The sequence below is a fragment of the Nonomuraea sp. NPDC050451 genome (assembly GCF_044458585.1).
Window position 1 is genome coordinate 224,340 of the sequence record NZ_JBITHZ010000010.1, and the last position, 57,671, is coordinate 282,010.

The window sequence follows — 57,671 nt, forward strand, 5'->3', positions numbered from 1 at the left end:
CACGATCAGCTGCGTGGGTCCCGGAGCCGGGTCGGCCGCGCGGACCGGCGCCTCTTCGAGGATGGCGTGCGCGTTCGTGCCACCGATCCCGAACGAGCTGACCCCCGCCAGGCGCCGGCGGCCGGCCGATCGAGGCCAGGGCCGCAGCGTGTCGTTGACGAAGAACGGTGAGTCCCCGAGCCCGAGGAGCGGGTTCACCTCCTCGAGGTTGATGCTCGCGGGAATCTGCTCATGGTCCAGCGACAGCGCGGCCTTGATCAGCGAAGTGATCCCCGCCGCGTGACCCAGGTGGCCCACGTTTCCCTTGATCGATCCGATGGGACACCGCCCGGTCGCGAGTCCCGACGCCGCGCCGAACGCCTTCTTCAGCGCTGAGATCTCGATGGCATCACCCAGCCGGGTCGCGGTGGCGTGCGCCTCGACGTACCCGATGTCCTCGGGACCCACGCCGGCGACCTCCATGGCTCTCAGCACGACCTCGGCCTGCCGATCGGCGCTGGGCGCGGTGAAGCCGACCTTGTTCGCGCCGTCGTTGTTGACGGCCACGGCCCGGATCACCGCGGAGATCCGATCGCCGTCGGCCACGGCGTCGGCGAGCCGCTTGAGCACCACGACGCCGACGCCGCTGCCGAAGATCGTGCCGCTGGCCGCCGCGTCGAAGGGGCGGCAGTGGCCGTCCCGGCTCAGCGGGCCGTCCTGGGCCCACCAGTACCCGTGACCGACGGGGAACTCGACGTCGGCACCACCGGCCAGGGCGACGTCGCACTCGTGGAGCCGGAGCGCGTTCACGGCGAGATGCACGGCCACGAGCGAGCTCGAACACGCGCTCTGCACGGTCATGCTGGGGCCGTTCAGGTTCAGCTTGTACGAGACCAGCGTGGACGCGCTGTCGGGGTTGTTCCACATGCCGGCCGCCATGCCGGTGGCACTCCGGAGCGCCTCCAGGTTCCCGAGGACGCGGCCGATCCCGTAGCGGTTCGCGGCGACCGACGAGAACACGCCCGCTCTGCCGAGTCTCGAGGCGTCATAACCGGCGTTCTCGACGGCGGCGTGCGAGGTCTCCAGATACAGCCGCAGCTGCGGGTCGCACGCCTCGGCCTCACGCCGGGTCAGGCGGAAGAACTCGGCGTCGAACAGGTCGATGCCCTCAGGCTCCGCCACTGCCCGCACGTAGGCCGCGTCGTCCAGCGCTTCACGCGACACGCCGCTCGACCGGAGCTCGTCCTCGGACGGGAAGCGCACCGCCTCCTCCCCGGCCAGGAGGTTTCTCCACAGCTGCCGGGTGTCGGCCGCGGCCGGGAACCGACCGGCCATCCCGATGATCGCGATCGGCTCAACGAGGTTACCCATGTCGTCCGCCCTCCGATTCGCTTGCTGCCCAGCCGTTCAGGGAGCGAGCCAGGTGATCGGCAAAAGTGTTCAGGGTGGGAAATTGAAAGACGAGCACGGGAGAAATCTCCGTCCCGAGACGGACGGAGACCTCCGACACGAAACGCATGAGGGACGTCGAGGTGAAGCCGGCGTCGAAGAAGCCGCCGTCAGGGTCGATCCGGCCTCGGCCCAGAACGGACCGCGCGCTCTCGTGGAGCACCTCCCACAGCGTCGCCGTCCGGTCCTCACCCTGCGCGCCAGGCCGGTCCTCCGAGTCGCGTACCTCGATGCTCGAGGGCATCACCGCGGGGTCCAGACAGTCGCTGAGCACCGCACGGAGCTCGTCGCCGTCGACCGCCGTCGTGGGGCTCCGTACGACGGTCAGGCGCACGGATCCGACGCCGCCGCTGTCCTCGACGAACGTCGCCACCGCGCCGACGACGCCGGCGACGCGGGCGGCCGCGCCCTCGATCTCGTCCAGCTCCACCCGCGTGCCGTTGACCTGGACCTGCCGGTCCGCCCGCTTCATGAAGCACAGTGAGCCGTCCGGTAATCGACGGACGATGTCGCCGGTGTCGTACCAGCGCCGGCCGTCATGGTCGGGGGCCAGCAGCGGGGTTCCGTCGGTGTAGCCGAGCGCGCAGGCAGCGGCCTCCACGTGCAGCCGGCCGGCACTGTCGATCTTCACAGAGGCATGGCCGAGCGCCCGTCCGATGGGAACCGGGTCCTCGCTCGCGGCCCCCTCACCGGGCGGCACCTGGTGCATGCACACGACCTGCGGGGTCTCCGACGCCCCGTAGCAGTTGGCGATGGTGGCGCGTGGGGCGAACCGCGCCGTCGACCGCAGCGCCGCGGCCGTGAGTCGTGCCCCCACCGAGCAGACCAGCCGCAGGCTCTCGACGGGGAGCCGCGACGAGCCCGCCATGAGCTGGAGGAGGACCGGCGAGCCCTGGAGCACGGTGATGGAGTGCTCGGCGAGCCAGGCCGCCGTCAGCCGGGGGTCCGAGGCCGTGCGACTGTCCGGGATGAACAACGTCGCACCGGTGAGCCAGGGGGCCATCAGCTCCCGCAGGCTCGGGTCGTGGCCGGGCCTGCTGAGAAAGGCGATCCGATCGGATTCGTCCAGGGGCAGTTCCTTGAAGAACGCCACGCCGGCGGCCTCGAAGGCCGCTCGTCCGACGACGATCCCCTTGGGCTTTCCCGTCGTGCCGGACGTGAAGAGGACATGACTGGCTTCTCGCACGTCCTCGCCATGGAGCTCCTGGCCGGTGTCCAGCAGCTCCAGACCGGTCAGGGTGGGCCCGAAGGTCGCGGCGGCGCCGGTGGCCGTCAATGCTCCGCGCACCCGCTCGGGACCCCAGTCCCCGAGGATCGCCGGGACGGCGCCCGCGCTCCAGACTCCCATGATCCGCGCGACGAACTCCGGGCTCCGCTCTGCCGGCACGCCCACCACGCGGCCCTGCAGGCGGTGGCCCCGCACGACGTCGCTGACGTCCTCGCTGAGTGCGGCGACGTCGCCGAAGGTGAGGTCACGATCCTCGTGGACCAGGGCGACCCTGCCCGGGTCACGAGGCACCCGTCCGAGAAGTCCCGGCGCGGCGGTGCCGGCTGTGTCACGGACGGGGCCGGTCGGCTCGTCCACTCGCCTCACGCTAGCCTCCCTCGGATCGATGTCGCGTCACAACAGCTCGTCCCACACCGAGTGGAAGTACCTGGGGTGAGTGCTGCGCAGCTCGCGCCAGTGCTTCCTGCGGTTCTCCTCCGGCGCGGTGTCGGTCCGGCGGTCCGGCCGATCGCCGGCCGCCGCCCACGCCAGGTGCATCAGCGGGAGCACGGCCGAACCACGCCGGGCCTTGCCGAGCTCCGCGCCGGCGCCGGTGACGACTCTCGACAGCCCCGTCGCGTAAGCGTGCTTGATGGGTTCGTAGATCGCCGCATTGAAGTACACGAACGGGTCCGGCGCTTCGTCGTCGAGCCGCCCGAAGTCCGTCACGTACAGCCGGTCGTGCCAGCGGCACATGACCCCGGTGCCGACGACACGGCCCCGCACGCGGCAGAGCACGGCCGCCGACGCGGCATCTCCCAGCGCGGACGCGTACGCCGAGAGGCGTCGCGTGACCGCGTCCACGCTGTACGCCATCCCGTGCTTGGACCGAACATTCACGATCATCGGCGCGACGGTCGTGATGGCCTCGCGGAGCGGGACGATCTCGGTCGCACACTCCTTGGCGAAGACCCCGACTTCCCTGCGGACGCTGGTGCGGGTGTTCCGCGGCAGCGTCGCGAGGTAGTCATCGAAGCCCTCACCGGGGAGCTCCAGCTCGGTCTGCGCGACGCTCGCCAGTCGGTGGTGATCTCCGTCGCCGGCGACCGGAGCGAGGTCTCTCCACGCGGAGGCGTCGAGGAACAGGAAGAAGGTGTACGGGAGCCCGCGCTCGGCCGCGACGGCACAGGCGGCATCCCGAAGTGACCGCAGGACCGCCGTCCTGGTCGGACTTGGCAGGCTGCGGTCAATGATGAGCCGCGTGCTGAATCCCGCACGGGAGCCGGCCAGCAATCCCAGCCGGCCGCCGAGCGAACCCGCGGCGTGCAGAAGGTCCTGGAAGTGGAGCTCCGGCCAGTACAGGTAGTCCCCATGGCTGGGGAGCGAGTCATAGAGGGGAAGGGCACCGAGGATCCGAGGGTGCCCGGGCTGTCGGGCGATCAGGTACGTGACAGGCGCTTCACCGGACTGCTCCAGAGCCCGCAGCCATGCGCGGCTCTGGAACATGTCCCGCGGGTCGGCGACGTCATCCCACACATACCCGGCGACGTCGTCCAATGAGGAGACGCGCTCGACCGTCATGAGCCCGGGCACTTCTGGCCGTACATCTGGAATTTTCTGGTGCGTCATCGAAACACCGCAGTCACGCGGTCTCGTGATGGAGCCATTCGAGCAAGTCGGGCTCCGCGAACTCGGCTATCCGGCGGTCGTAGTGTGCTCGATCCTCAACGGTGAGGAACTGCTGCCATTGGCCCGACTTACCACTGCGGAAAAAGCGTTGGCGATCGCGGATGTAGCCGAGTTGCTCGTCGGGTGCGAGTTCGGTCGCGCGATTTCGCATCTGCTGGAACGTGGCGGCCTCGACCAGCTCCGGCCACCTGCTCTCGTCGATCTCGATGCCGAGCCGTTCGGCGAGCCGTCGCATCTGGCCGGGGAGGTCCTCGGAGAGCTCGGCGTAGTGCAGCAGGATGACGTTCGGCTCCTCGCGGCGGACCCATGCGCGGCTCTGCGTCCAGATCAGCGCACGCAGCGAGTCGAGGTTGACGTACGGCGAGTCGTCGTTGTCCACCCAACGCAACAAGTACGTGCGTTCGTCGAGGAGGTCCCTCTCGTCATGGCCGTCGACCGGGGCGTCCGCCGCCCCGTTGCCGGGGTGGGCGGCCTGGTGGATCAGCCGGCGGATCACGTCACGTTTGAGGTTCTTGCCGTGGCTGCGCAGGGAGATGGCGACATCACGGGGATCCCGCCCCACCGTGATGTAGGTGACCTGCGGATCAGTCGGGATGCCGTCGAGAGGGATGTGGGTCTTGATGAAACGGCGGTGCTGCTGAGCGGACAGGTGGTCCCAGACCTCCTGCTTCGGGCGTACGAGCATGTCGATCCACGGTGAGAGGCTCGACAGCGGCGCGGGCAGCTGGGGTGTCTGGAAGACCAGAAGCGCGCAGATCATCTGGGTCCAGGTGGTGCCGCACTTCGCCGGGGAATTGATGACGATGTCGCCAGGCCGGAATTCGAACCCGTCCCACCGAGAGCTGTCCTCCATCGGTGTGAGGTAACGAGCTAGATGCGTCGTCATTTGTGTGAGTTTAATCACTGCACGGGAGTTACGGAAGGTATGTGATTGTCTGTGTGCATTCCGTGTAAGAATCACAATTAGCCATATTACTGATCTGGCGAGCCGGGAATTGTCGAAACTCCAGGTCAGGGGCCGAGTCATCACTGCTTAAGGGCTCATATGAAATAAGCCGCTGGCTGGCATTCTGGTCCGGCTGCTCACCAACCGCGCAGGGAGTAGGCGGTCACGCCCTCGGGCAGTTCGGCGACGCGTGACAGCGCGCCGGTGTTGATGTTCCAGCCGAGCAACCTGTCCCCGCTCTCGATGATCACCGTGTCCTGGCTGATCCAGCCGCGCACCGGGCAGCCGCTCTTCCCGCACCTGATGTCAGGAGAATCGCCCCAGGGCAGGAGCAGCGTCCTGACCACCCGTCCCGTGTCGGTGTCGGCCACGACGACCACGTCGGCTTTCCCCGCCTGGTCGCCGTGGGCGGACGCGGACCTGGCGACGAGGTTGCCGCGCTGCCATCCGTGGTTGCCCAGGACGCCCACGGGCATGCTGCCCTCGTCGGTGATGCCCCGGACGTCCAGCACCACCTCCGACCCGCCCTCCTGGATGACCGTCCGGCCGCCTTCGCCGGGCGAGACGATCCTGAGGTCGCGGTAGCCCGCGACACCCGTGAAGCCCTTGTACGCCTGCCGCCGCACCTTCCCCGTGGCCAGGTCGAGCAGGTAGTCCGCCTCCTCCTGCTCGACGAGGAGCTGCTCGCCGCGCCAGAGCACCACCTCGTTGAACCCCGGCACCGGGTAGCGCCTGGCCTGGCCGATCACGAGGTCGACGACCACCACCTCGTTCTTCTGCGGGAAGGCGGCCATCGTCCCGTCGGGGGAGAGCGAGTTGGGCTTCAGCGGCGTCCCGCCGTTGCCGGCGGAGTCCCGGGAGTCAGCCAGTTTCACATCGAGAGGGACGCGGCCGTCGGACTTCATCATGTAGATCCGCCCGTCGCCGAACTCGGCCAGCGCCAGAACGGACCCGGAAACCGCGGCCACAACCGGGATGTCGGCCCACCTCTCCGGCAGTGCGGTCGCCAGCGTGGGCAACCCCGCCTCATCGCTGGGTGGCGGCGCCGTGTCCATGGGCGGGGTCGGGGTCGTGGGTGTGACGCTGGGGTACACGGCGATGCCGCGCTGGACCGGCTCCGGGGACACGACGATTTCCACCACGACGAGCGCGGCGACCGCCGCGACCGCCGCGACCACCGTCCACCGGCGGCGGGAACGGCTGCGCGTGCCCTGCCGCCACAGCTCGCCCGCGCGGGACGGCCCCTCAGGCAGAGTCTCGGCGAGGTCGTCGAAGAGCTCCCGCAGCGTCTGGTCCGTCATATCAGCACCTCTTCCAGCTCGGGAGCGACCTCGCGTAACCGCTTCAGCGCCGCGTGCGTCTGGCTCTTCACCGTCCCGGTCGAGACCCGGAGGATCGCGGCGACCTCCCCGACGGGCAGGTCCTCGTAGAAGCGCAGCACCAGCACCGCCCGCTGCTTCACCGGCAGCCTGGCCAGCGCGCGGGCGAACACCACCTTCAGGTCCGACGCTCCCGAGGTGTCGTGATCCGCCAGCTCGGGCGGCTCCCCGTAGACGAATTCCCGTCGCCTCCGCCACCTGGACGCCACTTCCCTGTACAGGGTGGTACGTACGTAATTGACCGGGTCGGTATGCACTTTCGACCAGCGGCGCGCCAGTTTGATCAGGGCATCCTGGAGCACATCCTCGGCCAGATGCCTGTCACCGCTGATGAGGATGGCGGCACGCAGCAGCCGCGGGTGCCAGGCGGCGACGAAGGCCTCGAACGCCTCGGAGTCCGTCATATAGACAAGACGCCCGAGAGACGGTGAACGGTTGGGGCCTCGGCGAAATCCGCCGTTTTCCTGGAATCGGGCATGGTGTCAGGGCGGCCCTCCGAGATCGACGCGCGCCTCGCACCCGACCCAGGCCCATCGCCTGTCATCATGCACTCCTATCGGGGTAGGCCTGCGGCAGTTCGGCGGCGCGCCGGTAGGACGGTCGGGCCCGGGGTGACGTGAATCACCGTCGCCGACGCCTCATCGATGTCACATCCCCCGGCCCGATTTCGTCTTGAGGGGTGAGGCACGGATAGGGGGCCCAAATGCGTTCGTTGTTGGCCAAGCGCCGCTCGTTTCAGTTCTCCCACTGGTCGTTCATGTTCGCGGAAATCGCCGTCTGGTCGTTCGTCGTTCTGGCGGTGACCGGGGCGGTGCTGATGGTGTTCTACAACCCCAGCATGTCCGCGGTGACCTATGACGGCTCGTACGGCCCGCTGCGCGGACTCTTCGTCAGCAAGGCCTTCGACTCGACCATGCACCTGAGCCTGGAGGTCCGGGGCGGCCTGCTCATCCGCCAGGTCCACCACTGGGCGGCGCTCGTCTTCGTGGCGGCCGTCGTGTTGCAACTGCTGCGCATGTTCCTCACCGGCGCGTTCCGCCGCCCGCGCACCGGGCAGTGGCTGATCTGGGTGGTGCTGCTGGCGCTGGGCATGGCCGCGGGCGAGACCGGCAACGCCCTGCCTGATGACCTGCTGTCGGGCGGGAGCCTGTGGCTGATGAAGTCGGTTGTCCAGTCCATCCCCGTGGTGGGCACCTGGGCGCTGTCGCTGCTGTTCGGCCCGGACTTCCCCGGTGACAGGGTCATTCCCGTCATGTACGGGGGCCACCTGCTGGTCGCGGTCGTCATGGCCGGCCTGCTGATCGCTCGTGAACTGCTGGTACGCCGCCACGGCCACTCCCGGTTCGTCGCCTCGCTGCCGGTGCGGCGGAGCGCACGCCCGATGATGGCGTTCGCGACGGTCGGCATGCTGATCATCCTCGGGTTCGGGTTCCAGATCGCCCCCATATGGCTGTACGGCCCGGCGACACCGACGCAGATCTCGGCTGGCTCGGTTCCCGACTGGTACATGGGGTTCCTCGACGGCGCCCTCCGGATCATGCCCGGGTGGGAGCTCACCATCGGGGACTACACGCTCAGCCTCGCGGTCATCGTCCCCACACTGGTGATCCCGGGGGTCTTCTTCACCGCCCTGGCCGCCTACCCGATGGCCGAGCGCTTCCTCGTCTCGCGACGCAGCCGCCGTGACGCGCTGGGCCGGCCCAAGACGACGAGCCGCCTGGCCCGCGAGAAGCACGCGCAGGACCTGCTCGACCGTCCCCGCGAGACGCCGGTGAAGACGGCCGTCGCGGTCGCCGGCGTCACGTTCTACGGCCTGCTGTGGGCAGCCGCGGCCAACGACCAGTTCGCCCACCAGTTCCAGCTCACCGTCGATGCTGTGACGATCTTCTTCAGGTACGCCGTGGTCATCGGCCCCGTCATCGCCTTCGTCGTCACCCGGTGGATCTGCCTGGCACTTCAGCAGACGGATCGCGACGTGGCCGAGCACGGAGTGGAGACCGGCATCATCGTGCGGTCCCCGGACGGCGGATTCCACGAACGGCTGGCGCCGCCGCGGCAAGAGCACCGGGAGCCGGCGATCACTTCAGGGCGATGACGGTGAAGAAATAGGACACAAGGTGTCGGGTTTCGGGTCGAGCATGGGTTCACCGGTCCGCGTCGATGGCGGACGCGGACCGGCCCACGGATAGATAAGGACCTCAATGCGCGAAACGCCCGAAGAGCTCAAAGAGCTCCAGGCTCTCCTCGAAGCCTCCCTCTCCCGTTCCACCTCGCACCTGCGCTCGATCGTCACCGAGCGAACCCTGACCGCGGAGCAGCTCACCCGGATCCTGACCGGCATGTGCACGCTCGCCCTGTCCACCGTGACGGCGAAGGGCGAGCCGCGGATCAGCGGCGCGGACGGGCACTTCCTGCACGGCAAGTGGCACTTCGGCACGGCACGCACCGCCGCCAAGGCCCGCCATCTCGCCGCCCGCCCCGCCGCCAGCGTCGCGCACATGCGCGGGGAGGATCTGGGCGTGTTCACGCACGGCACGGTGGAGATCCTCAACCCCGACGATGGCGAGCCGGCCGCGGACTGGCCGGACCTGCTCGCGTACTTCAAGGACTTCTACGGCGACGACCCCTTCGACTGGGACAACGACGTGGTCTACTACCGGCTGCATCCGCACTGGATGACCGTCTACGCCCCCGATATCGCGAAGCTCACGGCGGCGTCCCAGCCCTGATCCGCGGCCCAGGGCCCAGCGGGACCGTTCTGGCCACGCCGCCCCAGCGCGGATGGACCGCCCGTCCTCCACGCCCCTGCCGATACCCCTTGTCCGTCAGGAAGGGGATGGACGGGCGTCCAGGTCGATCAGGTTGCGATCCGGGTCGGCGGCGTCGTACAGCACGCGAACGCGGGTCTGCCCCCGCAGACGAGGACCTGGGTCGTCGGGGAGGTAGTCGCTGGCTGCGGTGTATGTCCGGCCTGTCCGCTCATCCTGCCACGTCGCATGGACGACGTAGGGGTGCCGGTTGTTCACCCGCACGCTGAAGTCGCGTCCGACATGCTCGATCTCCGCCCACACCTGCCGGCCCTGCTCCCGGAGCCAGGCTCGCAGCCGGGTGATCCGCCGTCCCTTGACGAACAAGACCGTACCGATCGGTGTGAACACCACACCCAGCCCGCCGACGATCAGCGGGGCGAGGAACGCTGACGAGAACGACGCGATCCGCGCATCGGACGGATCGTCCGGGTCGTAGGCGACGGGTACGCTTTCGCCCTTGTCATGGGACGGCGGGTTGGTGCCGGTGGAGCTCTGAAACGCGTACTGCCTGCCGCCCACGGTGAACTCCACGGTCGGGTACCACAACGTGGTGCGGCGGGTGTGGCCGTCGGAACTCCGTGTCGTGCTGGTCCGTGCGTCCAGCGCGACCACGGTCCCGTCGGTCCGTCCGGCCGAGGCCAGGAAACCCGCCGTGGAGGCGGCAAGCGCGATGCCGACGCAGAGCAGCACCAGCCCGATCAGACCGAAGATCCCGCCCACGATGGTGAAGAGCCGTCCGTTACGCATAGGACGAGTGTGCCCGATCGGCGATTCGGGGCCGGCAAGTGTCACGCACCCACGGGCAGCGCGGCCCGGGGGAGGGCCGCGGGAACCGCATCGCCTGGGAGCTGGGTGATGGCGCAGTGATGGCGGGGTGACGGCTGGGTTATGGCTGCGGCCGACACTACCGGCAGAGGCTCTGCGGCTACGGGACGAGGAAGGCCGATGGCGACGAGATTCACCTATCCCGGTGTCTATCTTGAGGAGATCGAGAGCGCGGTCCGGCCGATCGTCGGCGTCGACACGTCCGTGGCGGCGTTCGTCGGCCTGGCTCTGGAAGGGCCGCGCACCCCGACGACGATCAACAGCTGGACCGAGTACGACAGCACCTTCGGCGGGCTGTGGACCGGCAGCGAGCTGAGCTACGCGGTCTACCAGTTCTTCCTCAACGGCGGCGCCAAGGCGATCGTCGTACGGGTCGGCGCCGACACCCAGCACGCCACCGTCGACCTCGGCGACGGCGTCAAGCTGCGGGCCAGGACCCCGGGCACGGCGGGCAACACGCTGACGGCGACCGTCAAGCACGACTCCGCCGACAGCAAGCACTACACCCTGACGATCAAGGTCTCCGGCAAGGTGACCGAGACGTACGAGATCTCCACCGACCCGGCCCTGCGCGGCAGGTGGCTGGACCGGGCGCTGGAGACCTCCAGGCTGGTCGGGCCGGCCGACGGCAGCGCGGTGGACAGGCGGCCCGCCGAAGGGGACAAAACCGTCACCCAGGCGGCCGACGTGACGCTCAACCCCGTCGACGTGATCGGCGACCCGGTCCGGCGCACCGGCATGCAGGCCCTCCTCGACGTGCCGATCTTCAACCTGCTGGTGATCCCGCCGCAGCTCGCGCCCCCCGCGTCCCCGACCGCTGACGACAGGGACGCCCGCTGGGCGCCGGTGATCGACGCGGCGGCCCGGCTGTGCGTGGACCGCAGGGCGATGTTGCTGCTCGATCCGCCCTTCTCCTGGACCAGCGTCGCCAACGCGACCTCGGGGGCGGGCGCGGGGCTGCCGGTCACCGGCGTCGCCGGACGCAACGCCGCCGTCTTCTACCCGCGCCTCACGATCTCCGACCCGGCGGGCGGTCCCGACCTGACCGTGGGGCCCATCGGCACCGTGGCCGGGGTGTTCGCCCGTACCGACACCCTGCGCGGGGTGTGGAAGGCGCCGGCGGGGGTGGACGCGGCGCTGGCGGGCGTACGTTCGGCGACCGTGGCGCTGACCGACGCGGAGAACGGCGGCCTCAACCCGCTGGGCGTCAACTGCCTGCGCACGTTCCCCGTCTACTCGCACGTGCTGTGGGGGGCGCGGACCTGCCGGGGCAACGACGAGGTGGGCGACCCGTGGAAGTACGTCCCCGTCCGCAGGCTCGCGCTGTTCATCGAGGAGACGCTGTTCCGCGCCACCAAGTGGGTGGTGTTCGAGCCCAACGACGAGCCGCTGTGGGCCTCCATCCGGCTGAACGTCGGCGCCTTCATGGACGGCCTGTTCCGCCAGGGCGCCTTCCAGGGCAGGACGGCCCGGGAGGCGTACTTCGTCAAGTGCGACAGGGAGAACAACCCGCAGGCCGACATCGACGTCGGCGTCGTCAACGTGGACGTCGGCTTCCAGCCGCTGAAACCCGCCGAGTTCGTGCGCATCCGGATCCAGCAGAAGCGTCCCGACGCCTGACGATCGGCCAGTCCCTAGGAGCGACATGGTTCAGTTCTCCGTCAACACCACTCGCCTGGACCCGTACAAGAACTTCAAGTTCCGGGTGAAGTGGGACAACAAGTACGTCGCCGGGATCAGCAAGGTCAGCGCCCTGCGCCGGACCACGGAGGTGGTCGAGCACCGCGACGGCGGCGACCACTCCAGCGCGCGCAAGTCGCCGGGCCGCACCAAGTACGAGCCGATCACGCTGGAACGCGGGGTCACCCACGACCCCGAGTTCGAGCAGTGGGCCAACAAGGTGTGGAACTACGCCAACGCCCAGGCGGGCCCCGACCAGCGCGACCGCGAGGTGGCGCTGGCCTCCTTCAGGAAGGACCTCGTCATCGAGGTCTACAACGAGGCGGGCCAGAAGGTGCTGGCGTACCAGGTCTTCCGCTGCTGGGTGTCGGAGTTCCAGGCGCTGCCCGACCTCGACGCCAACGCCAACGCCATCGCGATCCAGCACCTGAAGCTGGAGAACGAGGGATGGGTACGCGACCTGAGCGTCACCGAGCCCACCGAGCAGGACTCCTGAGGGGCGGTCCGGTGACTGTGGTGGCCGGTGCTGCTGAGCTGCTCGACGCGTGGGAGGCGGGCTGGGACCGCACGCCGCTGGAGCGGGGCCTCGCCCTGCTCGCGGCCGGTACGGGCCGCTCCCCGGGCGAGCTGGCCCACCTGACCATCGGGCAGCGCGACCGGGCTCTGTTCGAGCTGCGTGCCGCGCTGTTCGGCTCCAGCCTGGACGGCGTGTCCACGTGCCCGGAGTGCGGCACGGACGTGGAGGTCTCCTTCGACCAGGAGCAGCTGCTCGACCCGCCGTCCTCGGCACCGTGCCGGCTGCCCACCAGCGCCGACGTCGCCGCCGCGCTGTCCGACCGCGACCCGTGCGAGGCCCTCGTCGGCCGCTGCTCCGAAGCGGGGGACGCCGGGAAGGCGGCCGCCGCCTGGGCCGCGGCCGACCCGTTGCTGGACGTCGAGCTGTGCCTGTCGTGCCCCGACTGCGGGCGGGAGTGGGCCGAGTCCTTCGACATCGTCAGCTACCTGTGGTCGGAGCTGGACGGCTGGTGCCGCAGGACCCTGCTGGAGGTGCACGACCTGGCCGCCGCCTACGGCTGGACCGAGCCGCAGGTGCTCGCGCTGAGCGCCTGGCGGCGGCAGTGCTACCTGGGGCTGGTGAGATCGTGAGCGGCCTGGTGCAGCGGCTGATCACGCGCAGCCGCGAACCGGTGACCGGCATCCGCCCCCGCCCGGCCTCGCTGTTCGAGGACCACCCGCCGACGAGCCACGCCGAGGCCGAGCCGCCTGCCTTCTCCGACGTTCCGGACCCCGGCCCCGCATCCCGGCCGCCGGACGTTCCCGTGACCAGGCGGGGACTCCAACGGCCCGCGGTAGAGGAGTCGCACGAGGAACGCGAGATCGAGATGGAACGATCCAGCCCTCGAGAAGCCGATCACGGGCAGGCTCCCGCACCCGCGCCGGAGCCGTCGGTGACCAGGCCCGGTGCGGTGGATCCAGCCGTCGCGATCCGGGGGCCGCACGTGGGGCGCCCCGCCGCCGCCACCCCGCCGCCGCACATCCCCGCTCACCAGCCCGACTCGCCGGTCCCCGCCATCGCCGAGGCCGGGCGCGCGGCGGGCGCTCCTCTGCTGCGGGTCGCCGCGGGCCCCGTGCTCGCCGCGCCGGCGCGGCCTTCGCGTGCGCAGGCGGCACAGGACGCTTCCGCGCCCCCGGTGGTCGAGATCTCGATCGGGCGGCTCGAGGTACGCGCCCCGCAGGCCCAGGCCGCCCCCCAGCCCAAGCCGCCCCGCAAGGACCACGCCTCGGTGCTCCAGGCGTACCTGCGCAGCCGGGGCAAAGGGGAGCTGGCATGAGCAACTCCCTCGCCATCGCCGCCGTGACCGCCGCGCTGCGCGCCAGGATCTTCAACCGGCTCGGTGGCCCGCAGGTGACCATCGTGCCGCCGGACCGCGCGCCCGACGAGGTCAACGGCGACCACGTGAACCTGTTCCTGTACCGCACCGACATGCACCCCTCCTTCCGCAACGCCGACCCGCCCGGCTCGCCGCCCGGGGAGTCGCCGAGGCCACTGCTCCCGCTGGTCCTGCACTACCTGCTGGCCGCCTACAGCAACGACGAGGGCACCGCCCACGAGCTGCTCGGCGCCGCGATGCTGGCGCTGCACGACACCCCGATCCTGCCGGGGGAGGAGATCCGGGCCGCCACCGCGATCCCGCTGCCGGGCAGCGACCTGCACCTGCAGCTCGAGAACGTGAAGGTCAGCTTCGAGTCGCTGAGCCAGGACGACATCGCCAAGATGTGGACCGCGTTCGCCACGCCGTACCGGGTCTCGGCGTCGTACCAGGTTTCGGCGGTGCTCATCGACAACCCCGCGCCCGGCACCGCGCCGCTGCCCGTGCTCAAGCGCGGCCCCGACGGCAGGTCGCCGGTCGCCCACCCGGACGCCGCCTCGCCCTTCCCGGCGCTCACCGGCATCCGGTACGGCGTGCCGGGGAGCCCGGTCGCGCTGCCCGGCGAGACCGTCACGCTGACCGTCCGCAACCTCCCGGCGGGCGCCCTCGTGGCCCACCTGCGTCACCTGCGGGTGCCGGCCACGGCCGAGGTCCACCTCCCCTCTCCGGGAACGGCCGACGTCGCCGTCGCGCTGCCCGCCTCCGGGCTGCCCGCCGGACCGTGGGCGATCTCCCTGACGCCCGCGTCCGGCGGGGTGCCCACCAACGAGGTCCCTTTGGCCGTCGCCCCCGAGATCGTCGCCCTCGCCGCCACCCCGGCCGGTGGCACCCCGGCCAGGACCACGGTGACCGCCACCGTCGCCGATCCGGTGTCGGTCGGCCAGCAGGCGGCCGTCCTCGTGGGCGGCCTGCACCTGCCGGTGCCCCTGCTGACCGCGGCCACCGGCACGCTCTCGGTCGCGGCCCCGATCCCGCCTGGCACGTACAAGGTCCGGGTCCGGGTGGACGGCGTCGACACCGACATCGTCGACCGCGCCACCGGTGCCTTCAAGACCGGTCCCACGGCGGAGGTGGTGATCCCATGACCGACGCGCCCACCTGGGAGCAGGCCAACGGCGCCTACCTGAAGGCGTCCCTGGACTGGCTGGCCGTCCGCCTTGCCGCCCTCACCCCGCAGGCCCCGAGTCCCACCCGGCGGTCTGAGCCGGAGCCGCTCGGGACGAGGAGGGGGTGGCTCAGGACCCGTGATCGCTCCGCCGGGCCCCGCACCGCCGCCGCGCGCTCCACCGACGAAGCGGCAGCGCGGGAGCCTGCGGCGCAGGCGTCGGCGGACGCGCGGCGAGGAGCGGCGCAGGGGGCGGATGCGCGGCAGGGTGCGGCTCAGGCGATGGCGGGGGCGCGGGAGGCCGCGGCTCGGGCGATGGCGGGGCTCGGGGCGCCGGCCTTGGTGCAGATCGCCGAGCGCCTGGGGCTGAGCGACTTCGAACGGGACGTGCTGCTGCTGTGCGCCGCACCCGCGATCGAGCCCGGCATCACCGCGCTGATCGCCGCGGCGCAGGGGGAGCCCGCGCCCACCTTCGCCCTGGCGCTGCGCCTGTTCGACGACGCCCGCTGGGACGTGCTCTCGCCCGAGCGGGGCCTGCGCTTCTGGCGGCTGGTGGAGCCCGTGGGCGCCGGAGCCCAGCCGCTGGCCGCCGTGCCGCTGCGGGCCGACGACCGGATCGTCGACCTGGTCAGAGGGCTCAACCGGCTCGACGAGCGGCTGACGGGGCTGGTCGAGCACCGCCCCGACCCGGCGGCGGGCCTCGGGCTGCCCGCCTCTTCGCAGGCCGCGGTGGACGCCCTGGTCGGTGCGGCGCTGACCGACACGCCCGACGGGCGCTTCCCGGTGATCCAGCTGCTCGGCGGCGACGAGCCGAGCTGCGAGCTGGTCGCCGTACGAGCCATGGCGCTGCTCAACCGCGAGCTGTACCACCTGCCGGTCGGCGCGCTCGTGGCGGCGGGGGCTGATCAGGACCTGGTGGCCAGGCTCTGGCAGCGCGAAAGCCTGCTGCTGCCGATGGCGCTGCTGCTCGACGCCGTGGACGCCGACCTGTACGACCCCGTCACGGCCGCGGCGCTGCGGCGGTTCCTGTCCCAGGTGGGCGGGCTCGTCCTGCTGGCCACGCGCGAGGTGTGGCCGGTCACCGACCGGGCCACGTCGGTGGTGGACGTCATCCGGCCGACCCTCGCCGAGCAGGCCGAGCTGTGGTCGGCCGCGACCGGGCTGCCCCTGGAGGGGGTGCCGCGCACGCTGGCCGGCCAGTTCCGGCTGAGCGTGCCCGCCGTTCACCGCATCGCCACCGCCCTGCGGCCCGTGCTCGACGCCCCCGACGGGCGGGCGCGCCTGTGGGCGGCCTGCCGCACCTCGGCCAGGCCGAGGCTGGAGGCCCTGGCCCAGCGGACGGTGCCGCAGGCCAGGTGGGAGGACCTGGTGCTGCCCGGCGAGCAGACGGACCTGCTGCGCGGGCTCGTCGCACAGGTGCGGCACCGCGCCACGGTCATGTCCACCTGGGGGTACGGGGAGCGCAGGCAGCGCGGCAACGGGGTCACCGCGCTGTTCAGCGGCCCCAGCGGGACGGGCAAGACGTTCGCGGCCGAGGTGCTCGCCCACGAGCTCGGCCAGGACCTCTACCGCGTGGACCTGTCGGCCGTGGTCAACAAGTACATCGGCGAGACCGAGAAGAACCTGCGCAGGGTCTTCGACGCGGCGGAGGACGGCGGCGCGCTGCTGCTGTTCGACGAGGCCGACGCGCTGTTCGGGCGCCGCAGCGAGGTGCGTGACAGCCACGACCGCTACGCCAACATCGAGGTCAGCTACCTGCTCCAGCGGATGGAGGCCTACGAGGGGGTGGCGGTGCTGGCCACCAACCTGCGTGCCGCGCTGGACCCGGCCTTCCTGCGGCGGCTGCGGTTCGTCGTCGACTTCCCGATGCCGGGGCGGGAAGAGCGCAGACGGTTGTGGTCGGCGGCCTTCCCGGCGGGCGTGCCGCTCGGCGACCTCGACCTCGACGCGCTGGTGGACCTGCCGGTCACGGGCGCCGCCGTACAGGCGATCGTGCTGGGCGCCGCGTTCCTCGCCGCGGACGCGGGCGGGCCCGTCGACACCGCGACGGTGCTCACCGCGGCGCGGACGGAATTCCGCAAACTGGGCCTGCCGCTGACGGTCCCGCACCCCGAGCGGGTGGGCCGGTGACGCGCATCGTGCTGCACATCGACAGGGTCGTGCTGGAGTCGGCCGGCCACTCCCGGCAGGAGCTCATCGAGGCTCTGGCCGAGGCCGTACGGCGGGATCTGGCGGACGGGCCCACTCAAAAGGCCGCCCGGCGGCGGTTGAGCGTGGACGCCGCCGACGGCTCCACGCCCGGGCTGGCACAGGCCGTCGTCGCCGGGATCCAGGGACTGGCGGGAGGCGGGCAGCGGTGAGCGCGCAGTTCGCACCGGGGACGCCCGTGGTGCCGAGGGGCGGGCTCGTCCTGCTCGACCCCGCCAACGGCACGGTGCTCAGGGTCATCACCCTGCAGTACAACCCGGACACCATCACCCGCACGCTCCAGCCCCAGGGCGTGGGCGCCGAGCCCGGCGACCGCAGCGAGGCGCTGCGGCTGCGCGGGCCCGCCCACGAGACCATCAAGCTCGAGGCGGAACTCGACGCGACGACGCAGCTCGAAGACCCCTTCGCGCCGGGCAACGACGCCGTCGCCGCGCACGGCCTGCTGCCCGTCCTGGCCACGCTGGACCTGCTGGTGAACCCGACGGCCGGCGCCCTGATCGCGCAGGACGAGGCGGCCCGCAACGGCGCTTTCGAGATCGTCCCCGTCGAGTCGCCGCTGACGGTCTTCGTGTGGAGCCGTGACCGCGTGGTGCCGGTCAGGCTCACCGAGTTCACCGTCACGGAGGAGGCGTTCGACTCCAACCTCAACCCGATCAGGGCCAAGGTGTCGCTGTCGATGCGCATCCTCACCGTCGACGACCTGGGGTTCACCCACCGGGGGAGCGGCCTGTTCCTCGGCCACCAGCGGCGCCGCGAGCAGCTGGCCGCGCTGCACCCGTCCGACCAGCTGCGCACCCTCGGCCTCGACGGCCCGCCAGGAGGCACCTGATGTTCACCGCGACCAGCCGCTACCACGGGATCGAGATCGCGACCCACCGGCCGGAGGGCGGGGAGCCGATCCCGTACGTCCGCCGCAGGTTCCTGCCGGACCGGCGCACGCTCACCGTGATCGCCGTGCACGTGGTGCGCGACGGCGACCGGCTGGACCGGATCGCCGCGCTGCACCTCGACGACCCCGAGCGCTTCTGGCAGATCGCGGACGCCAGCCTGGTGCTCGACCCCGCCGACCTCGCCGCCCGCCCCGGACGGCGGCTGGACGTCGCGCTGCCCACCGCGACCACCGGGAGCCCGCATGGCTTCTGAGCTGCTGCTGTCGCTCAGGCTCGGCGCGGTGCTGGCCGAGCAGGTGCCGCGCGAGGTCGTGGACGCGCTGCTGTCGGTGCAGGTGAGCGAGGGGGTGGGACAGCCGGGCGGGTTCCGGCTGTCGTTCGGCATGGGCAAGCGGTCGCTGCTGTTCCGCGAGCTGCTGCCCTCGGGGGCGCTCGACCCGCCGGCCAGGGCGCAGATCGTCGTGACGATCAGAGGCCAGGCCACCGTGCTGATGGACGGCGTCATCACCCGGCACGAGGTGACGCCGTCCGCCGAGCCCGGCCAGGCGCGGCTGACGCTCACCGGCGAGGACGTCTCCCGGATGATGGACATCGTCGACTTCACCGGCGTCCCGTACGTGGGGCTGCCGCCGGAGGCGCGGGTCGCCGTGATCTGCGCCAAATATCCGATGTACGGGCTCGTCCCGAAGATCGTGCCGAGCGTCTACCTGACCACCCCGAACCCGCTGGAGTCCGTCCCCGCCCAGCAGGGCACCGACCTGGCCTACGTCAAGGCGCTCGCGGCGCAGGTCGGCTACCAGTTCTTCATCGAGCCGGGGCCGGCGCCCGGCGTCAACTTCGCCTGTTGGGGTCCGCTGGTCAAGGCCGGGCCGCCGCAGCCGGCCCTGTGGGCCAACGCCGACGCGACCACCAACATCGAGACGCTGACGTTCACCTTCGACGGGTTCTCCGCGACGCAGTACGTGGCGCTGATCCAGGAGCCCGTCACCAAGTTCCCCATCCCCGTCCCGATCCCGGACATCACCCCGGTCAACCCGCCCATGGGCGCCCGCAAGCCGCTGCCGCTGAAGGCGTCGGTGGTCAGGGGCCTGGCCAAGCTGTCACCCCTGCAGGCGGCGGGGGTCGCGCTGGCCAGGGCCGCCGACAGCTACGAGGTCATCGGCGGCCAGGGCACGCTGGACGTACTGCGCTACGGCCAGCCGCTGCGCGCCCGCCGTCCCGTCACCGTGCGCGGCGCGAGCCTCGGCTACGACGGCACGTACTTCGTCAAGAGCGTCACCCACGACATCACGCGCGGCGGCTACACCCAGCAGTTCACCCTGACCCGCAACGCGTTCCTGCCCCTCTCCTAAGGACCTGCCATGAACATGGACGAGCTCGGGTACGTCGAGTCCCCCGGCTTCTTCGGCCCCGCCGAGCGCGAGGACGCCGAGCCGCCGGGCACCAAACGCTTCTACGGCAAGTACCGGGGCGCGGTGCTGGACAACTACGACCCCCTCGGCAAGGGGCGGCTGCTGGTGAGCGTGCCCGACGTGCTCGGCCTGCTGCCGTCGTCGTGGGCGATGCCGTGCGTGCCGCTGGCCGGGCTGCAGATGGGCTTCTTCGCCGTGCCGCCGCCGGGTGCGGGGGTCTGGGTGGAGTTCGAGCAGGGCAACCCCGATCATCCCATCTGGGTGGGCTTCTTCTGGGGCAGCCCGGCCGAGCCGCCCGCCACCGCCAAGCTGCTGACCCCCAAGGCGCCCGCGCTCTTGATCGAGACCGTCGGCAAGAGCAAGATCGCCCTGTCCGACACCCCGGTGGCCCCGATGAAGGGCAGCGGCGTGCTGCTGCAGTCCCAGTCGGCGGCCATCACGGTCGACACCTCGGGCGTGACCATCACCGCGCCGGCCATCAACCTCGTCGGCCTCGTCAACATCAACAACGGCGCGCTCGTCGTGAAGCCGGCCTGAGAGGAGTGCCGACGATGCCGGGTTTCCTCTTGACGGTCGCCTCGCAGGTGACCTGCCTGCACCAGGGCAAGGCCACGATCGTCCCCGGCCAGACCGTGGTGCTGGCCGGGGGCGCGCCGGTGGTGACCGTCGCCGACGTGGTCGCGGTCGCGGGCTGCTCGCTGTCGGGCGCGACTCCGCCGAGCCCCTGCGTCACCGTCGACTTCGCCCTGGCCGCCTCCACCCGGGTCTTCGTGCTCGGCAAACCGGTCGTGCTCGAACCCGCGGGGCCCGGCGCCGGTGTCAGCCAGTCGGCGGCCAAGGCCCCCCAGGGCACGCCGGTCATCACCTCGACGCAGCTCAGGGCGGCGGGGTCATGAGCACTCACCTGGACTTCCCCTTCCACGTCGACGCGCACGGCAGGTCGGCCACCACCACGGACGAGGACCACGTGCGCGACATGGTCGAGCAGCTGCTGTTCACGATCCCGGGGGAGCGGGTCAACCGGCCCGACTTCGGCACCGGCGTCCTGCGGCTGGTCTTCGCCCCCAACAGCCCCGAGCTGGCCGGGGCCGTGGAGTACACACTCCAGGCCGCCCTGCAGCAGTGGCTGCCCGACGACCTGCGGGTCGAGCGCGTGGACGTGCGGGCCGAGGAGGGGGCGCTGCTGGTGTCGGTGGCGTACGTGCTGCTGCTGACCGGGGAGCTCAACTCGGTCACCGTCGAACGGAGGACCGGGCCATGACGGCCGACGAGGGCTGCCCGCCCCGCGCGCGGCGGGAACGGGACCGCGCCTGCGGGTGGGGCGGCATCGCGGGCGTGCAGGTCGACAACGAGGCGCGCACGCTGCGGCTGCTGCTGTTCGGCAAGGCACCCGAGCCCGCGCCGGAGGCGGACGACGTCGCCGTCACCGGGCCTGGGCGCGTGGTGCGGGCCGTCCACGTCGAGGTGGTCGCCTCGCGGGCCGGTCGTTACGACGAGCTGGTCGTCCACCTCGACCGGGTCGGGGACCGCTCGCCGTACGAGGTGGAGCTGGCCGGGGCGCAGGACCTCGACCCCCGGTACGCCCGCGCCGCCTTCACCTTCGCCGGCGACTGCGGCGAGGAGAGCGACTGCGGCGCGGCGGCGCCCTGCCCGCCGGGCGAGGAGGACCGGGCGGTCATCGACTACCTGGCCAAGGACTACGCGAGCTTCCGGCGGCTCATCCTGGACCGGCTCGCGCTGACCTCCCCCGCCTGGACCGACCGGCAGATCCCCGACCTGGGCGTCACGCTCGTCGAGCTGCTCGCCTACGTCGGCGACCAGCTCTCCTACCGCCAGGACGCGGTGGCCACCGAGGCGTACCTGGGCACGGCCCGGCTGCGGACGTCGGTGCGGCGGCACCTGCGGCTGGTCGACTACCGGATGCACGACGGCTGCAACGCGCGCACCTGGGTCCACCTGGAGGTCGAGGAGCCCGGGGTGCTGCACGCGGGCACCTACCGGTTCGTGACGGCGGTCCCGGCGCTCGGCGGCCGCCCGATGGTCTCGGAAGGCGAGCTGCGCCGCCTCGCGCCCGGCGGCGGCTACCAGGTGTACGAGCCGGTGCCGGCGCACGACGTGGCCGTCAGCCCCGCCCGCAACCGCATCCGGCTGTGGACCTGGGGCGGCGAGGAGTGCTGCCTGCCGCGCGGCGCGACGGCCGCGACGCTGGTGGACGGCTGGTGCGACGAGGAGCGGTCGCATCGGCTGCTCGGCCTGTGCCCCGGCGACGTGGTGATCTTCGAGGAGGTACGCGGTCCGCTGACCGGGGTGCCGGGCGACGCGGACGTCACCCACCGCCAGGCCGTACGGCTGACCGAGGTCGAGGAGCTCGACGACCCGGTGTACGACCAGCCGTTGCTCCGGGTGAGCTGGGCGTGCGCCGACGCGCTGACGTTCGACCTGTGCCTGGCCGCCATCGGCGGCGAGGAGTGCTGCCTGTTCGAGGACGTGAGCGTGGCCAGGGCGAACGTGGTCCTCGTCGACCACGGCGCCACCGAGACCGGCACGCTGGCCGTGCCCGGAGGGGAGCCCGGCCCCGTGCGGTGCGAGGGGCTCGGCCGCCCGGAGCGCGACCCCGTACGGGTGCGCTTCGAGCCCGTGCTGCCGCACGCGCCGCTCACCCGCCGGGCGCCCTACCCCGCTCCCGAGACCGTCGCGGAAGGCCAGGCCCTGACGCTGGCCCGCATCCCCACCGGCCCCCTCGACGGCGCCGCGCCCGGGCCGCGCCGGCTCGCCAGGCTGGCCAGGCTGACCGCCCAGGCCCGCCTCGGCCTGCCGCTGGACGCCGCCGACGCGGCCGAGGTGGCCGCCACCTGGGGCACCGGCGCGGGGCTCGACCCCGCCGAACCGGTCGCCGCCGGCCCCGCCGCGGCCGCACTCACCCAGGACCCGCGTACGGCACTGGCCCAGCTGTGGCTCACCTCCGACTGCGAGACGTGGACGGTGCGGGCCGACCTGATCGGCAGCGGCCCCGAGGACCGGCACGTCGTCGTCGAGGTGGACGACGAGGGCGGCTCGCACCTGCGCTTCGGCGACGGCCGGTACGGCCGCGGGGTCCGCCCCGGCCAGCGGTTCGACCTGCGCCTGCGGGTCGGCAACGGGACGGCCGGCAACGTCGGCCCCGAGGCGGTGGCCCACCTGGTCGCCTCGTGCCCCGTCGCGGTGCCGGTGACCGGCGTGCGCAACCCGCTGGCCGCCACGGGCGGCATCGACCCCGAACCGGTCGCCGACGCCCGCCTGCTCGGCCCCACCGCCTACCGGCACCGCCTGGTACGGGCGGTCACCGCCGAGGACTACGCCACGATCGCCGCGGCCCAGCCGGGAGTCCAGAGCGCGGCCACCGACCTGGCCTGGACCGGCGGCTGGTACGAGGCCGACGTGGCGATCGACCCCCTGCGCGGCCGCTGCGGCGAGGAGTTCCCCCTTGAAGCGGTGCGGACCCGGCTGGAGCAGGTCCGGCGGATCGGGCACGACCTGCGGGCCGACCCGCCCCGGCCGATCGCCGTGGACCTCGGGCTGCGCGTCTGCCTGGCGGCGACCGCGCCCCGCTCGGCCGTCACCGTCGCGCTGCGGGCCAGGCTCGGCGACGCGCCGGGCGGCATGTTCGACCCCGACCGCCTCACCTTCGGCACCGGCCTGTACGTGAGCCGGATCCTGGCCGAGGCCATGGCCGTGCCGGGCGTGGTGTCGGCGAGCGTCGTCCGGCTGGCCCGCACGGTCTCCACCGGGCCGCCCGTGCCCGCGGGCGGCGCGCTCGCGTTCGGCCCGCTGGAGATCCCCTCGGCCGGGACGTTGACGCTGGATCTCGTGGGAGGGCGGTGAGCCGGTATGAGCTGCGGTGAAGCGGCGGGATGCTGCGGGCGGTGCGCTTCGGGGACACCGCTGCCCCCGGGAAAGGTGACGGCCAATCCGCCGGGGCGGTCGAGCCTGAGCGTCCGCGTGGGCACCCGGGCGGCGTTCCTCGCCAGGATGATCGGGCGGCTGGCCTCCGCCGACCATCCCGAGCTGGCCAGGCTGACCACGCGCGCCCCCGACGACCCCGCGCTGGCGCTGCTGGACGCGTGGGCCTGCGTCGGCGACGTGCTGACCTTCTACCAGGAACGCATCGCCGACGAGGGCTATCTCGGAACGGCCAAGGAGCGGCGCTCGCTGGTGGAGCTGGCCGCGCTGGTCGGCTACCGGCCCCGGCCGGGGCTGGCGGCGAGCGCCTGGCTGGCCTACACCCTCGACCCCGATCCCGCCGACCCGCTCGTGCGGGTGCCCGCGGGCGCCAGGGTGCAGAGCGTGCCCGACCCCGGCGCCAAGCCGCAGATCTTCGAGACGGCCGGTGAACTGGTGGCCCGCTCGTCGTGGGGCGCGCTGCCGCCCAGGCTGCGCCGCCCGACGCGGCTCACCCGCTGCCGCGCGGCCTCCCTGCGGGTCGTGCACGTCGAAGGGGTCGCGACCGGGCTCGCGCCCAACGACCGCCTGCTCTTCCACTTCACCGACGGATCGCCCCTGCTGAGGATCGTCGAGTCGGTGGAGACCGACCTGGACGCGCAGGTGACCGCCGTCACGCTCCAGTCGCCCCCGGCCGGCGTGGCCGAGGACGACGACGAGGAGGCGGAGTTCGTCCGGCTGGAGGTCCTGCGGGCCAAGGCGGCCACGTTCGGCGCCGCCGCCCCGCTCCCACCGGCGACGCCCGGCGTGATCGGCGAGCTCGCCGCGGACGACCCCGACTGGGAGCTCGACGAGAGCCTGTACGACTCCGACGCGGGCTCGCGCACCCTGCTCCCGCTCGACGCCGACTACCCGCGCATCCTCCCGGGAAGCTGGATCGTGGTGGTCTCCGGCGACGGCCTCGTGAACGTCAACCTCGTGAAAGAGGTGCGCACGCTGGGCCTGGCCCGCTATGGCATCTCCGGCAGGGTGACCGCGCTCGTGCTGGTGGCGCCGTGGGTCCCCGAGCAGCCCGGCGACGCCGGGCGCTCCCTCGGCGAGCTGCGCGGCTACACCTTCTACGTCCAGGCCGAGCCCCTCGCCCTGGCCGACGAGCCCATCACCGCGCCCGTCGAGGGCGGCTCGATCGACCTCGGCGTGGTGATCCAGGACCTGCCGACCGGCCGTACGATCGTCGTATCCGGGATGCCGCAGGACGCGGGCCCGCTCACCGCCCCGGGCGGCGAGATCGCGCGGGTCATCGGCACCCGGCGGGTCTCCTCGTCGGGGACCGTGCCGGACCACACCGTGCTGGACCTCGCGGCCCCGCTGCGCGGCAGCTACCGCCGCTCCACCGTCACCGTCTGGGGCAACGTCGTACGCGCCACGAACGGCGAGACGAAGCTCGAACCCGCGGCGGGCAGCGGCGACGCCGGCACGGCCGGCCAGCGGTTCATCCTGGGGCAGCAGCCGCTGACGTACGTCGCCACCCCCGACGCCGACGGCGCCGAGGCGGAGCTGGTCGTCAGGGTGGGCGGGATCGCCTGGCACGAGGTCCCCGAGCTGGCCTGGGCGGGGCCGTCCGAGCGGGCCTACCAGGTGAACGTGGACGCCGCGGGCGGCGCGAGCGTCGAGTTCGGCGACGGCAGGCGCGGATCGCGGCTGCCCACCGGCACCGGCAACGTGGCCTTCACCTACCGCGTGGGCATCGGCAGGGCGGGCAACGTACGCGCCGGGCAGCTCAGCCAGCTGCAGACCAAACCGCTGGGCGTCAGCGCCGTGACCAACCCGCTGCGCGCGAGCGGCGGCACCGACCACGACGCCGACTCGGCGCTGCGCGGCCGGGCGCCGCTGCCGACGCTGGCCATGGACCGGCTGGTGGGCCTGCGAGACTACGCGGACTTCACCCTGGCCCGCGCGGGCATCGGCAAGGCCGAGGCGACCCGCCTGAGCGCGGGCGGCAGGGAACTGGTCCACCTGACGGTCGCGGGCGTGGACGACGCGCCGATCGAGCCGGACTCCGACCTCCTGCGCGGCCTGCTCGCGGCCTGCCGCCGCTACGGCGACCCCGGCGTGCCGGTCGCCGCGGCGCCGCGCACGCTGTGGAACGTCGTCCTGGAGGCCAACGTGTGGATCGACGCCGACCGCGCCCCCGACCTGGTCGGCCCGCAGGTCCGCGCGGCCCTGGAGTCGGCGTTCGGGTTCGACGCGCGCGCCCTCGGCCGCAGCGTCCACCTGTCCGAGGTCGTCGCGGCCCTCCAGCGCGTGCCCGGCGTCGCGTTCGCCGACGTCCTACGGCTGGGTGCCACCCGCGGCACGACCGCCCCGGACGCCGCCGCGGTCACCGGCGTGGCCGACCGGATACCCGCGAGAGCGGCCAGGACCCGGGCCGACGGCGTCCGCATCGACCCCGCCGAGCTCGTCCTGATCACACCCGGCCTGGACGGGTTCGTCGACCTGCACGTGGAGGTGGCCCGATGACCCGCGACGAACTGGCGGCGCTGCTGCCCGCCATCCACCGCAGCAGGGACGAGGAACGGGGCCACGCGCTGCGGGCGCTGCTGCGGATCATCGAGGAGCAGGTACGCGTCATCGAGGACGACCTCGACACCTGGTACGCCAACTGGTTCGTCGAGACCTGCGACGAGTGGATCGTGCCGTACATCGCGGCCCTGGTCGGCATCGAGCGGGAGGGCGTCTCCCGCGCCGAGGTGGCGGACGCGGTGGCCGTACGCCGGCGCAAGGGCACCGCCGCCGCGCTGGAACAGCTCGCCTTCGACGTCGCCGGCCGGCCCGCGCGGGCCGTGGAGACGTACCGGATGCTGGTGCGCGACCAGCACCTGCGGCACCTCCACCCGGACCGGCCGGCCACCTTCGACGTGCGCGACCTCGTCGCCTGCGAGCGCGTCGGCGGGCCCTTCGACACCGCCCCCAGGCTGCCCGACGTGCGCCGGATCAACAGTGAGCTGACCAGGGGCCTGCACAACCTCCCCAGCCTGGCGCTGTACGTGTGGCGGCTGCTGTCCTTCCTCGTCACCCGGGCCCCGGCGTTCTGCGTCGACCAGCGCTACAGCCGCTACCTGGTCAACGTGCTGGGCATCGACACCCAGCTGTTCGCCCCGCAGGGCACCGGGCCGAAGGCCGCCCACCTGTCGGGACCCGCCGACCTGCCGCACCCGATCGGCCGCGAGGAGTTCGCCGCGGCCGTGACCGAGTACTACGGCCCGGGCCGCGCCCTGCGGATCTGGCGCGACAGCCTGGACAACCCCATCCCGGCGAGCCGGATCGTCGGCGCCGACCTGAGCGACTGGCGTTACCGGGCCCAGCCGGGACAGGTGGTCGTGGATCCGGTGCTGGGCAGGATCGCCTTCCCGCCGGACGAGGCGCCGGAGGAAGGAGTGTGGGTGAGCTGGTGCTACGGCTTCGGCGACCGCATGGGCGGCGGCGCCTACGCCAGGGCGACCACCCCCGTCGGCGAGCGCCGCCGGTACGTCGTGGGTGGCGACGGGTGCGGCTCGATCACCGCCGCGCTGCAGCAGTGGCAGGAGGACAAGGAGGCCGACCCGTCCCTGCACGACGTGCTCGTGGAGATCGTCGACTCGGCCGACTACACCGAGGCGCTCTGCGTCGAGCTGGACCTGGACGACCGGCTGGAGCTGCGGGCGGCGCCGTACCAGCGGCCGGTCATCAGGCTGCTCAACCAGCGGGCCAACAGGTTCGACGCGCTCTCGGTGCGCGCCCGCCGCAAGACCCCGCCGCCGGGGAGCGACGCCGACTGCCCGCCGCCCTCCGCGCGCCGCCCGCGCCTGCTCCTCGACGGGCTGGTGATCTCGGGCCGCAGCGTGGACATCACCGGGCAGGTGGGCGAGGTGACCGTCAGGCACTGCACCCTCGTGCCCGGGTGGGAGCTGGACGACCGGTGCGAGCCCCGCCACGGGGAGGAGCCGTCGATCGAGCTGCGCCGCACCACCGCCCGCCTGCGCCTCGAACGGTCGATCACCGGCACGATCCTCGTCGACCAGGACGAGACCGCGGGGGAGCCGCTCATCGTCGAGGCGTACGACTCGATCATCGACGCCACCGGCCGCGAGCTGGCCGCCGTGACGGGCGTGGACGCCAGGAACGCCTACGCCGACCTGACCCTGCGCCGCTGCACCGTGCTGGGCCAGGTGCGCGTCCACCTGCTCAGGCTCGCCGAGGACACCATCGTCACCGGCTGCGTGCACGTGGCCAGGCGGGACACCGGCTGCGCGCGCTACTCCTACGTCTCCTACGCCTGCCACGGCGGCCCGCCGCGCTACCGGTGCCCGCCCGATTCGCAGAACCGGCTGCGGCCCAGGTTCACCAGCGTCAGGTACGGCACGCCCGGCTACTGCCGGCTGCACGAGACCTGTGCCGACGCCATCCGCACGGGAGCGCAGGACGGGGCCGAGATGGGCGCCTTCCACGACCTGTTCGAGGCGCGCGGACTCGCCAATCTCGTCGACCACCTGGACGGGTTCGTCCCCCTCGGTGTCGATGCCGCCGTCATCAACGCCACCTAGGGAGACCGCTGTGCACGGAGACTTCTCCAACATCACCTTCTCGCCGGAGCGCGGCTACTCCGCGGTCTTCGACCTGCAGGGCAGGGTCGGCCTGGACGCCAACCGCAACGAGCACACGGCGATCCTGCTGCACCAGCTGCGCGGCGCGCTGGCCGACCTGATGGGCCCCCACGCCGGGCCGGCGGGCCCGGCGCTCGGCTTCGCCGTCGGCGACCCGGCCGTGGCGGACTTCACCATCGGGGCGGGCCGCTATTACGTGAACGGCATCGGCGTCGAGAACCCGGTCGAGACCACCTACGCCAAGCAGCCGCACGCCGTGCTGGACGTCGCGGGCGCCGACCGGCTGCCCAAGGGCAGGTACCTCGTCTACCTGAAGGTCTGGGAGCGGCACGTCACCGAGGTGGAGGACCCCAGGCTGCACGAGCCCGCGCTCGGCCCGCACCACCCCGACACCAGCAGCCGCGCCCAGGTGGTCTGGCAGGCGCGCGCCGTGCCCGTGCCGACCGGCGACGTGCCGCTGGAGACCTGGGTCGCCGACTGGATCGCCGCCGCCGCGTCGACGGAGCACAGGGGAGTGCTCCAGGTACGGGCCACGCGCCCGCACGAGGCCGACGACGACCCGTGCACCGCGCCGTCCGACGCGGGGTACACCGGGGAGAACCAGCTCTACCGCGTCGAGATCCGCAGCGGGGGCACCGCCCGGGAAGGGGCGAGTTTCGCCTGGTCGCGGGACAACGGCTCGGTGATCTACCCGATCCTGGCGAGCGACGGACCCGTGGTCCAGGTGAGCAGCCTGGGCCGCGACCGGCACACGACGCTGGAGGTCGGCCAGTGGGTGGAGGCCGTGGACGACGCGGTCTCGCTGCGCCGCGAGCTGGGCTGGCCGCGTCCGGCCGCGCCGCTGCGCCAGGTGGCCGACGTGGACGTGGACCTGTCGACCGTGACCTTGGACGCGCCGCCGCCCGCGATCGACCGGCGCCGCCACCCGTACCTGCGGCGCTGGGACCACACGCCGCCCGCCAAGTCACCCGACGGGGCCATCCCGGTGACCGAGGCGCAGGCGGCCAGGAAGGACACGGGGTGGATCCCGCTGGAGCGGGGCGTCGAGGTGCGCTTCCTCACCGGCGAGCGCGGCAGCCCGCACCGCTACCGTACGGGCGACTACTGGGTCTTCCCCGCGCGCCGCACCCTGGGCGACGTCATCTGGCACCATCCGCAGGGTCGTGGCCCGCACGGGGTGGCCTACCACTACGCGCCGCTGGCCGTCGTCGAGGGCGACGGGGTCACCGGTTGGCGGACGTCGTTCGCGCTGCCGCTCACGCACGGCCTCTGACGATGGCGGCCGGCGAGCGACGCGCCGAACCCGCGCGGGCCTCCGCGCCCGTCCCCGCCGCGGCCCGCAGGGAGCTGGCGCGCAGGGGTGAGCCGCTGGACCGGGGGACGCGTACGGCCATGGAGCAGCGGTTCGGGCAGGACCTCAGCCAGGTCAGGGTGCACTCGGACGGTTCGGCCGGGAGATCGGCGCGCGAGCTGGGCGCCCGCGCGTACACGGTCGGCGAGCAGATCGTCTTCGGCCCTGGCAGGTTCGCGCCGCACACCCCCGACGGCAGGCACCTGATCGCCCACGAGCTGGCCCACGTCATCCAGCAGCGCGGCGGCGCGGGCCCGCGGCCGACCCGCCACGCCGGGCTCGAGGCCGCCGCCCACGCGGCGGCCGACGCGGTGGTCCATGAGAGCGGCCCGGTGGCCGTGGGCGGCAGCGCGTCGGTCGGGCTGGCCATGGCGGAGGACACGGGCGGCCCCGCGAGCCCGGAGGACGTCGAGGCGCTCGCCCGGCTACGGGAGTTCCAGGAGGCGGCCGACCTGCGGGCGCACGCGCTGATGGAGGGGGTCGTCCAGAAGCGCCTCGCCCAGTGGGACGCGAAGCAGGCGGCGAAGCCCGCCAAGGCGGAGCAGGAGGGCAAGCCCGACGAACGCACCCCTGAGGAGCAGCGCAAGGACGCCGAGGGCTCCAAGCGGGGGGATGTCACCGTCGCGATCGGGTACGCCGTGGACGAGGAGGGCAACCTGCACCAACTCGTCACCACCTCCAAGGGCAAGCACCGCAAGCTGGTCGAGCTGGTGGCGGGGGAGACGTGGGTCAAGGCCGAACGCATGCCGAAGCAGAAGCCGGACGCTCCCGCTCTCAAGGTCGTACCGGGTGGAACCGCCGCACCGGCTCCGGCCGCCAAGCCTTCGGCGACCCCCGCCCCTTCCGGGGCCCCTGCTCCTTCCACGACCCCCGGCCCGGTGCCCACGCCCGGCTCGGCGCTCGCGCTCGCCCACGAGCCCGAGCCCGAGCCGGTACCTCAGTCGGGAGTGGTGCCGAAGGCCGAACCGGTGCCCCAGTCGGGAGTGGTGCGGAAGGCCGATCCGGCGTCCCCGCCGGGACCGCATCTCGCCGACCAGCATGAGGGCGGTGCCGTCGAAGGGGAGACGCCGGAGTCGGACGAGCCGCAGCGCAAGCGTACGGCGCAGCAGGCGCTCAAGGACGCGGAGGCGAGGCTGATCGCCTACGCGGCCAAGCGCGGGCTCAAGCTGGTCGCGGTCGGCGCCAGCTCCCTCATCTGCCCGCACTGCGCGGCCAAGCTCGGGGCGGCCGGCGCCACCACCGGCACCTCCCGGGCCAAGGATCCGCTGCGCGAGCACGTCCCCGCGAACATCTCCCCGGCTCTTGAGGCCATCAAAAAGCTCCCGCGCAAGCCGCCGAGGCCCGAACCGACGGTCGAGCAGCGCCGCCCCGGACGCCCGGCCGAGCCACAGCCGGCCCCGCCCCCGCAGCCGCGGCGCAGGATCGTGAGCCTCCCGGTCCGGGCCGATGCGGACGACGCGATCCTCCAGCAGGCACAGACCCAGCCGAAGGCGCCCAAGGCCAAGCCGAAACCGGAGGCTCCTCAGCAGGCCCCCACCCCCCAGCCAGCCAAGCCCCCGGCCCCCGCCCCGACGCCGAAAGCACCCACAGCCCCCGCACCGGCCCCAGCCCCAGCGCCCGCGCCTGGCCCGAACCCCGCCCCGATGCCCGGTACGCCGCCGAAGGCGTCCGCGGTCCCCGTGTCCGGGGTCCAGGCTCCCCCCAAGGGGGGTCCTGAGGCCACGTCCAAGAGCACGACAGGGACCACGGTGGCACGGAACGAGGGCAGCCTGACCCTCACCAGGAGCAAGGACACCAGCACGGGGACGTTCGACGAGGAGGGAAGGCTCCAGCAGGGGACCCGGACCGGCCGCCAGGCGAGCGCCGGCCTCGTCGCCGGTCCCGAGGGGTTCGGCGGGCAGGGTTCGGCGGGCGCGCAGAAGACCACCGCGTACGGCAACGGCTTCACCACGACCAGATCCGTCGCCGGCAACGCCCGCGTGGTGGTGAAGGCCACGCGGGTGGAGGCGACGGAGCCGCCGGCGTACCAGCTCATGGTGACCGTCACGATCGGCGCGTCCGGCACGCTGGGCGGCGGGGCGGGACGGAAGGGAACGGCGAGCGCGTCGCTGTCGGCGACGGGGTCGGTGACCGGGACGTTCGTGCACCGGTTCACCGCGGAGGAGACCAAGCGCTACCTCGGGGACCTGGCCCGCGACGGTTCGGGAGGCGCGGAGCAGGAGTTGCGGATCGTCAACCTCGTGGCGCGCGGCAGCGTCGACGACGCGCGGCAGTGGCTCGCCACCCTGGCCGCCCCGCTGTCGGCCGCCGAGGCGGCGAAGCTCGGCGAGGGCGACCAGGCGAGCCTGGAGGCCAAGAAGGGCATCGGCGGCTCGCTCGGCCTGACCGGCGGAGGCAGGTCGCCGGTCGGCGCCGAGGTCTCCTACAGCAGGAGCAGGTCGCTCAAGCGCACGGTGGCGCGCAGGGGCGGGGCCGTGCTCGTCACGGTCGAGGTGGTGTCGGAGACCGCGAGGTCCATCGGCGCGTCCGGCTCGTCGGGGGCCGTGAGCGCCGGCGCCAGCTACGGCAGGACGACGTCGGAGGGAAGGGCGGTCACCTTCCGCCTGAACCCCGGCGACCCGGACTTCCAGACCAGGTTCGACCGGATACTCGCGGTCGACGGCGCGGCCGAACTGACCGCCCTGGCCGCCGCCGACCCCACCCGGGTGGCGGGTACGGAGTCCGGCACCGGCTGGTCGACCACGCTGACCCCCAAGGCGGGCCTTGCGGGGCTGGAGGCGTCCATCTCGACCACCCACTCCTACTCCGAGAAGACGGTCGTCGACGAGACGGGCACGCACAAGCTCTTCGCCGGGGCGACGGGTGGCGGTGCCGGCGCCGGGGTGGCGTCGGGCCCCCAGCTCGAGTACCGGACCGAGCAGGCCGTCACCGCCGCCGTCGGCCCCGGCGACAAGGCCACGGGCGACGTCAGCACCACGACCTCGGAGACCGACCTCGGCGCCTCGGCCCGCGCGCTGGCCTCCGCCGCCGACCAGTCGCCCGTCGCGAGCGCGCTCAAACTGGCCACCGGCGGCAGCAAGCTGCTGCAGTCCCGTACCGAGGTGATCGGGATGAAGCTGACGGACGACGACTTCGCGACCATCGCGTCGATCTCCCGGGAACCCGGCAGGTGGAACCACGCCTTCCGCGGCCGGATCGCCAGCTTCCAGGACTGGCAGCGCCTCGGCCGCAGGATCGCCGCGAGCGGCGGGGACCGGGAGGCGATGAGCCGGGCGCTCGCCGAGTACGCCAGTGACAACGACGGCGCCTCCGACGCCGTGCAGGCGGTGGTCCGGCCGCAGGGCCAGGCCGAGGGCGGCGTGCGCTACGACTGGCCGGCCGAGCTGGCCAAGGAGCGGGAGGCGTTCGAGACGATCGTGGTGGGCGATCGGGTGGCCCAGCTCAAGGCCCGCGCCGCGGCCGGGGCCTTCGAGGAGGCCCAGGCGGGCCTCAAGGCCGACAACCTCAGGCTCGACAAGGCCGCCAGAGCCATCACGGCCGCCTCCGAGCAGTTCACCGACGTGGCGGCGGTGGCCGAGATGCTGCGCAGGATCGGCGACAGGCAGACGGAGATCCGCGCCGAGCTGCGCAAGCTGAAGACGGCACTGGCGCCCGCGCCCGCGCAGAAGGAAACGATAGGACCTCCCCCCGCGCCCGCCCCCGAGGCCGAGGCGACGGAGGAGCGCAACGCCAGGCTCCGGAGCCTGATCCCCGCCATGCTGACGCTGCGCGATCAGGAGAGGGCGGTCTTCGCCGAGGTGCGCAAGGAGCTCGAGCATCCGCCGTGGTACCGGGGGCCGGATGTCATCGCCGTCATCCGGTCGCTCAACAAGCTCAAGCCGGTCTACACGCAGTGGGACCCGCTGGTCGACAGGCTTCGCGAGGTCTTCCGCGAACGCGGCGAGGACGGGTCGCGCGCCGACGCCTACGGCCCCGACCGCAAGACCTACGACGCGCTGCGCCGCCACCCGGAACTGACCAAATACGGCTGAATAAATGCCGATGTTTCGACGGTGAATGGGATGTTCGGCGGTTTCAAGGTGATTTTATCGGTCGCCGGAGTATGGCTCAAAAGCCCAGTTCACAGCCGATCCGGCAACTTAATTCCATCTCAGGATTCACAGGTGGTAGCGCCCTATTGACAGATCATCTGCGGACAACATAAAACCCAGGGGGATCTGTTCGTGCATAGGAGGGGCGCCCGATGGACAGCACTTCTGCTGTCGCGGCGTACGATGCACGGCCGGAGGGGTCGGTGAGCCTGCGTCTGCTGGGCACCTTCGAGGTGTCGGCATGCGCTGAGACGGGCGGTGCACGGTGGGGCGAGCTCCCGCACAGCGCTCGGCGGCTGGTCGCCTTTCTCGGCCTGCACGGCACCGCGACCCGCGACTTCGCCGCAGGCAGCCTGTGGCCCGACTCCAGCGAGGCCAACGCGCAGGCCGACCTCCGGACCACCCTCTGGCGGGCCGGCCGGGCCTGCCCGGGGCTGATCGTCACGGGCGGCCCGGCCATGCGGCTGGACTCGCGGGTCTCGGTCGACGTCGACGAGCTGCAGGCGCTGAGCCGGCGGCTGCACGGGCGGCGACCGGCGCAGGCCGAGGACGAGGGCGCGTGGGTGCCGCCGCGCGGAGTGCTGCTGCCCGGCTGGTACGACGAGTGGGTCGTCGCCGTCCGCGAGCGCGTCCGCCAGCTCCAGTTGCACACCCTGGAGGCCCTGGCCGAACGGCAGCTCGACCAGGGCGCCTACGGCCGGGCGCTGGACCTCGCCCTGGCCGCCGTCGAGTACGAACCGCTGCGCGAGAGCTCCCAGCGCCTGGTCGTCCGCATCCACCTCGCCGAGGGAAACCTGGTCGAGGCGGTCCGTGCCGTGCGCGCGTTCACGGAGCTGCTGTGGCGGGAGATCAAGGTCCGGCCGAGCACCGAGTTCACGGGCCTGGTCGAGTTTCCTGCGCCGAGCTGACCGCGCCCGGACGGGCGGCTCCCCCGGCACGCGCCGTACCGGGGGAGGGGAGGGGTCACGCCACGAGCTGCCTGTCGGCCTCCCGCTGGATCAGGTCCTTGTCGGCGATGACCACCGCGTCCGGGGTCGCGTCGGGCAGCTCGTCCTCCAGGAAGCGGACCGGCCGGTAGCGGAAGGCCGCCAGCCCGATCAGCACGGTCACCGCGCCCGCCACGATGGTGAGCAGGGCGATCCCCCGGCCGTCCGCGGAGCCGGCGATGGGGTCGAAGACCCGCTCCACCAGCGGCCCGGCCAGCAGGAACCCGACCGGGACCAGCGCCCAGCTGAGCATCAGGTTGGTGGCGATGACCCGGCCCTGCAGGTCGAGCCCGACCTTCTGCTGCACGATGGCGAACCAGTGCGCGTTCAGCAGCGCGGTGAGCAGCCCGATGAGGAAGAGCCCGATGGCGGGCAGCGCCGGGTGAGGCGCGATCCCGATGACGGCGAACGCGACGCCCAGCGCCATGAAGGAGCCGAGGATGCCGTTGGTGCGCCGCGCCAGGCCGCCGGTCACCGTCATGATCAGGCTGCCCAGCAGGAGCCCGATGCCGGTCATCGAGAGCGCCACGCCCAGGCCGCGGGTGTCGGTGAGGCTGAGCAGCAGCGGCGTGGACAGGACCTCGACCATGGCGAACGGGAAGTTCAGGAACGCCGTGAACAGGATGATCGCCAGCAGCCCGTGCCTGCGGCTGATGTAGCGCCAGCCGCCGGTGACCTCCCGCCAGAACGACTCCTCCCGCTTCTTGAAGAGCGTGTCCGGGAAACGGACCGCCAACGTCACGACGACCGCGAAGGCGAAGGTGGACAGGTCGATCACGACGATGCCGCTCAGCCCGACGGTGGCTACGAGCGCGCCGCCCAACAGCGGCGCCAGCACGGTTCCCGCGGCCTGCCCCAGCTGGGTCAGGCCGTTGGCTCTGCCGTAATAGCGTTTGGGCACCAGTTGCGCCACGGCCGCCATGTAGGCGGGCTGGTGGAAGGCCGTCGACACCGCGCCGACGGCGACGATGAGGTAGACGTGCCAGAGCTGGAGCCCGCCCGTCCAGAGCAGGGCGGCCAGCGAGATGGAGGCGCACCCCGCCGCCGAGTCGGCGGCGATCATGACGAGCCTGCGGTTGAAGCGGTCCGCCACCGCTCCGGCGATGGGCGCCAGCACGACGGCGGGCAGCAGCGCCATGACCGAGACGAGGGCGAACATCGAGACCGACTGCGTCTGCTGGTAGGCCCACAGGCCCAGGCCGAACGTGGTCAGCCCGGTGCCGATCAGCGACACCAGCTGGCCGAAGGCCACCAGGCCGAACGTCTTCAGGCTGGCCTGCTGGTAGCGGGGCGGCAGCGGAGCCGCGGAGCGGTCGTCGCCGCCGAGGATCCCGGCCAGCTCGGGCGCCTGGTGCTTCTGGAAGTAGTGCCCGGCCTTGGGGATGACCTCCAGCGACACCGAGTCGGAGAAGGCCTCCCACTCGCGGAAACGCTCCTCGTACAGCTCGGTGGCGCGGTCGTTCTCGCCGACCACGCACACCAGCGGCGCCGACAGCTTCTTGATGGGCTCCTTGTAGAGCTCGGTGTAGTAGTCCTCGCCCTCCTGGGTGTCGTGGAGGAAGACGCCCATGATGAAGTCGCGCTCGCGAGGGTCCAGCGCCTCGGTGAAGAAGCCCATGGCCCGCAGGAACTCCAGCGCCTGCCGCTTGGAGGTCCACCGCTCCATCGGGAAGGTCCTGCGGAACCAGGCGAAGGCCTTGCCCGGCAGGCGGGGCGCCGGGAAGTGCCCGCCGATCACCACCTTCACCGGCTCGACGCCTTCCTCCTCCAGCCTGCGGGCCAGCTCGACGGTGAGCGCGCCGCCCATGCAGTGGCCGTAGAGCGCGAGGGGCCCGTCGACCTTCTCCTTGATCTCCTTCACGCAGCCCTCGACGAGCTCGTGGAAGGACAGCACGGGTTCGCCGGGGTTGCCGGTGTCGTGGCCCGGCGGCTCCAGCGCGAGCATGGTGATGTGCTCGGGCAGGGCCGCGGCCAGCGGCTGGTAAGTGATCGCGCCGGCGCCCGCGAACGGCAGGCAGACCAGGGTCAGCGAGGCCGCCGGGCGCGGAGGCGTCAGTTCATGCAAGAGGCCGATATTTTGCGATGAGCCGTCGAGCGTGGCGAACGCTCGGATCGTGGGGTTCTTGAAGAGGTCCAGCACGGTCGCCTGGATCCCCGAGTCCCGTACGGCGCGCACGGCCTTGAAGGAGTCGCCGCCCAGCCCGAAGAAGTCGTCGTCGATCCCGATCCCCTTCACGCCCAGGATCTCCGTCCAGAGCTCGACCAGCTTGACCTCGGCCGGAGTCCGCGGTGCCGCGCCCTCGGCGCGGGCCTGGCTCACCGGCTCGGGCAGCGCCTTGCGGTCCACCTTGCCGTTGGGGGTGAGCGGCAGCGCCTCCAGCGGCACGAACGCCGAAGGGATCATGTAGTCGGGCAGCTTGCGCCGCAGGTATTCGCGCCAGTCATGCCCAGTATCGGCAGCAGGGTCGGCGGCCAGGTAGGCGGCGATGCTCTTGTCCTCGTCCGAGCCGCGCACCACCACGGCCGCCTCGCGGACCGCGGGATGCGCCAGCAGGAGCGACTCGATCTCGCCCAGCTCGATCCGGTAGCCGCGGACCTTCACCTGCCCGTCGGCCCGGCCGAGGAACTCGATCGAGCCGTCGGCCCGGCGGCGGGCGAGGTCACCGGTCCGGTACAGCCGGCTGCCGTCCTGCCAGGTGACGAAGCGTTCGGCGGTCAGCTCGGGCTGGTGGAGGTAGTCGCGGGCCAGGCCCGCCCCGCCGATGTAGAGCTCGCCGACCACGCCGGTGGGAACCAGCTGCATCGCGGTGTCGAGCAGGTGGATCCGGGTGTTGGCGATCGGGTGGCCGATCGTGATCGGCCCGTCGGTGACGCGGGTGAGGGTGGACCAGATCGTGGTCTCGGTGGGCCCGTACATGTTCCACAGCTCGGCCACCCGCCCGCGCAGGCCGGTGGCCAGGTCGGCGGGCAGCGCCTCGCCGCCGCAGAGCGCCTTCAGCCCCGGCTTGCCCTCCCAACCGGCCGACAGCAGCAGCCGCCAGGTGGCCGGGGTGGCCTGCATGACCGTCGCGTCCTCCAGCAGGGCGGCCAGGCTCACCGGGTCGTAGGCCGCCTCGCGGCTCGCGATCACCACGCGGGCGCCGACCGTGAGCGGCAGGAACAGCTCCAGCACCGAGATGTCGAACGCGAACGTCGTGACGGCCAGGAGCGTGTCCTGGCCGGTCAGGCCGGGCTCGCGGCTCATCGAGATGAGGAAGTTGACCACCGAGGAGTGCTGGACGCGCACGCCCTTGGGCCGCCCGGTCGAGCCGGAGGTGTACAGGACGTAGCAGGGGTTCTGCTGGGTGGCCAGCGCGGGCAGCCGTTCCGGGCTCTCTTCCGGGAAGCCCTCGTCGGTGAGGATCAGCTCGCCCTGGTAGCCGGTGTAGCGCCCGGCCAGCTCGCGCTCGGTGACCAGGACGCCGATGCCGGAGTGGTCCAGGATGTAGTCCTGGCGCTCCTGCGGGTACATCGGGTCGAGCGGCACGTACGCGCCACCCGCCTTCAGCACGCCGAGCAGGACGACCAGCATCGTGGCCGACCGCTCCATCGCGACGCCCACCAGCGTCTCGGGCCCCGTGCCCGCCGCCCGCAGGCGCCGGGCGACCCGGTTGGCCCGCTCGTCCAGCTCCCGGTACGTCATCGAGACGCCCTCGAAGGTGACGGCCACGGCGTCGGGCGTCCGGTCGGCCTGGGCCTCCACCAGCTCGTGGATGCACAGGTCGGGCACCGCGACGTCCTCGCTGGCCAGCTGCTCGGCCAGCTCCTCGCCGGTGAGGAAGACCAGGCCGGACAGCGGGGTATCGGGCGCCGCGGCGATGGCGGAGAGCAGGGTCTCGTAGTGCCGCAGCAGCCGCCGGGCGGTGCCGGCGTCGTAGAGCGAGGTGTTGTACTCCAGCCGGCACAGCAGCTCGTCGCCCTGCTCGTAGACGTAGAGCACCAGGTCCACCTGGGCGGTGCCGGCCTCCACAGCCAGCTCCTCCACGGCCAGCCCGGCCATGCCCAGGTCGCTCTGGGGCAGGTTGAGCAGGTTGAACAGCACCTGGAAGAGCGGGTTGCGCGACAGGTCCCTGGGCGGGTTGAGCTCCTCCACCAGCTGCTCGAACGGCACGTCCTGATGGGCGTACGCGCCCAGGGCGTACTCGCGCACCTGCGCCAGGAGCTGCGTGTACGGCATGTAGCCGTCCATCGAGGCCCGCATGACCAGGGTGTTGATGAAGCAGCCCGCGATGCCCTCGAACTCGGGGCGGGTGCGCCCCGCCACCGGCGAGCCGACGCAGATGTCCTCCTGGCCGCTGTAGCGGTACAGCAGCGTGTGGAGCGCGGCCAGCAGGGTCATGTACAGCGTGGCGCCGCGCTCCTGGCTCAGCTTCCGCAGTCCCTCGGCCAGCTCCGCGGGGAGCGCGTGGGTGGCGACCGCCCCCTCGAAGGTCTGCATCGGCGGGCGCGGCCGGTCCGTGGGCAGGTCCAGGCTGTGCGGGATGCCGCGCAGCCGCTCCTTCCAGAAGCCGACGTCGGCGACCTGCTCTCGCTGCCAGCGCGCGTAGTCGCGGTACCTGACCCGCTGCTCGGGGAGCGTCTCGCCGTTGTACAGCGCGGCCAGCTCGGTCCGCAGCAGGGTGATCGACCAGCCGTCCACGACGATGTGGTGGAAGCCGAGCGACAGGACATGGTGATCCGGGGCGAGCCGCAGCAGCCGGGCCCGGAACAGCGGGCCGTGCGCCAGGTCGAACGGCTCGGCCGCGGCCTGGCTCAGCGCCCGCTCGGCGTCGTCGCAGTCCTCGACCGGCAGCGGCACCTCCCCTGCGGGCAGCACCACCTGCGCCGGCTCGCCGTCCGGGGCGCGGAAGACGGTCCGCAGCGACTCGTGGCGCCGCACCAGCTCGCGCAGAGCGTCCTGCAGCCGCTCGACGTCCAGCTCGCCCCGCAGGTCCAGCGCCGTGGCCACGGCGTACGCGGCCGAGCCGTGCACCTGGTCGATGAACCACATGCGCCGCTGGATGAACGAGACGGGCGCGGGACCGGGATCCTCAACGACGGGGATCACCTCGCGGGCTCCCACCGACGCGACGGCGGGAATCGCCACGGGGGCGACCGCGGAGGCGACGAGCGCGCGCTGGCCGGCCAGCGTCGGGTGCTCGAAGATCGCCTCGATCGGCAGGCCGAGGCGGGAGGCGAGCTGGGTGGCGACGAGGGAGTCGCCGCCCAGGCCGAAGAAGTCGTCCTGGGGGCCGGCGGGCGCGATGCCGAGCACGTCCTGCCAGGCGGCGGCGACCGCGTCGAGCTCGTGGACCGCCCGCGCCACCGGCTCGGCCGCCGTCAGCGGCGCCGGGGACGCCGCCGCGATCTCGAAGCGCCGGGCGCGCGGCCCGATCCAGTAGCGCCGCCGCTCGAACGGGTACGTGGGCAGCGGCACCCGCCTGCCCGGCGGGCCGAACGCCGTCCAGTCGATGCCGGCACCGCTCACCCACAGCCGTCCGATGCCCTCCAGCAGGGCGGACAGCCCGCCGTCCGGCTCGGTGAGCGGGGCCACCGCCGCCTGGCCCCCCTGGCGGCGTACCAGGGTGGCCAGCGTACGGCCCGGCCCCGCCTCGATCACCGCCGCGTCGGCCGCCACCAGGGCGCCGGCGCAGTCGGCGAACCGCACGGTCTCCCGCAGGTGGCGCACCCAGTAGGCGGGGTCCTTGGTCTCGGCGCCGGACACCCAGCCGCCCGTGACGTTGGACAGGTACGGCAGGTCCGGCGTGCCCAGTTGCACCGAGGCGACCTCGGCGGCGAAGGCGCCGAGCACCGGATCCAGCATGGCGGAGTGGAAGGCGTGGGACGTGCGCAGCGCGCGGCAGGCGACGCCCTGCTCCACCAGCCGCCGCTCCAGCTCGGCGACGGCCTGCTCCGGGCCGGCCAGGACGCACAGCTCGGGGGCGTTGACCGCCGCCAGCGAAATGTCCTCGCCGAGCAGGTCGCCGACCTCCGACTCGGGCAGCGGCACGGCCAGCATCGAACCGGGGGGCAGGCTCTGCACCAGGCGGCCGCGGGCGGCGACCAGGCGCAGGGCGTCCTCCAGGGTGAAGACCCCGGCCAGGCAGGCGGCGACGTACTCGCCGATGCTGTGCCCGGCCATCATCGCCGGGCGGACCCCGCGCTCGATCAGCGTGCGGGCGAGCGCGTACTCGGTGACGAAGAGCGCGGGCTGGGTGAGCCAGGTCTGGTCGAGATCGCCGGCGTCGCCGTACAGGACCTCGCGCAGGTCGAGGCCGAGGTGCGGCTCGAGGAGGCCGGAGCAGGCGTCGACGGTGGCGCGGAAGACGCTGTCCGATCGGTACAGGCCCGCGCCCATGCCGCGGCGTTGCGCGCCCTGGCCGGGGAAGAGGAAGGCGATCTCGCGCGGGCGTGACTCGCCCGTGATGAGCTCGGCGTCCTGTGCCGACCGGTGGTCCTCGGCGACCAGGACGCCGCGGTGCCGCAGCTGGCGGCGACCGTGCCGGAGGGTGGCGGCGACCTCGCCCAGGTCCGCATCCGGGTGCGCGGCCAGGTGGGCGCGCAGCCGCGTGGCCGTCTGCGTCAGCGCCGACTCGCCGGCGGCCGACATGACGAGCAGGTGCGGGCCGTTCGCCGGCTGGGCGGCGGGCTGCTCGGGCGCCTCCTCCAGCACCACGTGGGCGTTGGTGCCGCCCATCCCGAACGCGCTGACGCCCGCCCTGCGCGGCCCAGGGCCCTGCGGCCATTCCGCGCTGGCGGTGGGCACGTAGAACGGGCTGAAGTCGACGCGCGGGTTGGGCGTCGCGAAGTTGACCGTGGGCGGCAGCGTGCGGTGCTTGAGCGCCAGCACGGTCTTGATCAGCCCGGCCATCCCGGCGGCGGCGTCGGCGTGGCCGATGTTGGACTTGACGGAGCCCAGCGCGATCGGCCGATCCCCGGTGAAGACCTGGGAGAGCGCCGCGACCTCGATGGGATCGCCGAGCGCGGTGCCCGTGCCGTGCGCCTCGACGTAGCCGATCGTGCCGGGGTCGACGCCGGCCGAGGCCAGCGCCGCGGTGATGACCTCGGCCTGCCCGTCCACGGCCGGCGCGGTGTAGCCGATCTTCCTGGTGCCGTCGTTGTTGACCGCGGAGCCGCGTACGACGGCGTGGATGGGGTCGCCCGCGGCGAGGGCGTCCTCCAGCCGCTTCAGCACGACGACGCCCACGCCGCTGGCGCCGATCGTGCCCTGGGCCTCGGCGTCGAAGGGCCGGCAGTGGCCGTCCGGCGAGCCGATGCCGCCGCTCTGGTAGAGGTAGCCGCGGCGGCTCCAGGCGTTCACCCGTACCGCCCCGGCCAGCGCGAGATCGCAGTCGCCCGCGATCAGGCTCTGCCTGGCCAGGTGGAGCGCGACCAGCGAGGTGGAGCAGGCGCTGTTGACGCTGACGCTCGGCCCGCGCAGGTCGAGCTTGTACGAGGTCCTGGTCGGCAGGGAGTCCTTGTCGTTGCTGAGCATGACCTGGTACTCGCCCACGGCCTTGAGCACGTCGGGCGCGGCCAGCAGGTTCTCGATGTAGTAGCTGCTCATCGCCGAACCGGCGAAGACGCCGATGCGCCCGGGGTGGCGGGCGGGGTCGCAGCCCGCGTCCTCCAGCGCCTCCCAGGCGGTCTCCAGGAACAGGCGCTGCTGCGGGTCGAGGATCTCGGCCTCGCGCGGGGTGAACTCGAACAGCGTGGCGTCGAACAGGTCGATGCCGTCCAGCACCGTCCCCGCCCTGACGTAGGCGGGGTCCGCCAGCCGGTCGGGGTCCTCGCCGTCGGCGAGCAGCTCCTCGTCGGTGAAGTCCTGTACGGCTTCCACGCCGTCGCGGATCGCCGCCCAGAACTCCTCGGGCCCGGTGGCACCGGGGAAGCGGCAGGCGATGCCGACGATGGCGAGCGCGCCGTCGGCGGGCGCGGTGGTCGCGACCGCCGCCGCCGGCGCCGGCGCGTCGGGGCTCAGGTAGGCCGTCAGCGAGGCGATCGTCGGGTACCTGAACAGGTCGGTGACCGTCAGGCTGAACCGCTTGCGCAGCCGCTCGTGCACCTGCAGGACCAGCAGCGAGTGGCCGCCCACGTCGAAGAAGTTGTCGTCGGGGCCGAAGGCGTCGCTGCCCAGCGCCTCGCGCCAGGCCCGGGTGACGAGCTGGGAGATCTGGTGACGCGGCATCTCGCCGGGCGCCTCGTCCCCGGCCATCGCCCCGCCCATTGCCCGGGCAAGCACCCGCCGGAGGTCGGCCACCAGATCGCGGATCGTGCCCGCGTGGAACAGGTCCGTGTTGTACTCCACGAGCCCGTCCAGGGTCTCGCGGACGCCCACGGTCAGGTCGAACTTGGCCGTGCGCTCGGGGATCTCCACCGGGGTGACCGTCAGCCCGTCCAGCTCCAGCGCCGCCGTGGCCTCGGGCAACATGTTGAACATCGTCTGGAACACCGGGCTGCGGTCCAGGCGGCGCTCCGGGTTGAGCTCCTCCACCAGCCGTTCGAAGGGCATCCCCTGGTGGTCGTGGGCGTCGAGCACCGCGTCCTTGACCCGCTCGACCACCTCGGCGAACGACGGGTCGCCCGACAGGTCGGCGCGGATGGCCAGGGTGTTGGTGAAGAACCCGATCAGGCCCTCGAACTCGACCTTGTCCCGGTTGGCGATGGGCGTGCCCACCACCAGGTCCCGCCCGCCCGAGCGCCGGGAGAGCACCACCAGATAGGCCGCGAACAGCACCATGTAGGGGGTGGCGCCCAGGCTCCGGCAGTACGCCTTGAACTCCTCGCGCGGGAGGTCGAGGGAGAAGGGCAGCTCGGCGCCCGCGTACGTCTGGACGGCCGGCCGGGGCAGGTCCGCCGGCAGCTCGGTGACCGGCGGCGCACCCGCCAGCGTCTCCCGCCAGAAGTCCAGGTCCCGGCCGTAGTCGTGCTCCCGCTGCCAGATCGCGTAGTCGGGGTACTGCCGGGACAGCGCCGGCAGCTCCTCACCGTTGTAGAGCGCGCCGAGCTCCCGGCGCAGCACGTCCAGCGACCAGGCGTCGGCGACGATGTGGTGGAGCGTGAGGTGCAGGACGTGCCGGTCCGCGCCTTCGCGCTCCAGGTGCGCGCGGATGAGCGGGCCGGTGGTCAGGTCCATCGGCGTGCCGTCCGCGGCGTCCGCCAGGTCGATCGCCAATGAGTCGGCCACGATCTGGTACGGGCCGTCCTCGTCCATGGCGAACGTGGTGCGCAGGCTCTCGTGCCTGGCCACCAGGGCGTTCAGCGCGCGGTGCAGCGCGTCGCGGTCGAGCGGGCCTTCGACGCGGAAGGCGAGCGGTATGAGGTAGTGCGCGGCGCCCGGGGCCATCCGGTCCAGGTACCAGGCGCGGAGCTGCGTGAAGGACATCGGCAGCCGGTCCGGCCTGGGCCGCTCGGCCTGCTGCTGTTTCTTCTTCCGTAACGCTTCCAGGAGCTGGCGCTGCTGGGCTGACAGGCTCATTCGTCACCTTCCATCGACCGCAGCAGGGCCTCGGCCTCGTCATCTGAATACGCGGCGACCATGAGATAGAGCTCGGCGGCCGCCTCCACGTCCGGCGACGCGAGCTGGGCGGCGAGCTCGGCGACGGTCGGGTGGGCGAAGAGGGTCCGCAGCGGCACGCGCACGTCCAGCGCCTCCTGCAACCGGGAGGCGATCTGGGTCGCGTTGAGCGAGTGGCCGCCCAGCTCGAAGAGGTTGTCGTGCCGCCCGACCTCCCCGCCCAGCACCTCCTGCCAGATGGCGGCGATGGTCTGCTCGACCGGGGTGACCGGCGCCGCGACGGTCCGCACGCTCTGGCCGGGGGCCGGCAGGGCGTGCCGGTCCACCTTGCCCGAAGGGTTCACCGGCAGGGCGTCCAGCGCGACGAACGTGCTCGGCACCATGTACTCGGGCAGCCGTCCGGCCAGGTAGGGGCGTAGCTCGGGAGTCCCGTCGGCGACCACGTAGGCCACCAGCCTGCCCTCCACGACCATGACGAACGCCTCGCGCACGGCCGGATGCCCGGCCAGCACCGCGGCGATCTCGCCGGGCTCGACCCGGTAGCCGCGGATCTTGACCTGGTCGTCCGCGCGGCCCAGGAACTCGATCTCCCCGGCCTCGTTGCGGCGGGCCAGGTCACCGGTCCGGTAGAGCCGGCGCCCGTCCCGCCAGGTGATGAAACGTTCTTCCGTGAGTTCGGGCTGGCCGTGATAGCCCCTGGCCAGGCAGGCGCCGCCGAGGTGCAGCTCGCCGGGGACGCCGTCGGGCGCCTCGTGGCCCAGGCGGTTCAGGATCAGCGCCTGGACGCCGGTGACGGGTTCGCCGATGGGCGGCAGCCGGGGCCAGTCCGCCGGAGGGCCGGTGAGCGTGTGGGCGATGTCGATGATCGCGCCCTCGGTCGGCCCGTACTGGTTGTGCAGCGTCATCCACGGCTTGACGAACCGCTCGAGCTGCGGGGTGACCTGGAGCTGCTCGCCCGCGGTGATCACCTCGCGCAGCGTGGCGGGCGGTTCGACTCCTGCGCCGGCCAGCGACTGCAGCGCCACGAAGGGCAGGAAGATCCGCTCCACGCGGGTCCGGGCGATGTGGTCGAGCAGGGCGGCCGGGTCGCGCCGCACCTCGTCGCTGACCATGACCAGCGTCCCGCCGTACGCCCAGGTGCTGAAGATCTCCTGCACCGAGACGTCGAAGCCGAGCGCGGTGAACTGCAGGCTCCGGTAGGCGCCGCTGTGCCAGGCCATGAGGTTGGCGACCGGGCGGTGCGGCATCGCCACGCCCTTGGGCTGTCCGGTCGAGCCCGAGGTGAACAGGATGTAGGCCAGGTCGTCCGGCGTGACGCCGCTGTCCGGCCGGTGTTCGGGCTGTCCGTCGAGGTCGGTGTCGACGTGCACGGGCCGCTCGTGCGGCAGGCCGCCGGCCAGCGCCCGGTGCGTCACCAGGACCGGGGTGTCGACGCGGCCGAGCACCTGGGTGAGGCGTCCCTCGGGGTAGGAGGGGTCGAGCGGTACGTACGCGCCGCCCGACTTCAGGATCCCCAGCAGGGCCACGGGCAGGTCGAGCGAGCGCCGTACGTGCAGGGCGACCGGCACCTCCGGGCCCACCCCCAGCCCGCGCAGCAGGTGGGCCAGCCTGTTGGCCCGCCGGTCGAGCTCGGCGTACGTGAGGGCGGCGCCCTCGAACTCGACGGCGACCGCGTCGGGCGTCCGGTCGGCCTGCTGTTCGAAGAGCCGGTGCAGGCACTGGTCGGGGCCCCGGCCGGGCGGCTCGTGCTCGCGGGCGAGCAGCGCGGAGAGCGGTGCCGACGGGTCGGCCGCCACCTGCTCCAGGACGCGCACGTAGTGGCCCAGCAGCCGCTCCGCGGTGGCGCGCTCGAACAGGTCGGTGGCGAACTCCAGGCTCATCTCCCGCCCTTCGGCGTAGAGCACCAGGTCGGCCTTGGCGCCGCCGTTCTCGACCTCCTCGAGGATCCGGAAGGTCACCCCGTCGCCCCGCCTGGCGTCCGCCGGCTCCTGCATCGCGAACATCACGTCGAAGGGCGGCCGGCCGTCGGGACACAGCTCCCGTACGATCTCCTCGAGCGGCACGTCCGAAGGCGTGGCCAGGACCGTCGCCCGCACCTGCGCCAGCAGGCGCTCGAAGGTCGGGTCGCCGTCCAGACCGGTCCTGATCGGCAGCGTCTCCACGTAGAAGCCGATCATCGAGTCCGCGCCCGGCGTCTCCCTGCCGGAGAACGGCACGCCCGTCACGATGTCGTCCTGGCCGCTGTAGCGGTGCAGCAGCGCCTGGAAGGCCGCGAACAGCACCATGAACGGGCTGGCCTGGGCGCGCCTGCCCAGCGACTCGAGCTCGGTGAGCAGCCCGTCCGGCAGCGTGGCCCGGACCCGGGCGCCGCGCCGCGACGGCCCTGCCGCTCCCGGGGCCGATCCCGGGCGGTCCGCGGGCAGCCCCAGCCGCTCGGGCGGCGAGTCCAGGACCTTCCTCCAGTACGGCAGGCCGTCCAGGCCCTGCCTGCGCCGGTACGGCCCGGCCGCCGCAGGCAGGCTCTCCCCGGCGTAGAGCCGCGCCAGCTCGTCCAGGAAGACCCCGGCCGACCAGCCGTCGAAGGCGATGTGGTGGACGGTCACCAGCAGGTGGTGCCGGTCGTCGGCGAGCCGGAGCAGCAGCGCCCGCAGCACGGGGCCGTTGCGCAGGTCGAAGGGGTCACGCGCGTGGTGCAGCGCCAGGGCGTGCGCGCCACGCGGGGTGGCGTCCATGACCTTCATCCGCACGGGCGCCGCTTCGTCGACCACGGGCACCGGCTCGCCGTCGCGCTCTTCGTAGCGGGTGCGCAGGGGCGGATGCCTGCGCACGATCTCGTTGATCGCGTTCTCCAGGCGCCCGGTGTCGAGGGGGCCGTCCAGGGCGAACAGGATGGGCACGTTGTACTGCGCGCCGGGCGCCACCTGGTCGATGAACCAGAGCCGGCGCTGCGCGGGCGTGATCCCGCCCTCGCCCCCCGTCACGGCCCCCGTCACGGCCGCCGCCTCCGGCAGGCCGTCGATCGCGCGGGCGAGCGCGGCGAGCGCGGGATGTTCGAAGAGCATCCGGGGCTCGACCGGCTTGCCCAGGGTCTCGAAGGCGCGCGCGGCGATGCGCATCGCCAGCAGCGACTGGCCGCCCAGCGCCAGGAAGTCGTCGTCGGCGCCGACCGGCCCGGCGTCCAGGACGTCCTGCCAGATCTCGGCGAGCAGCGCCTCGGTGGGGGTGGCGGGCGGCGTGACCGAGCGGGGCGCGCGGACGGGGTCGGGCAGCGCGGCCCGGTCCACCTTGCCGTTGCCGGTCAGCGGGAGCTCGTCCAGGAAGACCCAGGCGGTGGGGATCATGTAGTCGGGCAGGAACCTGCGCAGGTGGGCGCGGGCCTCCTGCTCGGTCGCCGGGCCCACGACGTAGGCGACCAGCTCGTGGCCGCGGACGGCGGTGGTGGCGGCCCGTACCCCCTCGAGACGGCCGAGCACGGTCTCGACCTCGCCGAGCTCCACCCGGTTGCCGCGGATCTTGACCTGGTCGTCGAGGCGGCCCAGGAACTCGATCTCGCCCGCCCGGTTGCGGCGGGCCAGGTCGCCGGTGCGGTAGAGGAGCCGCCCGTCCCGGTCGCGGACGAATCGCTCGGCCGTGAGGTCGGGCCGGTCGAGGTAGCCCAGGCCGACGCACACGCCGCCGAGGTGGATCTCGCCCTCGTCGACCGGCCGCATCTCCTCGTCGAGGAGGTCGACGGTGACGCCGGGCAGTGGCGTGCCGAGCGCGGGCGGGCGGCTCTGGCCGTCGTGGGCGGGCACCTCGCCGGCGATGGCGTTGACGGCGCATTCGGCCGGGCCGTACAGGTTGACGAGCCGGAAGGGCAGCCCGGGCCTCGGGTAGGTGGTGAGCCGGTCGCCGCCGGTGCTCAGCGTCGCGAGCTTCGTCTCCTCCGGCCAGGACAGGCCGAGCAGGCCCTCGGCGATGGGAGTGGGCGCGTAGCAGGTGGTCAGCTCCTGGTCCACGATCCAGTCGCGGAGGGCGGGTAGCGAGAGCCGGATCCGCTCGCTGGGGATGACCATCGTGGTGCCCGCGCTCAGGTACATCCAGATCTCCCACACCGACGGGTCGAAGTTGGGGCTGGTGAGCAGCGGGGCACGGCCGCCGGGGCCGAAGGTCTCGTGGGACCACCTGATCAGGTTGGTCAGCGCGCGATGGGGGACGAGCACGCCCTTCGGCGTCCCCGTCGAGCCGGAGGTGTGGACGACGTAGGCGAGGTCGTCGGGCTTGATGTCGGGCGGCGGTGAGGCGTCCGCCTCGGCGGGCGCGTCGATCACCGGGATGCCGTCGGGGACCAGAGATCTCCACTCCGGCGCCGTGATCACGGCCGCGGCTCCCGCCAGCATGGCATGGATCCGCTCCACGGGCGTGGCCGGGTCGATCGGCGCGAAGGCGACGCCCGCCTTCATCGCGCCGAGCTGCCCCGCGACCAGCCGGATCGAGCGGCCGGCGAGCACGGCCACCCAGCGCTGTCCGGTCATCGTGAGATGACGCAGCTGGGCGGCGATGCCGTTTGCCAGGCGATCTAACTGCCGGTAAGTCAGGTGTTCTTGACCGGCCGAAACAGCGACCCTTTCGGGGGCCGCGCACAACTGCTCCTGGTAAAGGTGCAGAACAGATGCAAAGGGTGACGCATCTGACGTCATTGTCACGCCTGCCGATTGTTGAGTTTTTTAGGACCTTTTGGTGGGCCGCCGAACAGAATGACCTGGTCATTAGATCTCTGTCAACCGTCTGGATCATGCGATCCGCGGGTGGGGTGCTCGGCCCGCGTCGTCGGGCGCTCCCTGCGGATCCTCAAGGCCGAGGCCGGCAAGCTCCACGACGACGAACCGGCCGAGCCGCCGGCCACCGGCCCGTCGCTGGAGGAGCAGGCGCGGCGGCTGGAGGAGCAGGCGGCCAGGCTGCGTGCGGGCATCCGGGAGGAGGGCCAGGCCAGGTCGTGACCGCCCGGCCGGCGCACGTGACGGCCTACACTGGGCAGCTGTGTCCGGAGGAGGAGTGACGGTGGCGACGGGTGAGGTCGGTGACCCGCCCGCCGACGTGCTGGACGAAGCCGCGGCCGCTTTCGGCTTGCTGTCGTCCCCTCCGCGCCTGCACATCGTCTGGGCGCTGGCGCAGGGCGAATGCGACGTGACCGGGCTGGCCGAGCGGGCGGGCGGCGCGCTTCCTGCGGTCAGCCAGCACCTGGCCAAGCTGAAGCTGGCCGGCCTCGTGCGGTCGAGGCGCGAGGGCCGCCGGGTGGTCTACCTGATCGACGATCAGGACGTCGTCGTCACGGTCCAGGTGCTGGTGGGGCGCCTTGCCGAGCGAGCGGGCCGCCCCGAGGGACATGCCCGCGGTCTGGGCGCCTGAGGCGCCGGCGCCGCGGAACAGGACGCGTAGGCGGGACCGGAGCGCCGCCGGCAAGGGCGCGGGCATCCGCCTGATCCGTGGCCGAGGTGCGCTGCAGGGAGCAGACCTGCCGGGTGGACCCGGCCGCCCTGGCCTACCCCGTCCGGCACGGGGTCCGCTGGCTGGAGGCCGAGTCGCTGACGGTGTCCCGGCTGGTGCGGCAGACGCTCGCGCTGGGGCTGTCCGACGAATGCTGGGCGATCGCCGTGACCGGCTGCTGGCTGTCGGCCGTGCAGAGCTCACCGGCCGAGTACCGGACGCTGCTCACCACCGCGGCGGAGGCCGCGAAGCGATCGGGCGACCGGCGCGCCGAGGCGCTGTCCGCCACCCTCCTCGGCGACTTCGACCTGGCCGACGCCGCCTACGACGCGGCCGAGCGGGTCTTCACCTCCCTCGACGAGACGCGCGGCCTGGTCGAGCTCTGGAAGGCCCGCGCGACGATGGAGCTCGTACGCGGCGACCACGCCGGCGCCACGCGTCGCTACCTGTGGATCCGTGACGCCGCACCCCAGGTCGGCGACGACCACGCGGAGGCCATGGCGCTGCGCGGCCTCGGCCGGATCCAGCTGGCCGAGGGGCGTCCCGGCCAGGGCCTGCCCTACCTCGACGAGGCCATGGACGTGGCCTCGCGCGGCCGGAACGCCTGGCAGCGCCTCACGGTGCTGGTCTGGCTGGGGCTGGGCCAGGTGGCCACCGACCGCGGCGACCACGGGGAGGCCGACGCCCACCTGACGCGGGCCGCGGAGCGGGCGGAGCGCTGCGGGGAGAAGCACGTCCTGTCCCGGATCCGCCCGGCCTCTCGGCCCGGCGCACCCGCGCCGGGCCGAGGACGCCGAGGCTCCCGCTACCAGTCGCCCCGGTAGAGCTGGCCGCGGACCGCGCCGCCGGGGAACTTGGCGTTGTGCAGGTTGGTGTACCAGTTCTTGGGGTTGTTCCAGATGCGGCGGGCGGTGGCGGTGTCGGTCGGGGCGCTGCCGGCCAGGCCGTTGACGCTGGGTGGCAGGCCGTCCTTGGCCTCGAAGAAGGGGACGACGACGGGGCCGTTCTTGCCCTTGGGGGCGCGGTGGATGTGGGCGGCGGTGGGCGTGGCGACATGTTTCCAGGTGGCGGCGAACCAGACGCGGTCGCCTTCGGGCTGGACGAGCCAGGCGGCGCGGCCGTTGTGGTCGCCGACCTTGGTGTTGGGGGCGGGGATCTCCTGCTTGCCGTCGGCGAGGGTGGTCAGGGTGCGGCCGAAGCCGTGGGCCAGGACGGTCTCCAGGGCGACGGGGCGGATGCGGTGGAGCTGGGCCCGCACGGCGCCGCCGGCGAACTCGGCGTTGTGGAGGTTGGCGTACCAGCCCTGCGGGTTGTTGAGGATGCGGCCGAGGAGGTTGAGATCCTTGACGATGACGGTGCCCTTGACGGCGTGCAGCTGGGCGGGCAGGGCGGTGGTGACGAAGGGGATCTTGACCTCGCCGTTCTGGCCGGCGTTGCCTTTGTGGATGTGGAAGCCGCTGGGGGCGTTGACGTTGCTCCAGCGGACGGCGTAGTCGACGCGGTGGCCGTGGATGCGGAAAACGGCCAAGGCGCTGCCGTCGTCATCGCCGGCCTTGGTGCCGGCGGCCGGTACTTCGTTCTTCCCGGCGAGGCTGGCGGCCAGGTAGATGGGGGTGCTGGTCTGCGCGGCGGCCGGTGGCACGGGAGCGGCGACCAGTGCGGTGGTGATGGCCAGGCCAGGAAGAACGAGGGTGCGCTTGTTCATGAATCGGCCCTTGGTTAGGTGATTGCTTACTCATGGGAGGTACGGGCCGATTCATGAACTTGGTTCAACGGGACGGCGTCACCAGGTGACGGGCAGCTCGTGCATCCCGTAGACGCTGGCCTCGTCCTTGAACGAGAGCTGCTCGGCCGGCACGGCCAGCCGCAGGCCGGGGATCCGCCTGAACAGCGAGTCGAAGACGATCTCCAGCTCCACGCGGGCGAGGTTCTGGCCCAGGCACTGGTGCGGGCCGTAACCGAACGCCAGGTGGCTGCGGGCGTCGCGCTCGATGTCGAACGCGTCGGCGTCCGCGAACACCTCCGGGTCGCGGTTGCCGGCGTTGGCCAGCGTCAGCACGCCCGCCCCCGCGGGGATGACCGTGCCGCCGAGCTCCACGTCCTCGGTGGCCACCCGCATGATCGCGAACTCGGCGATGGTGAAGTGCCGCAGCAGCTCCTCGACCGCGCCCGGCGTCTTGCTCGGGTCCTCGCGCAGCGCGGCGAGCGTGTCGGGGTGCCGCAGCAGCATGTACGTGCCCAGCGAGATCATGTTCGCCGTGGTCTCGTGCCCGGCAATCAGCAGCAGGAACGCCAGGCTGAGCAGCGCGCCATGGTCCACCTCGCCGCTCTCGCGCTGCTTGACCACCTGGCGGCCGAGCAGGTCGTCGGTCGGGTCCTCCTCCTTGGCCCTGATCAGCTTGTCCAGGTAGACGGCCAGCTCGAAGGAGGCGTGGTGGCGCTCCTGCGGCGTGGCGGCGCGGTTGAGCAACTGCGCGGAGTGCGTCTGGAAGAAGTCGTGCTCCTCGTACGGCACGCCGAGCAGCTCGCAGATCACCAGCGAGGGCACCGGCAGGGCGAACGCCCGCACCAGGTCGACCGGGCGCGGGCCGTCCAGGATGGCGTCGAGGTGCTCGTCCACGATCTGCTGGATGCGCGGCCGCAGGGCCGCGATGCGCCTGAGGGTGAACTCCCCGATCACGGCGCGTCGCACCGGACCGTGCTCGGGCGGGTCCATCTCCAGCATCATCTTGGGCAGCGGCGACTCGCCGGGCGCCATCTCGCCGCTCAGCCTGGGAGCGTTGGGATGGCGGCGGTCGGCGCTGAAACGCGGGTCGCTCAGGATCGTGCGGATGTCCTCATAGCGGGCGGCGACCCAGGCGCTCGAACCGCTCGGCAGCATGACCTCGGTTACCGGCTGCTCACGCAGGAGGCGAAGGTGCTGCTCGGGCGGTGCGTACGGGCAGGTGCGGGTGATCTGGAGCGTCTCAGCGGAGCCAGCGGTCACGGTTGTCCCCAATCAGCGTGCCATTTCCAAACTTCCCTACATCTGTAGGCTAACCTACAGATGTAGGGCACAGTACACTGAGGCGTGGCCCTCACCAGAGACAGAAAGAGCGACGTGAGCGACCCGCGGGTGCGCCGCACCCAGGCGGCCCTGCAACGCACGCTGATCGACCTCGTCCAGGACCGCGACCTGTCTCGGATCAGCGTCGCCGATGTCGCCGAACGCGCCGGGGTGAGCCGCTCCACGTTCTACGACCACTACCGTGACGTGCACGAGCTGGCCGAGGCGGCGTGCACCACGATGATCGACGACCTGATCGAGGCCATTCCCGACCCCGGTGCCCAGAAGGTGCCGGACGCCGCCCCCGACACGCTGCTGACCTTCTTCGCCCACCTCGACGAGCACGCCGGCCTCTACCGCAGCGTGCTCGGGCCTCAGGGCAGCGCGCGCGTCATCGACCACGTGCGCCGCCACGCCACCGTCGCGGCCTACGTCGGCGCGCGCCGGGCCGCCACGGGAGACGACGCCCCGACCGACTTCACGGCCCGGACCCCGCATGACGTGCCCGCCGCGTTCACGGCGGGCGCGCTCATCGGCGTCGCCACCGACTGGCTCCAGCACGGCTGCCCGCGATCGCCCGCCGAGATGGCCGCCCTGACCCGCCCGCTGCTGATGGCCGTCTACCGCGGAGACGACCACACCCAGGCATAGGGGGCGGTCAGCTCGCGGACACCGAGAAGCTGTTGGTGACGAAGTCCATCCCGCCGCTGGAGGAGGTGATCTCGTAGCCGAACTGCACGTTGCCGAGCGTCACGTCACCCATCCAGCCGTTGGTGCGCAGCCAGTTGAGCACCGCCTTGATGTCCACGGTGCCGGAGTTGGTGTTGCCGGTCCTGACGAACGAGAAGACCTGGTTGGCGCCGTTGCTGCCGCGGTAGACGTCCCAGCTGTGGCCGCCCACCGTGGCGCCGGTCTGGCGGGAGCCGAGCGGGCCGACGGCGCCGTGCTTGTTCATCCAGAGCATGATCTCGTACGCGTTGGCGGAGTCCCAGATGTCGTACGCCGTCGCGTACGAGCCGCCGTTCGGCACGGTGACGCTGAACCTGCTGGTGGCGCTGCCCAGGGCGCTGATGCGCTTGCCGACGTACTTGGTGGCGTTCGGGTACGACTTCACCCCGCCGGTGTTGGGGTGGTTGGCCCACACGCCCCAGTTGCTGTAGGAGTTCGCCCAGATGGTCTGCGGGCCTGCGCCGCTGCCCCAGATGTTGTTGTAGAGCGTGTAGCCGCCGTTGGACCAGGTGCCCCACCGGTCGGTGGAGGACCAGGTGGCGGCCAGCGCGGGCGGGGCGAAGAGGACGGCGACGATCGCCAGTACGCAAACGGGGACGGCTGAACGCGCGATCTTGCGCATGCTGGATCCCTTCTGCCTACCTGTGTTTAGTTTGGCTGCCATCCAAACTAAAGACAGTTTGACTCCTTCAGTCAACCCCGGGTGAAACTTTCGCGGGGGGCAGCAGGGCGGTGGCCTCCACCTCGATCAGCCAGCCGGGCAGGCCGAGGGCCTCGACGCCGAGCAGGGTGCTGGCGGCCATCGGCCAGGGGTCGCCATAGGCCTCCCGTGCGGCTTCGAAGATGACCGGCACCAGCTCGGGCCGGTGGCCGACGACGTAGATGTTGTGCCGGACCAGGTCGGAGGGGGTGGCGCCGGCGCCCTCCAGGGCCAGCTTGACGTTGCGGAACGCCTGCCAGGCCTGCGCGGCGTGGTCGCCGGGGCCGACCAGCTCGCCGGAGGCGTCCAGCGCGACCTGCCCGGCGATGTAAGCGGTGCGCCCGGCCGGGGCGATCACCACCTGGGAGTAGAGGTTCTGCACCGGCGGGCACAGGGCGGGCGGGTCGACCCGCTGAAGGAAGGTCACGCGATCGTCTCCGTCCGGGCGGTGAGCAGCAGGTCGGCCAGCTCCGCTGGGCGGCTCACCTGGGCGTAGTGGTGGCAGTCCAGCTCGGCGACGGGGCGGCCGAGGGATCGGAACGCGTCGGCGGTGCCCGCGAACGCCTCGAAGCGCAGGCAGCGTACGAACATGGCCGGCACGCTCTCGGGGCGGGCCGGGCCGGGCAGGGGCTCGCTGTGCGTGCGCACCGGCATCGGGGTGGAGCAGGCGCGCAGCCAGCCGGCGTCGCCGGGGTCGTCCACGCCCAGCGCGGCCGGGTCGAGCGGCAGCGCGACCCCGCCTGCGCCGTCCGCGGACAGCTCGGCGAACACCTCGGGCAGCCACGGCACCAGGTCGAAGCAGGACTGGCCGGGCTCGGGCACGAAGGCGTCGAGGTAGACCAGCGCGGACACCCGCTCGGGCGCCCGCCCGGCCACCCCGGTGATCACCATGCCGCCGTAGCTGTGGCCGACCAGCGTGACCCGCTCCAGGTCCGCGCGCTCCAGGTAGCCGAGCAGGTCGTCGATGTGCGCCGACAGCCCGATCTCCGCGCCGCGCGGGTCGTCGCCCCGCTCGGCCAGCCCGGACAGCGTGGGCGCGTGCGCCTCGTGCCCTGCCGCCTTCAGCAGCGGGATCAGCCGGGACCAGATCCAGCCGCCCGCCCACGAGCCGTGGACCAGCACGTACGTCCGGCGCGAGTCAGTCGAGGACATCGGGCTCCTCCTCGAAGATCAGGGACGACAGGAGCTGGAAGTTGTTGCGCGCCATGTTCGCGCTGCCGAACTGGCGGTGCGCCACCTCGGCCTCCTCCTCCGTCATGATCCGCGGCGTGCCGGCGGCCTCGGCCAGGAGCTGCATCTCGCAGGCGCGGTTCATCGCGATGAACCACCAGGCGGCCTCCTCCACGGTGCGGCCGACCGTCAGCAGGCCGTGATGGCGCAGGATCGCGGCCCGCGCCGAGCCCAGCCGGGCGGCGATCCGCTCGCCCTCGTCCCGCTCCAGCACCAGCCCGCGATATTCGTCGAAGAGCACGTGATCGCGCCAGAACGCGCACGACTCCTGCACGATCGGGTCCAGCGGCCGGTCCAGCGCCGCCCAGGCCCGGCCGTGGATCGTGTGCGCGTGGGCGACGGCCACCACGTCGGGGCGGGCGTCGTGGACGGAGGAGTGGATCCAGAACGCGGCCTTGTTCGTGCGCCGCGTGCCGTGGGCGATCCGGCCCCGCGCGTCGACGAGCAGCAGGTCGCTCACCTTGATCCTGGAGAAGTGCACGGAGTAGGGGTTCACCCAGAAGTGGTCGGTCAGCTCCGGGTCGCGGGCGGTGATGTGGCCGGCGACGCCCTCGTCGTAGCCGTACCTGGCGAAGATCCGGAACGCGGCGGCGAGCTGCCGCTTGCGGTGCAGCCGCTGCTCCTCGACGGGGGCCGACGCGTACGTGGGCGCCTCGTCGAGGTCGAGCTCGGGAGGTGGTGTGGAGATCGTCATGATGTCGTTCCCTTCGACGTGTGCCCCAGAATGCGACCCCGCCCACCTGCCCGTCAACCTCTCAGGCGAAGGAATTTGCCTAACAGGCAAAGCGGCTAGACTCTTCGCCGTGATCTCTCATGTGCCGGCGGACGGCGACGATCCGGAGCAGCGGGTCGCGACGCGGCTCGGTGAGCTGCGGCGCGAGCGCGGGCTGACGCTCACGACGCTCGCCGAGTGGACCGGCATCTCCGCCGCCCACCTGTCCCGGATGGAGAAGGGGGAGCGCCAGCCGTCCATCGGCTCGCTGTTCCAGCTCGCGCGGGCGTACGGCATCTCGGTGGGGGAGCTGGTCGGCGACGAGCGGCCGCGCGAGCTCCACGTCGTGCGCGGCGCGACCGCGCCGGTGCACGAGGGCCCCGACGGGCCCTACGCGACGATGGCGGGCCTCGGACCCCGCTCCGCTCTTGAGGCGGTGCGGCTGGAGCTGACCGCCGACGGGCCCGAACGCACCGCCGCCCACGCGGGCGAGGAGTGGGTGTACGTCGTGCGCGGTGAAGTCCTCGCGCGCGTCGGCGAGGAGGAGGTCGCCCTGGCCGCCGGGGACGCCCTGCACTTCGACGCGGCGGCCCGCCACTCGTTGTGGTCCCGCGGCGGCCCCGCCACCGTGATCATCGTCTCCGTCGCGCCCGCGCCGGCTCGTCCTCCGCATGGCGCGGCGGGCGGGTGATCAGGTCCAGGCCGAAGTCGAAGCGTTCCTCGAACGTGCCCCCGGCGAGGTGACCGAGCGCGCGGGCGAGTGACGGATGCGCGTCCGGCGCCACGGCCGCGTGGAGCACCTCGCCGATCGAGGCGGGCGCGCCCTGCTCCTCCTGGGTCAGGCCCAGCGTGAAGTACACCGCCGTCCAGGCGGTCCACGCCGCCTCCCGCTCGCCGAGACCGCACTCCAGCAGCGCGCCCACGATCGCCTCGGCGGTGCGCAGCGTGTGCTCCTCGGCCGCGTACGTCCCCGCCACCACCCTCGCGCCGTCGCGCACGGCCAGCAGCGCCCGCCGGTAGCGGCGTACCAGCTCGCGGAACCGATCGGCCGGGTCCGGTGGCAGGTCCTCCAGCGACACGCGCCCGACGATGGCGTCGGCCATCAGCTCCAGCAGCCGGCTCTTGGTCTTGACGTGCCACGACACCGTGTTCAGCCGCACGCCCATGCGCTCGGCCACCGCGCGCAGGCTGACCGCGTCCGCGCCCTTCTCGTCGAGCAGTTCGAGCGCCGTCGCAACGATCTCGCTCTGGCGCCGCGCGTTCGCCATCGAAGCCCGCCCTCCCCGTCTCTTGGTTGCTGACCAAGAATATCTCGCCCATACTGTTGGTCACTGACCAAGAAAGGAGGCGGTGATGGAAGACGTGATCGTCGTCGGGGCCGGGCCGGTGGGCCTGTGGCTGGCGGCCGAGCTGCGCCGCGCCGGCGTGCCCGTTCTCGTGCTCGACCGGCTGGAGCGGCCGAGCCCGCACTCCAAGGCGCTGACGCTGCACCCGCGGATGATCGAGGTGCTGGCCATGCGCGGGATGGAGAAGGCGTTCCTGGAGGAGGGCATCGCCATCCCGAACGGGCACTTCGGGATGCTGGAGACCCGGCTCGACTTCCGGCCGCTGCCGACGCGTCATCCGTACACGCTGTTCTTCCCGCAGGCGCGCACCGAGCAGCTGCTGGAGGAGAGCGCGGTGGCGCTGGGCGCCCGCGTGCTGCGCGGGCACGCCGTGACCGGGCTCGCGCAGGACTCCGGCGGCGTCGAGCT

The 57,671-nt window shown here is 72.5% G+C and carries 43 protein-coding genes (2 of these 43 cut by a window edge); 27 read left to right on the top strand and 16 right to left on the bottom strand.

What is annotated here, in order from left to right:
• From ACIBI9_RS29730 to ACIBI9_RS29755, 6 genes are all read right to left on the bottom strand, one after another.
• On the bottom strand, positions 1-1,350 hold the 5' end (the start) of the coding sequence (locus ACIBI9_RS29730) for an SDR family NAD(P)-dependent oxidoreductase (protein WP_397226481.1). It extends 3,894 nt beyond the left edge of the window; 1,350 of the gene's 5,244 nt are visible here — the first part of the coding sequence; the start codon lies at positions 1,348-1,350; its stop codon lies beyond the left edge, outside the window.
• Complete coding sequence (locus tag ACIBI9_RS29735) at positions 1,343-3,022, bottom strand: AMP-binding protein (RefSeq protein ID WP_397226485.1); 1,680 nt, start codon at positions 3,020-3,022, stop codon at positions 1,343-1,345. The genes ACIBI9_RS29730 and ACIBI9_RS29735 overlap by 8 nt, the downstream gene beginning before the upstream one ends.
• A gap of 27 nt (positions 3,023-3,049) precedes the next feature.
• Entirely contained in the window at positions 3,050-4,216 is a 1,167-nt protein-coding gene (locus ACIBI9_RS29740) for a peptidogalycan biosysnthesis protein (protein WP_397226487.1), read from the bottom strand.
• A gap of 61 nt (positions 4,217-4,277) precedes the next feature.
• Positions 4,278-5,210, bottom strand: coding sequence for a sulfotransferase domain-containing protein (locus tag ACIBI9_RS29745; protein ID WP_397226489.1), 933 nt, complete (start codon positions 5,208-5,210; stop codon positions 4,278-4,280).
• Between the two features lie 197 nt (positions 5,211-5,407).
• A complete protein-coding gene (locus ACIBI9_RS29750) occupies positions 5,408-6,571 on the bottom strand; it encodes a hypothetical protein (protein WP_397226491.1) in 1,164 nt (387 codons plus the stop codon).
• Positions 6,568-7,053, bottom strand: coding sequence for a SigE family RNA polymerase sigma factor (locus ACIBI9_RS29755; RefSeq protein ID WP_397226493.1), 486 nt, complete (start codon positions 7,051-7,053; stop codon positions 6,568-6,570). The genes ACIBI9_RS29750 and ACIBI9_RS29755 overlap by 4 nt, the downstream gene beginning before the upstream one ends.
• Before the next feature lie 299 nt (positions 7,054-7,352).
• On the opposite strand from ACIBI9_RS29755, the gene ACIBI9_RS29760 reads away from it, so the two are divergent.
• Positions 7,353-8,744, top strand: coding sequence for a cytochrome bc complex cytochrome b subunit (locus ACIBI9_RS29760; protein WP_397226495.1), 1,392 nt, complete (start codon positions 7,353-7,355; stop codon positions 8,742-8,744).
• Positions 8,745-8,850: 106 nt separating this feature from the next.
• A complete protein-coding gene (locus ACIBI9_RS29765; RefSeq protein WP_397226497.1) occupies positions 8,851-9,378 on the top strand; it encodes a pyridoxamine 5'-phosphate oxidase family protein in 528 nt (175 codons plus the stop codon).
• A 96-nt stretch (positions 9,379-9,474) separates the two neighbouring features.
• Here ACIBI9_RS29765 and ACIBI9_RS29770 read toward each other — a convergent pair whose 3' ends face one another.
• The gene (locus ACIBI9_RS29770; protein ID WP_397226499.1) at positions 9,475-10,206 is read right to left on the bottom strand and encodes a DUF3592 domain-containing protein; all 732 of its coding nucleotides are present in this window, start codon (positions 10,204-10,206) and stop codon (positions 9,475-9,477) included.
• 198 nt (positions 10,207-10,404) lie between these two features.
• On the opposite strand from ACIBI9_RS29770, the gene ACIBI9_RS29775 reads away from it, so the two are divergent.
• The 19 genes from ACIBI9_RS29775 to ACIBI9_RS29865 all read left to right on the top strand — a co-directional run bounded on the left by ACIBI9_RS29775 (position 10,405) and on the right by ACIBI9_RS29865 (position 34,421).
• Positions 10,405-11,904, top strand: coding sequence for a phage tail sheath C-terminal domain-containing protein (locus ACIBI9_RS29775; protein WP_397226501.1), 1,500 nt, complete (start codon positions 10,405-10,407; stop codon positions 11,902-11,904).
• Positions 11,905-11,929: 25 nt separating this feature from the next.
• Entirely contained in the window at positions 11,930-12,460 is a 531-nt protein-coding gene (locus ACIBI9_RS29780; protein WP_397226503.1) for a phage tail protein, read from the top strand.
• 11 nt (positions 12,461-12,471) lie between these two features.
• Positions 12,472-13,110 carry a hypothetical protein gene (locus tag ACIBI9_RS29785; protein WP_397226505.1) on the top strand — a complete coding sequence of 213 codons (639 nt, stop codon included), beginning with the start codon at positions 12,472-12,474 and terminating at the stop codon, positions 13,108-13,110.
• Positions 13,107-13,796 (top strand): hypothetical protein, encoded by a 690-nt coding sequence (locus ACIBI9_RS29790; protein ID WP_397226507.1) that lies wholly within the window; start codon positions 13,107-13,109, stop codon positions 13,794-13,796. Before ACIBI9_RS29785 ends, ACIBI9_RS29790 begins: the two co-directional genes overlap by 4 nt.
• Complete coding sequence (locus tag ACIBI9_RS29795; protein ID WP_397226509.1) at positions 13,793-14,980, top strand: DUF4255 domain-containing protein; 1,188 nt, start codon at positions 13,793-13,795, stop codon at positions 14,978-14,980. The genes ACIBI9_RS29790 and ACIBI9_RS29795 overlap by 4 nt, the downstream gene beginning before the upstream one ends.
• Complete coding sequence (locus tag ACIBI9_RS29800) at positions 14,977-17,130, top strand: ATP-binding protein (RefSeq protein ID WP_397226511.1); 2,154 nt, start codon at positions 14,977-14,979, stop codon at positions 17,128-17,130. Before ACIBI9_RS29795 ends, ACIBI9_RS29800 begins: the two co-directional genes overlap by 4 nt.
• Positions 17,127-17,360: a hypothetical protein gene (locus tag ACIBI9_RS29805; RefSeq protein ID WP_397226513.1), complete on the top strand. Its 234-nt coding sequence runs from the start codon at positions 17,127-17,129 to the stop codon at positions 17,358-17,360. Before ACIBI9_RS29800 ends, ACIBI9_RS29805 begins: the two co-directional genes overlap by 4 nt.
• Entirely contained in the window at positions 17,357-18,037 is a 681-nt protein-coding gene (locus tag ACIBI9_RS29810) for a hypothetical protein (protein WP_397226515.1), read from the top strand. Before ACIBI9_RS29805 ends, ACIBI9_RS29810 begins: the two co-directional genes overlap by 4 nt.
• Positions 18,037-18,351, top strand: coding sequence for a LysM domain-containing protein (locus ACIBI9_RS29815; protein WP_397226517.1), 315 nt, complete (start codon positions 18,037-18,039; stop codon positions 18,349-18,351). The genes ACIBI9_RS29810 and ACIBI9_RS29815 overlap by 1 nt, the downstream gene beginning before the upstream one ends.
• Entirely contained in the window at positions 18,341-19,450 is a 1,110-nt protein-coding gene (locus ACIBI9_RS29820; protein ID WP_397226519.1) for a hypothetical protein, read from the top strand. Before ACIBI9_RS29815 ends, ACIBI9_RS29820 begins: the two co-directional genes overlap by 11 nt.
• A 9-nt stretch (positions 19,451-19,459) precedes the next feature.
• Complete coding sequence (locus ACIBI9_RS29825; RefSeq protein ID WP_387568996.1) at positions 19,460-20,047, top strand: phage baseplate assembly protein V; 588 nt, start codon at positions 19,460-19,462, stop codon at positions 20,045-20,047.
• A gap of 14 nt (positions 20,048-20,061) precedes the next feature.
• Positions 20,062-20,406: a hypothetical protein gene (locus tag ACIBI9_RS29830; RefSeq protein WP_397226521.1), complete on the top strand. Its 345-nt coding sequence runs from the start codon at positions 20,062-20,064 to the stop codon at positions 20,404-20,406.
• A complete protein-coding gene (locus ACIBI9_RS29835) occupies positions 20,403-20,771 on the top strand; it encodes a GPW/gp25 family protein (protein WP_357745506.1) in 369 nt (122 codons plus the stop codon). The genes ACIBI9_RS29830 and ACIBI9_RS29835 overlap by 4 nt, the downstream gene beginning before the upstream one ends.
• A complete protein-coding gene (locus ACIBI9_RS29840) occupies positions 20,768-23,371 on the top strand; it encodes a putative baseplate assembly protein (RefSeq protein WP_397226523.1) in 2,604 nt (867 codons plus the stop codon). The genes ACIBI9_RS29835 and ACIBI9_RS29840 overlap by 4 nt, the downstream gene beginning before the upstream one ends.
• Positions 23,372-23,446: 75 nt before the next feature.
• The gene (locus ACIBI9_RS29845; RefSeq protein WP_397226525.1) at positions 23,447-25,948 is read left to right on the top strand and encodes a putative baseplate assembly protein; all 2,502 of its coding nucleotides are present in this window, start codon (positions 23,447-23,449) and stop codon (positions 25,946-25,948) included.
• Positions 25,945-28,011: a phage tail protein gene (locus ACIBI9_RS29850; RefSeq protein WP_397226527.1), complete on the top strand. Its 2,067-nt coding sequence runs from the start codon at positions 25,945-25,947 to the stop codon at positions 28,009-28,011. The genes ACIBI9_RS29845 and ACIBI9_RS29850 overlap by 4 nt, the downstream gene beginning before the upstream one ends.
• Before the next feature lie 10 nt (positions 28,012-28,021).
• Entirely contained in the window at positions 28,022-29,344 is a 1,323-nt protein-coding gene (locus ACIBI9_RS29855; protein ID WP_397226528.1) for a DUF6519 domain-containing protein, read from the top strand.
• Between the two features lie 2 nt (positions 29,345-29,346).
• Positions 29,347-33,453 (top strand): DUF4157 domain-containing protein, encoded by a 4,107-nt coding sequence (locus ACIBI9_RS29860; protein WP_397226530.1) that lies wholly within the window; start codon positions 29,347-29,349, stop codon positions 33,451-33,453.
• Between the two features lie 263 nt (positions 33,454-33,716).
• The gene (locus ACIBI9_RS29865) at positions 33,717-34,421 is read left to right on the top strand and encodes a BTAD domain-containing putative transcriptional regulator (RefSeq protein ID WP_397226532.1); all 705 of its coding nucleotides are present in this window, start codon (positions 33,717-33,719) and stop codon (positions 34,419-34,421) included.
• Between the two features lie 55 nt (positions 34,422-34,476).
• On the opposite strand, the gene ACIBI9_RS29870 is transcribed toward ACIBI9_RS29865, so the two are convergent.
• Both ACIBI9_RS29870 and ACIBI9_RS29875 read right to left on the bottom strand, forming a co-directional pair.
• On the bottom strand, positions 34,477-43,995 hold the full coding sequence (locus ACIBI9_RS29870; protein ID WP_397226534.1) for an amino acid adenylation domain-containing protein: 9,519 nt from the start codon (positions 43,993-43,995) through the stop codon (positions 34,477-34,479).
• Positions 43,992-48,713: an amino acid adenylation domain-containing protein gene (locus ACIBI9_RS29875; RefSeq protein WP_397226536.1), complete on the bottom strand. Its 4,722-nt coding sequence runs from the start codon at positions 48,711-48,713 to the stop codon at positions 43,992-43,994. The genes ACIBI9_RS29870 and ACIBI9_RS29875 overlap by 4 nt, the downstream gene beginning before the upstream one ends.
• Positions 48,714-48,821: 108 nt before the next feature.
• On the opposite strand from ACIBI9_RS29875, the gene ACIBI9_RS29880 reads away from it, so the two are divergent.
• From ACIBI9_RS29880 to ACIBI9_RS29890, 3 genes are all read left to right on the top strand, one after another.
• Complete coding sequence (locus tag ACIBI9_RS29880) at positions 48,822-49,013, top strand: hypothetical protein (RefSeq protein WP_397226538.1); 192 nt, start codon at positions 48,822-48,824, stop codon at positions 49,011-49,013.
• 61 nt (positions 49,014-49,074) lie between these two features.
• A complete protein-coding gene (locus tag ACIBI9_RS29885) occupies positions 49,075-49,422 on the top strand; it encodes an ArsR/SmtB family transcription factor (RefSeq protein WP_397226540.1) in 348 nt (115 codons plus the stop codon).
• Positions 49,423-49,499: 77 nt separating this feature from the next.
• Complete coding sequence (locus ACIBI9_RS29890; RefSeq protein WP_397226542.1) at positions 49,500-50,324, top strand: tetratricopeptide repeat protein; 825 nt, start codon at positions 49,500-49,502, stop codon at positions 50,322-50,324.
• On the opposite strand, the gene ACIBI9_RS29895 is transcribed toward ACIBI9_RS29890, so the two are convergent.
• Positions 50,306-51,205 carry a CHRD domain-containing protein gene (locus ACIBI9_RS29895; RefSeq protein ID WP_397226544.1) on the bottom strand — a complete coding sequence of 300 codons (900 nt, stop codon included), beginning with the start codon at positions 51,203-51,205 and terminating at the stop codon, positions 50,306-50,308. The genes ACIBI9_RS29890 and ACIBI9_RS29895 overlap by 19 nt on opposite strands.
• Before the next feature lie 78 nt (positions 51,206-51,283).
• Positions 51,284-52,486, bottom strand: a complete 1,203-nt coding sequence (locus ACIBI9_RS29900) for a cytochrome P450 (RefSeq protein ID WP_397226546.1) — start codon at positions 52,484-52,486, stop codon at positions 51,284-51,286.
• A gap of 114 nt (positions 52,487-52,600) precedes the next feature.
• Between ACIBI9_RS29900 and ACIBI9_RS29905 the strand changes: the two genes are divergently transcribed.
• Positions 52,601-53,197, top strand: coding sequence for a TetR/AcrR family transcriptional regulator (locus tag ACIBI9_RS29905; RefSeq protein ID WP_397226548.1), 597 nt, complete (start codon positions 52,601-52,603; stop codon positions 53,195-53,197).
• A 7-nt stretch (positions 53,198-53,204) separates the two neighbouring features.
• Here the strand turns inward: ACIBI9_RS29905 and ACIBI9_RS29910 are convergent, their stop codons facing one another.
• The 4 genes from ACIBI9_RS29910 to ACIBI9_RS29925 all read right to left on the bottom strand — a co-directional run bounded on the left by ACIBI9_RS29910 (position 53,205) and on the right by ACIBI9_RS29925 (position 55,899).
• On the bottom strand, positions 53,205-53,897 hold the full coding sequence (locus ACIBI9_RS29910; RefSeq protein WP_397226550.1) for a hypothetical protein: 693 nt from the start codon (positions 53,895-53,897) through the stop codon (positions 53,205-53,207).
• Between the two features lie 67 nt (positions 53,898-53,964).
• The gene (locus ACIBI9_RS29915; RefSeq protein ID WP_397226552.1) at positions 53,965-54,402 is read right to left on the bottom strand and encodes a RidA family protein; all 438 of its coding nucleotides are present in this window, start codon (positions 54,400-54,402) and stop codon (positions 53,965-53,967) included.
• A complete protein-coding gene (locus ACIBI9_RS29920) occupies positions 54,399-55,127 on the bottom strand; it encodes an alpha/beta fold hydrolase (protein ID WP_397226554.1) in 729 nt (242 codons plus the stop codon). The genes ACIBI9_RS29915 and ACIBI9_RS29920 overlap by 4 nt, the downstream gene beginning before the upstream one ends.
• Complete coding sequence (locus ACIBI9_RS29925) at positions 55,114-55,899, bottom strand: class II aldolase/adducin family protein (protein ID WP_397226556.1); 786 nt, start codon at positions 55,897-55,899, stop codon at positions 55,114-55,116. Before ACIBI9_RS29925 ends, ACIBI9_RS29920 begins: the two co-directional genes overlap by 14 nt.
• A gap of 109 nt (positions 55,900-56,008) precedes the next feature.
• Between ACIBI9_RS29925 and ACIBI9_RS29930 the strand changes: the two genes are divergently transcribed.
• Positions 56,009-56,608, top strand: coding sequence for a helix-turn-helix domain-containing protein (locus tag ACIBI9_RS29930; RefSeq protein ID WP_397226558.1), 600 nt, complete (start codon positions 56,009-56,011; stop codon positions 56,606-56,608).
• Here the strand turns inward: ACIBI9_RS29930 and ACIBI9_RS29935 are convergent.
• Entirely contained in the window at positions 56,550-57,185 is a 636-nt protein-coding gene (locus ACIBI9_RS29935) for a TetR/AcrR family transcriptional regulator C-terminal domain-containing protein (protein WP_397226560.1), read from the bottom strand. The two genes, ACIBI9_RS29930 and ACIBI9_RS29935, sit on opposite strands and share 59 nt — an antisense overlap.
• A gap of 85 nt (positions 57,186-57,270) precedes the next feature.
• Between ACIBI9_RS29935 and ACIBI9_RS29940 the strand changes: the two genes are divergently transcribed.
• On the top strand, positions 57,271-57,671 hold the start of the coding sequence (locus ACIBI9_RS29940) for an FAD-dependent monooxygenase (RefSeq protein WP_397226562.1). 1,006 nt of this gene lie beyond the right edge of the window; 401 of the gene's 1,407 nt are visible here — the first part of the coding sequence; its start codon is at positions 57,271-57,273; its stop codon lies off the right edge, out of view.

Excerpts from the sequence above, each read along its gene's own strand:
- ACIBI9_RS29830 (WP_397226521.1), top strand. The coding sequence starts at position 20,062 with ATGCCGGGTTTCCTCTTGACGGTCGCCTCGCAGGTGACCTGCCTGCAC.
- ACIBI9_RS29780 (WP_397226503.1), top strand. The coding sequence starts at position 11,930 with ATGGTTCAGTTCTCCGTCAACACCACTCGCCTGGACCCGTACAAGAAC.
- ACIBI9_RS29795 (WP_397226509.1), top strand. The coding sequence starts at position 13,793 with ATGAGCAACTCCCTCGCCATCGCCGCCGTGACCGCCGCGCTGCGCGCC.
- ACIBI9_RS29850 (WP_397226527.1), top strand. The coding sequence starts at position 25,945 with ATGACCCGCGACGAACTGGCGGCGCTGCTGCCCGCCATCCACCGCAGC.
- ACIBI9_RS29920 (WP_397226554.1), bottom strand. The coding sequence starts at position 55,127 with ATGTCCTCGACTGACTCGCGCCGGACGTACGTGCTGGTCCACGGCTCG.
- ACIBI9_RS29745 (WP_397226489.1), bottom strand. The coding sequence starts at position 5,210 with ATGACGACGCATCTAGCTCGTTACCTCACACCGATGGAGGACAGCTCT.
- ACIBI9_RS29870 (WP_397226534.1), bottom strand. The coding sequence starts at position 43,995 with ATGAGCCTGTCAGCCCAGCAGCGCCAGCTCCTGGAAGCGTTACGGAAG.
- ACIBI9_RS29815 (WP_397226517.1), top strand. The coding sequence starts at position 18,037 with ATGTTCACCGCGACCAGCCGCTACCACGGGATCGAGATCGCGACCCAC.
- ACIBI9_RS29820 (WP_397226519.1), top strand. The coding sequence starts at position 18,341 with ATGGCTTCTGAGCTGCTGCTGTCGCTCAGGCTCGGCGCGGTGCTGGCC.
- ACIBI9_RS29755 (WP_397226493.1), bottom strand. The coding sequence starts at position 7,053 with ATGACGGACTCCGAGGCGTTCGAGGCCTTCGTCGCCGCCTGGCACCCG.
- ACIBI9_RS29770 (WP_397226499.1), bottom strand. The coding sequence starts at position 10,206 with ATGCGTAACGGACGGCTCTTCACCATCGTGGGCGGGATCTTCGGTCTG.
- ACIBI9_RS29895 (WP_397226544.1), bottom strand. The coding sequence starts at position 51,205 with ATGAACAAGCGCACCCTCGTTCTTCCTGGCCTGGCCATCACCACCGCA.
- ACIBI9_RS29760 (WP_397226495.1), top strand. The coding sequence starts at position 7,353 with ATGCGTTCGTTGTTGGCCAAGCGCCGCTCGTTTCAGTTCTCCCACTGG.
- ACIBI9_RS29740 (WP_397226487.1), bottom strand. The coding sequence starts at position 4,216 with ATGACGGTCGAGCGCGTCTCCTCATTGGACGACGTCGCCGGGTATGTG.
- ACIBI9_RS29860 (WP_397226530.1), top strand. The coding sequence starts at position 29,347 with ATGGCGGCCGGCGAGCGACGCGCCGAACCCGCGCGGGCCTCCGCGCCC.
- ACIBI9_RS29935 (WP_397226560.1), bottom strand. The coding sequence starts at position 57,185 with ATGGCGAACGCGCGGCGCCAGAGCGAGATCGTTGCGACGGCGCTCGAA.
- ACIBI9_RS29775 (WP_397226501.1), top strand. The coding sequence starts at position 10,405 with ATGGCGACGAGATTCACCTATCCCGGTGTCTATCTTGAGGAGATCGAG.
- ACIBI9_RS29875 (WP_397226536.1), bottom strand. The coding sequence starts at position 48,713 with ATGACGTCAGATGCGTCACCCTTTGCATCTGTTCTGCACCTTTACCAG.
- ACIBI9_RS29925 (WP_397226556.1), bottom strand. The coding sequence starts at position 55,899 with ATGACGATCTCCACACCACCTCCCGAGCTCGACCTCGACGAGGCGCCC.
- ACIBI9_RS29800 (WP_397226511.1), top strand. The coding sequence starts at position 14,977 with ATGACCGACGCGCCCACCTGGGAGCAGGCCAACGGCGCCTACCTGAAG.
- ACIBI9_RS29835 (WP_357745506.1), top strand. The coding sequence starts at position 20,403 with ATGAGCACTCACCTGGACTTCCCCTTCCACGTCGACGCGCACGGCAGG.
- ACIBI9_RS29910 (WP_397226550.1), bottom strand. The coding sequence starts at position 53,897 with ATGCGCAAGATCGCGCGTTCAGCCGTCCCCGTTTGCGTACTGGCGATC.
- ACIBI9_RS29840 (WP_397226523.1), top strand. The coding sequence starts at position 20,768 with ATGACGGCCGACGAGGGCTGCCCGCCCCGCGCGCGGCGGGAACGGGAC.
- ACIBI9_RS29825 (WP_387568996.1), top strand. The coding sequence starts at position 19,460 with ATGAACATGGACGAGCTCGGGTACGTCGAGTCCCCCGGCTTCTTCGGC.
- ACIBI9_RS29765 (WP_397226497.1), top strand. The coding sequence starts at position 8,851 with ATGCGCGAAACGCCCGAAGAGCTCAAAGAGCTCCAGGCTCTCCTCGAA.
- ACIBI9_RS29750 (WP_397226491.1), bottom strand. The coding sequence starts at position 6,571 with ATGACGGACCAGACGCTGCGGGAGCTCTTCGACGACCTCGCCGAGACT.